We start from the raw sequence: 57671 nt of genomic DNA, 5'->3' as shown, positions 1-57671 counted from the left end.
AACTACTACAGTAGTAGTTGCCGGAACTTCTACAACAACAGGGTTTGAACCAGTATAACCGGGATTAGCAGTAACTGGAGATTGCCCTTTTGGTTCAATAACATAATCTTTACCGTATACTTCCGGATCACCAACCGCCTGTATAGTAACTTTGCCTTTTTCTTTGTTCACTAAAATAACCGCGACATCCTGTGTTTCCTTTTTACTTACATCAACCTGTAGAATAAATGTAAAAGAGGAATCTTTTTTCGTGGTAGTTACTTTGATAAAATCGATTTTTTTATCCAGGTCAAGGTCAAGGTTATTGATCTTTGTTTGTTCGTCATTTAACGATTTTTCAAAAGCTTCAATTGTCTTTGACTTTTGAAACAGGGTCAGTACAGCATAGAGATCCAGGTTGTCTCCAGGCAGGCCTAATAAGTCAGTTGAATCTTCCTGGGAAAAAACAGGTGAACAGAAGAAACTCATTGCTACTATTAAGAGTGGTAATTTTTTTTTCATAACGTGTATGATGTAATGATTAATAGATTCAATTGCAAGGTAAGGAAAAAGATATATGCAAAAGTTACGCATTTAAAATTGCTTTTCATTTTACAAGTTCTCTTAACGCTACGATTTGTTCTTGAACAGCATCAAGGTTAATAAGACCAGTTCGGGTCTGGTGCAATTCAATGATCAGGTTGAGGGTAAGTGACATGACAACTGCATAGGTTATTACTGCTATTTTAGCGGTACTTTTTTTCTCAACTAACTGGACACCCAACACAAAACCGTCTAATAAAATAAAGATCAGCAATACCCACAAAACGAGGAGCGGAACTTTGCTTATTTTTTCTCCATCTCTTGTGATAACAACATCGATCAAATTATTTATAGCGGGTATCATTTGTGATGAGCGCAGTACATTCCCGCTATTCTGCATTTCCATAGCCACTTTTTCCCATATCCTTTTAGAAATTAATTCGGCTCTTATTCGTTCCCGCTCAGATTTCTCTCTATCGGTATCATAATACGCAATTCTTGCTTCTACATATTCTTTAAGATCTGCACGAAGAAGGTTACGGAGACTGTCAGGATAAATATCACAACGTAATATGGCCGTATTGATATAAGCGGCTTCCTGGGTTATCACACGCCTTTGTGTTTCAAATTTTGTCATGGCAACAGAGAACGTAAAACCCATTAATAGAGATAATATGCTAAGTGCTGCCCCCTGAACCTTTCCTTTTTCGAACCTGTCTTCAGGATGTTTTTTCAAACGGTTTTTTTTGAACAGGTATCCAAAAAAGCTAAGCATGATGATCATGAAAAATACAACTGGCAGGAGGGCATATGGATGCAGGTCAAAAAGTTTAAAGGAAGTCATAAATGAATAGGTAGGTTTAATACCGAATATAATTTATTTTTTTTGTGAATCTTTTTTTAATGACTATCTCCCTTTAATAATTAGGCAAGCGTAAAGAAATTATAGTAATGTCTGGTCATTTTGAGTAAATGACGATTTTTTTTAACATTAGAAAAAATCTTCTGATATTGTTCCTTTAACCATTTACCTTTTATGCAACCATCCTTCCTCTTACGCCTTGATACATGGCAGATCATGCTTATCCTGCTTGCGTTGATGATCCTAAGTATTAAAGTTGGATTGATAACAGGAAAAAAATCCCACAAAGAATCCCCGGCTGATAACACGATACTTGCCTCTCTCTTTACCTTGCTTGGTTTGCTGCTTGCATTTACTTTTAGTATGGCGATCAATTATCATGGCATGCGGAAAGATATTATTATTGAAGAAGCGAATGACATTGGTACGGCCATTCTTCGGGCCGATCTTTATCCTGAAAGCGACCGTAATTTGTTCAGGGCAGAATTCAAAAAATATGTTGATGCCAGGGTAAACTATTTTACTGCGGGTACAGATCTGGATGAAATAAAAGCGGCACAAAAACTTTCAGTTGAGATACAACAACGACTTTGGGATCATGCTTCACAGTTCTCGAAAGATTCAAGTAATACAACAGTAGCCTCCATGCAAATGATCCCTGCACTTAATGCCATGATCGATGTTACCACCACACGCCAATATGGTGAACTAGTTCACCTGCCCGATACAATTATTTATCTCTTGTTTTTATTATCAGCTGTTTGCTCATTCTATATCGGCTATATTTTTTCAAGTAAAGAAAAATTTGATTGGATACTTGCAATGTTATTTTGTTTGCTTACCTCTCTGGTTGTCTTTGTGATCTTTGATCTGGACCGGTCGCGGCGCGGATTTATTAAGCTAGATCAAATGAACAATGCGATCGTTGAATTGAAACAGATGTTCCCGGAGAAATAAACAATCAACCACTAGCCATGTTCAATCATCGTTTAGCAAAACAGGTTTGTATTTTGCAATTACTGATATGAATACCGATGACGATATATTCAATCACTTGAAGTTCAGGGTTATCTTTTGAGTACTACGTCAATATATTTTTTTTTATTAGTAAAATCATCTAGTTTAGAAAGTAGTAATCAAGTGTAACCGAATATTGTCTTATGAAAAAAGTTATTTTATCTGTAATCATCTTTTTAGGAATACAACAAGCAGTGAATGCGCAGGAGACAAAAAAAGAGCACAAAGAATTCAAGAATTCAATTCATTTCAATTTAACAAACCCATTTATTTTTAGCTCCAGGTCTTTGGTATTTGGATATGAACGTGTATTAAATAATAAGCGTTCTTTCTCAGTAAATTTTGGACTTACAGGATTTCCTACCCTGGATATTATTGACACCGATTCATTACAGGAAAATTCAGTAATTGATAGCCGGGGATTTAATTTTTCAGCTGATTACCGCTTTTATCTTGCTGATAAAAATAAATATTCCGCTCCGCGGGGCCTTTATATCGGGCCTTATTATTCTTATAACCTTTTCGGAAGAAATTTTTCCTGGTTATTAAAGAGCACAAGCGGTTCCAATTTACTGGTGGAGTCAGACCTGAGTCTGAATGTACACACTATTGGTTTTGAAATGGGTTACCAGTTTGTTCTCTGGGACCGGCTTACACTTGATATGCTCATGATCGGACCGGGTATTGGGTCGTACAGTTTAAAAGCATCCCTTGGTACTAATTTATCCGGTGCAGATAAAGAAAAATTTTTTGAATTGCTGAATGATGCCCTTGCTGAAAAATTTCCTGGCTATGGTTTTGTTATTGATGAGGGAAATTTTAAAAGAACCGGTACAGACAAGACCACGACGTGGGGCTACAGGTATATGGTACAGGTTGGATTCAGGTTTTAAGTAATCGTTGAATTATAAAGAAGCAATTACGTTATATTTATATCCCACACTCTGAAGAAGCTGAGTTTACCAGCCGAATAATAAATTCAATTGAATGTTTTGAAAACAGAAACAAACGAAAAGAAAAAAAAACACAGGGTAAGAAGAATAATACTCCGGATCGTTGGTGTTTTTTTGATCCTCTTAATTGCTGGTGGTATCTTTTTATATTATAATCTTAACAGGCTTCTTACAAAGGCACTTCTTAAAAGTTTTAATTCAAGTGTTGCCTCAGAAGTTTATGAATTAAAATTTGAAAAACTAAGCGTCAATTTTTTGATAGGTGACGTCAAAGTGTATAATGTAGAATTAAAACCCAGGGAAAAGCCTTTGGTCAGCTATCCTTATATCAACAGTTCATTCAATCTTACTACTCAAAAAATGATCCTGAAGAATGTTGAGATAATGACCTTGATAAGATCTAATAAACTGATCCTTGATAAAATTGAAATAGCAGAACCCAGCGTTGAGTTAAAGATTGAAGATAAGCTGCCAATATTTCTGCCATTTAAAGATTCAGCTATAGCTGCGGGCCCGGAGAAAAATGATAGTAAGAAGCCTATTCATTCATTTTTTCTTAAAGAATTTGACATGATTGATGCTGAATTTCATGTTGCAAATTCAGCCAAAGAAAGAGAATTCAGTATCCAGAAATTGAATATCTCCCTAAAAGATGTGTCGATCGATCAACATCCAGGCATGGATGTAATATCTTATAATAATTTTGAACTTTCAGTTGGCGAGTTTAGAGGAGATCTACGGAAAAAATCAAGGCATATGAGTTTTAAGGATTTTAAAATAAATATTGATTCGCTTAAAATTGAGCAAAGCCGGGATACACTGATCTATCATTTCGCTGACTTTAGCACGGGTTTAAAAAACCTGGATATCCAAACTGCTGATAGCCTCTTCCGGCTTACAATGGAATCATTCGATCTTTCGTATAAGAATAAATTCATAAAGCTAAGTGGTGTCTCCTATAAACCCAACGTAAGTGAAGCAACTCTGCAGGCTAAGCATAAATATCAAAACACACAGTTCTCCTGTACAATGGGTACGTTGAACCTGGTGGGTGTAGATTTTGAGTCGCTGATATACAAAGAGAAAATATTTATTGATGAAGTTGTTCTTGATAAAGTATCGGCTACACTTTTCAAAGACAAAACAAAACCAGCTGATCTTAGTCGTTTTCCCGGATACCTGGGGCAAACTATAACGGGTATAAAATCACCTTTACTAATAAAGAAAGTGAGGGCAACGAATGTGAACCTGGTTAACAAGGAACGCAATGAAGATGGCAGTTATGCAACAGCGAATGTAAACAGGGCGACACTGGAAGTAAAGAACATTACAAATCTTTCATCTGCTGAAGCATTGTCGGTAAAAGCCGATGCATTTATTGAGAATAAAGCTCATGTCAATTTAACTTTAGGTTTCAGTTATGCGCAGCCTCAATTCAGCTTCAATGGAATAATTGCGAAATTTAATTTGCCTGATCTAAATCCGTTAATAGAGGCATATACACCAGCAAACGTCAAGAAAGGAACGGTGGATGAAATGGTATTTTCCGGTACTGCTTTACGGACAGGCTCAAGCGGCACCATGAAATTTCTATTTCATGACCTGGATATTGCAATGGAACTCGAGGGAAAAGCAAAATGGAAGAGCTCAGTTCTTGCATTCGGAGCAAACAATTTACTGCCTTCTGCAAATCCGGCTTCAGGTCTGCCGCCACGCATTGTAGATTTTCATGTGAAGAGAGATATGAATAAATCATTTGTCAACCTTCTTATTAAATCAATTTTAGCAGGATTGAAAGAAACAATGCTCATGTCGAAAGAAAACAAGAAAGAATATCGTGCAGATAAAAAGGAGGCCAAAAAAGAAGCAAGAGAAGAAAAAAGAGAAGCAAAAAAGGAAGCCAAAAAAGCGAAGAAAGATCAAAAAAATAATTAAGAAATAACCTTCCCCGGGTGATACAACAAAGACACTACCCTGGTGTAATTATTTCCCTTCAGTTTAAAAATATTATTGTCCTCGAACAGAGCAAAAGATCACATCAAACGTATTACTCTAATACGGCAAGGGTAAATCCAAATTTGGGTAAGGGAAACCTATGCAGTTACCATCAATACGGACGGAATAAAGAAAGCAATGTATGATTACTATATTATTAATTTTAGCAACATTCAAACTTTTTAAGCATAGAAAAAATATTCAGGAAACACCATAAAAAATGACCATAATTTTTTGGAAAATAGAAATTGAGTTCCTACATTTAAATAAGCATATATGTTAAACAAGATTAAGGAGATAGATCCGTTTGTAAACCACACTTACATACCTGTCTACACTGCAGTTTGAGAAAGCCGAAATTTTTATGTTGATAGTAGCGTAAAAAACGAAGTTTGTTATTTTGTAATCCGTTTATGCTTAATTCCTACCCGTATGATTCTTTTTGCCTGCACAGTACAGTGACAAGTAAATTGCTTTTATAGCCACACTCATAAAAAAATGACTTTACTCAGTATTAAATAAAAACTGTTCAAATAAATTTACAACTGAAGAATTTATCATCCTTCAAACCTTTAAATCAAATAAACCATGAATATGCAACCCAAAAAACTACTTATCGTAACAATGTTGTTTCTTTTCTCTGCGCCCATCGTGAATGCACAAACCGATTCATTACAACAAAAAAGCCTTGAAGTCTATGGCTTCGCCATGGTGGATATGGGTTACAATTTTGATCAGATTGACCCGAGGTGGTCCGACGCGTTAAGGATAAACCGCCTGCCCAAATACAAAAACCAGTTTGCACCGGATGGAACATTTTTCTTTGGAGTAAGACAAACACGTTTTGGTGTAAAAGGCTACACACCTACAAAAAAGGGTGACCTGACTGTAAGGTTCGAGTTTGATATGTTTGGTACCGGTTCAGATGAAGGACAAACCACTATGCGGCTGCGCTATGCCTATGGACAATTAGGAAAATTTCTTGTCGGTCAGGCAACTTCACCTTTTATGGATGATGATCAATGGCCGAACACACTGGAATACTGGGGTCCTAGCGGCATGGTGTTTTACAGGAATGTACAAGTTCGGTTTATGCCAATAAACGATGCTGACAAAGAATTATGGATTGCCTTGGAACGCCCAGGTTCCGGCGCAGACAAGGGAACAATTTCGATGCCTGAACTTCCATCAGTAGACAGTGTAAAAGCTAAACTTTCCGCTCCTGATATTTCTGCCCACTTTAAAAAAAGGGGTAAATGGGGCAGCGTTCAATTGGCAGGTATCTTTCGCCCACTGAACTGGGAAGATACCCGCGTTAATAAGGGCGGCACTGATCTTAGTGGAAGCGCTACGGGATGGGGAGCCAATTTGAGTGCCGTGATCAATTTAACAAAGAACACAGTATTCCGAGGTAACTATGTGTATGGCGAAGGCATTGAAAATTATATGCAGGATGCGCCTAATGACATAGGCACTGTTATTACTGGTATTCCGTCCAAACCTATTGAGGGTCAAACCTTGCCAGTTACCGGGATAACGGCATGGGTTGATCATAACTGGAATCCTACCTGGTGGACATCTCTTGGTTACTCAACTGTTTCCATAGAAAACACAGCAACTGCGGCAGGCACCACTTCTTATAAAGCTGGCCAATATGCCATGCTCACTATTGGTACTACTCCAGTTAAAAATACCATGGCAGCTGTTGAATTACAGTGGGGCCAGCGGGAAGGAGAAGATGGTTTTAAAGCAGATTGTATGAAGATCCAGTTCTCTTTCAAATATAATTTCTCAACTACATTCTTCAAGGCAAAAGGCGGGCAGAATTAGTTCTTGAAACATTAACCATTTTTAAAAAATAAAAACTTAAGAATATGAAATCGAAAAGTTCCCGCGCAGCATTGCGGATAATTTTCCTTCTTACTCTTTGTGCATTTATTGCAATACCGGTATTAAAAGCACAGACCAAAGAGCAAATAGAAAAAGCATTAAATGATGCATATGAAAAATTCAAAAACCTGAAAGAAGGAAAAAATGCAGATTACATCAAAGAGTTGGCGACTGTTGATCCAAACATTTATGGAATTGCGATCGTAACAACGGATGGCCAGGTATACACCAAAGGCGATCTGAAAAGCGCCGTATCAATACAGTCAATTTCCAAAGTGTTTACGATGGCGAAAGTGATAGAAGAAAATGGAGCAAAATTTATTATGGATAAGATCGGCGTGGATGCTACTGGTATGCGGTTTAATTCGATCGTTGCAGTTGAAATGCAGAAAGGAAAAGAAATTAACCCATTGGTAAATCCGGGAGCGATCGCATCAACCAGTCTTGTAAAAGGAGCAGACTCTGCTGCCAAATGGAAAAGTATTATGGCCATTCACAATGATTTTGCCGGAAGACAGCTTTCTATTGATATGCCAGTGTATATAAGTGAAGCCGGAGATAATCTTCGCAATCAGGCTATCGCCCATCTGCTTTTTGCTTATGGAAGAATGTATTTTGATCCGGTACAGTCAACTGATATCTATACCAAACAATGTGCTATCAGTGTGAACGCAAAAGATCTTGCTATAATGGCGGGCACACTTGCCAATGGTGGAGTAAACCCTGTTACCAAAAAAGTATGCGTTTCCTCTGAAACAGTAAAATACGTTTTACCGGTAATGGCGACAGCGGGTCTATATGACGACTCGGGTCAATGGCTTGAGGCAACTGGTGCACCTGCAAAATCCGGAGTAGGTGGCGGTATCATTGCTGTAGTTCCAGGCAAGTTTGGAATTGCAGTTATCTCTCCTCCATTAACACCTGCGGGAAATAGCGCAAAAGCAATTGCTACCATTAAATACATAATTGAACAATTAGGTGTAAATCCTTACCAGATCACTCCTAAAAGATAAAACTACTAAACATTATAAAAACAACTGGTCGCAGTATAAGGGCTAGTTGTTTTTTACATTAGTTGACCATCCTTTTCAAAGGCAGGTTCACAGATCCTGTTAACAAAATAATTGCCTGATCAATTTTTTTCAGTGTAGCATTAGTGTTGATCAATTCATTATAACTTCAATATAATCATTAACTAACTTATGAAATTACAAACAGTTCTTAATTGCCGTACCTTAATAATGAGTGTCCTGGTTTTATCTCTAAGCATGATGGCTCATGCGCAGGATAAGCCAGCCAACCCTGATGATGATTCAACTAAATATGTTCCTTATAGGATAATGTTTGGTCATAGAGTGGCCAAGTCTAAATTTGGTGAACTTAATATCCGGCCGTATACCTATTTGCGTTATCTCAATCAAAATTCGATCGATAAAACCTATACAGACGGCTTTGGGAAAACCCAAACCGTAGATCCCCGGCAGGATGTACAGTTACAAAAAGTAAGTATTTACTTCACTGGCTGGGCCTTTGATCCGAAGTTTACTTACTTTTTATACGTATGGACCACCAACGCCTCCCAGGGACAGGGTGCACAGGTAGTTGTTGCCGGAAATCTTTCTTACACTGTCAGTAAACATTTAAGATTTACAGGAGGTATTATGTCGCTACCCGGGGTAAGAAGTACGGAGGGAAATTATCCCTTCTGGCTATCAGTTGATAACCGAATGATCGCCGATGAATTTATGCGTCCTTCTTATACCAGTGGATTACAAGTCAGAGGTGAGATCATAAAGAAACTTACCTATTCGGTCATGTTGGGAAACAACATGAGTACGCTAGGAGTTGATGCCGGGCAGATCGATAACAAACTCAGTACAGTAGCAGGGGCGCTGGTTTTTTTACCTACTACAGGTGAGTATGGAATCTTCAATGGTGCTTATGGTGATTACGATATGCATGAGAAAGTAGCTACCAGGATGGGTGTTCATTTTACCCGAAGTGATGAAACACGACAAGGTCAACCCGAAAATAGTGCCTTTGAAAATGTATCATTAAGGGTTTCTGATGGCAGTTCTATTTTCCTGCCCAACTTATTCAATCCCGGAACACAGATCGATGAAGCACAGTACCAAATGCTTAGTTTCGATGCTGGCGCAAAGGTTAAGGGGTTTGCTCTTGAAGGAGAATTTTATTGGAGAAAGATCAACAATTTCAAATTAATAGGTTCTCCCATGGCCTTAACCGAACTAAATGATAACGGATTTCAACTTCTTGCATCAGCTATGGTTCTTCCAAAAAAACTCCAGCTGTACACAACGTATTCTAAGATCTTTGGAGAGTATGGTGAGCCAACGGAAACAAGAGTGGGCTTCAATTTCTTTCCTTTCAAAAATACAATTGGTGTTCGTCTGAATGGCCAGGCTACATTCATGAATAAATGTCCTGTTGGTGGTTTGGCATATCCGTATACTGTGGGTGCAAATGGAACAATCTTTAATCTTGACCTGGAGCTTAATTTTTAATTGTTGAAGATCATTCCATTTTTCAGTGACGAAAGAAAATAAAAAAAATTCTGTTCAAAAAAATTAATATCATGAAACAGATCTGCTTTAGAAAAAACAACACTAATTCTTCAGTAACATCATTTGCTGCCAAAGCATTAGTTATTCCAGCGTTTTTTTTGTTACTGGTTTCAAATAATGGTTTTTCGCAGGTCAATAAAGATTCAGTTATACTTAATGACTCCCATTTTCATTTAACAAACTATGTACAGGAAGGAACAGACATTCACAAGTTTCTTGAAATAATGGGAAACAAAGTTGGACGTGTTGCATTATTTGGTATTCCGCTTCAGCAAATGTGGAATTACAACAACAGCGGAAATTTTGCTCCCACTTATTACCTGGCAAGTGATGATCCGCTTTACTATTATTCATTTACTGATGCCTACATAGCGATGGCGTATAAGTCGCTTACCAAAGAACAGCAGGCAAGATTTGATCCGATGATCACCGGGTTCAATCCTGCTGATATGTATGCTACCGATCATATTAAAAGAGTATTGACAACATTTCCCGGAGTGTTTACAGGCATAGGCGAATTTTCAATTCATAAAGAATTTGTTTCATCAAAAGTTGCAGGCCCTATTGCTACATTAAATAATCCTGCACTCGATCGTATACTTGATTTCTGCGCTGAATCAGGATTGCTGGTTATCCTGCATAATGATATCAATATGCCATTTCCAAAATCAGGACAGGAGAACTGGGATATTGAACAGATCAAAGCATTGTTTGCAAGACATCGCAATACACCAATTATATGGGCGCATTGCGGTGTAGGAAGAATTGTAAGACCGGTGAAAGACCAGATGGCCATGCTCGATAAAGCACTTGCCGATCCGAAATCGGGTAATATCTATATTGATATTTCGTGGGGTGAAGTTGCCAAGTATGTAACTGAAACGCCTGAAGCAACAGCAAATACAGCAGCGGTTATCAATAAATATCCTGATCGATTTTTAATGGGTACTGATGAAATGGCGCCGACGAACCAGGCTTCTTATCTGAAGATATTGGACTTGTATAAGCCATTATTTGAAAAACTTACACCTGATGCAAAACAAAAATTATTGAAAGGTAACTATGAGCGGTTGTTTGATGCTGCAAAAGTAAAAGTAAGAGCCTGGGAAAAAGCTCATGTAAATGATCCCCCAAAGATCCCATCAGCAACCCCGTCTTCAGGTATTGGTAAAGATTGAAAGGCGGTAATAATTGTTGACGGGATACGATGATTTTTTTTGATGTAATAAACCTTAACCATGGGAAAGATCCGAGTGGAAAGAGTTTGTGCCGCAAAAATGATAGCGGTAAAGTTTATTTGTGTGATGGCTTTGTTTCTTAGTGAAGCTAATGCTCAACAATTCAATTCTGATAGTTGGTTGTCAAAAGCTCATGGTACCATCACACTTATTCCAACCTATGGACAAAGAAATTCAATGCTGATGAATACCTATTCACTTTTCCCTAAATGGGAATTTACGATGGCTGCTTATTTATACAATGACGATAAAGATCAAACTACTGATGATGGATATTCCACGTCGTTTTATGTTAAATATATGTTTTATGAAAATAAAGCAAAGACCGGTGGTGCAGCTGTAAAAGCAGGTACCGGTATGTTTCCAGGAACGCTTGATGGGGAGGACAGGAGTAAAGATGCATTTCAAACCTATTGGATGAATGCCCCCGTAACCTTTCCATTTATGAAAAATAAATTGCAATGGGACCTTATGCCGGGGACAAGTATGACCAGGCACTATGGAGTAGACGAGAAAACAGCTTTTGCATTTACTTACTCAACAAGATTGGCATGGTATCCCTGGAATGAAAAGGGTTCTATAGTAGCAGAAATTTTTGGTGCCATGGGAGAAAACAAAGCCGTTCCAGAATACAAATTTGGCTGGCGTTGGGAGCCCAGCCGATATGCTGTTTTTGCGCTGACTTATGGAAATGAAATTAACGGTAATAATGGAGCAGGGTTTGAATTAGGCGTCATGCTTTTTACACCACCATTTGCATGTTTGGGTGGATGTAATACCGAAAAAAAAACTAAGAAGAAAAAATCAAAATCAGCTTTATAATTTATTTGAAACAAACACAATTATTAATAAAAAAATTTTACAGCAATACAAGTATTTTATTTACCTTAACATTATAGAATTAGTACTACCTATCCAATCTCCTTTTTCCTCCCTTGAAAACGGCATATATAAACCAAAATCTGCTTGATAAAAAGTCAAAGATCTGTTTGTAAATAGCTTAGCTATTTGGCTTTGTCCAGCAAAACTGACTAACTTCTACATGTAACGAAAACTTGGTTTAAGCTAAATGGCTTTAATCAGCAATTTTCATCGAGACCTTACATAGAGACGGGAATCATTGAAATTTACGAATATAAAATATTGTAATCCACGACTACGAAAACATAAACCCTTCGACTATTAAAAAATTTATTTACTCATGTAGTGACTATTCTCAATGAGAGAAAATTTCACCAGAGCATTAATCAAAAAATCAAAAAATTATGAAAAAGCTAATTTCACTTTTAGCACTCGTTATCATCATCGCACAAGTAAATGCACAATTACCAAGAGTCATCATTTTAGCAACAGGGGGAACAATTGCAGGAGCAGGAGCATCTGCTGACAGGGCTGGTTATACTGCTGGAAAAATTCCTATTGAAGATCTGATCGGTGCCATACCAACTGTAAAAAAAATAGCCAGTATCACAGGTGAGCAGATTTCTTCTGTAGGAAGCCAGGATATGACAATAGAGATATGGAAAAAGCTTGCCGTTCGTATCAATGAAATTATTGCAAAGAAGGAAGCAGACGGTATTGTTATTACACATGGTACGGACACACAGGAAGAAACATCTTATTTTCTTGACTTGGTTATCCCATCAGCAATGCCCGTGGTGTTAACAGGTTCCATGCGTGCCTCTACTGCGATCAGTGCAGATGGTCCAAAAAATTTGTATGACGCAATTACCGTAGCCATAGATCCAAAGAGTAAAGGCCGCGGGGTGTTGGTATCCTTTAATGAAGGTATCTATGATGGAAGAGAAGTAATGAAAATGAGTACAACCTTTACAAACGCATTTGGATCTCCCAATACAGGTGCTATTGGCCATGCCTACGATGGCAAAGTTGAATATTATGCAAATTCAGTAAGGGAAAGAGATCCCAAATCTCCAGTCGTTATTAAAGCTGATACAAAATTACCAAGAGTAGATATTGTTTACATGTACGCTGACGCTCCACCTGATATGATCGATATGCTGGTTGCTAAAAAAGTAGACGGCATCGTGATTGCAGGTGTTGGCAACGGTAATTTTAATAAAGCGTATATGGAAGCAGTTAAAAAAGCTGTGGCTGCAGGCGTCATCGTTTGTCGTGCCAGTCGTACTCCTTCCGGCAGAGTTTTGCTTCATGATGAGATCAATGACGAACAACTTGGTACTATCGTTTCTGATGACCTGACTCCTCAAAAAGCAAGGATATTATTGATGCTGGGTCTGACTAAGACAAAAGATAAAAAACAGCTACAGGATCTTTTCTTTAAATATTGATCAAAGTTGATCTAATGTGCTGAATTCAATTGCGCCCAGAATACATAATCTGGGCGCAATTAATCTGTAACAAGTTTATTTATTCCGACCAAAAAAAATAAAATAAAATGAACAAGATAAAATTTATTATGCTGCCGTTACTGATGCTTATTTGCGTTCAGTATATACAGGCACAAAAAACCCGAACTGAACACGACCTGCTGGGTAATAAAGAAATTCCTTTTGATGCTTATTATGGGGTACAAACGATGAGAGCATTGGAGAATTTCCAGGTGAGTGGTGTAAAAACAAATTTTTATCCTGACTATGTACGGGCTTATGCAATGGTAAAGATGGCTGCAGCCCGTGCCAACACGGATGTAGGAAGAATGCCAAAAGAAAAATTGGTCGCTATTGAAAAAGCTTGCCAGGCGGTAATTGATGGAAAATATCATGACCAATTTTTAACAGATTTGTACCAGGGTGGTGCAGGTACATCAGCAAATATGAATTCCTGCGAGGTGCTTGCAAATATTGCTCTCGAAATGATGGGCAAGAAAAAAGGAGAGTACCAGTTTATAGAACCACATGATGATCTGAATATGGGTCAGTCAACGAACGACGTATATCCTACCGCTATTCATGTTGCTTTGTTATTACATAATGATAAAGTGATACAGCAAGCAAAAATGCTTTCCCAGTCTTTTCACAAAAAAGGAGAGGAGTTTAAAAGCCTGGTGAAGATGGGCCGTACCGAAGGTCAGGATGCAGTGCCAATGACGCTGGGACAGGAATTTCATGGTTTTGGTAACCAGATCGATGCAGCTATTGACGTGTTGCGTAAAACAGAAGAATATTTATACGAAGAGAATATGGGTGCAACTGCTATTGGTACAGGCTTAACCGCATCTCCTGGTTATGCTGAAAAATGTGCAGCTCATCTTGCAAAAATTACAGGCAAGCCAATGCATTTGGCTAAAGACCTGATCGCAGCAACAAGTAGTATGCAGGCATTTGTTATGTATTCTTCTGCATTAAAAAACTTTGCTGTTACATTGTCTAAGATCAGCAGCGATTTAATATTCTTATGTTCAGGTCCACGCAATGGAATTTTTGAGATCAATTTACCGGCACTTCAACCGGGTTCATCCATTATGCCAGGAAAAGTAAATCCTGTAATGCCCGAGTTGATGAACCAGATCTGTTATAAAGTCATAGGTAACGACGCAACGGTCACTGTTGCATCAAGAGATGGTCTTCTGCAATTAAATGCTTACGAACCGGTGGTCGCTGTTGCTATCATGGAATCACAAGCACTTTTTTTTAAATCAGTTCCTTTATTCGCTAAAAACTGTATAGATGGAATTACAGCTAATGAAAAAGTTTTAAAACATTATTTAGAAACTACCATAGGAATTGTAACAGCTCTTAATCCTGTTCTTGGTTATGAAAAAACAACAGAGCTGGCAAAAGAAGCACTTCAAAGCGGCAAAGGAATTCTTGAACTTATAAGGGAGAAAAAATTATTGACTGAAGACCAGATCAAGAAACTAATGGATCCGGCTACTTTAACTGGACAGAAACAATAAATTAAATAATGATCTTCTCAAATAATAAGCCTTGAAATTTATTATTGAAACTTCAAAAATAAAAAGTAGAAAGAGATTATTTGAAACGCTGCCACGGATATGTTTGACGGTGGCAGCGTTTCTGTTTTTACCTTATCAATCTTATTGTCAGGAGGAAAAAAAAACAGTTCCTGATGGTACAGATGGGTCTGTTCATATCGTTAGTGCTGACGATTACCTGACGAAAAAACGGCCACCAAATGAATTTGAAGGAACTTATTCAACCATTAGGATTGGTATGGGCTACATATGGGACGGCGCTACATACAGCCAAAATGCAGTGTTCAAAAAGCAAATGGATTCAGCAGGTTTAGGTGTTAAAGGAGACATACAAACAAGGGATTTTCGGATCATGGCGAGTGGAGTATTTAAAACCAAAAGGAACTTATCATGGAAATTTGGTATGATGTATGACGGCGATAAAAAAACCTGGTTGTTACGGGAAACAGGATTCACTATTGGAGTGCCTAAGGCGTTTGGGCATATTTTTATTGGCCGCACTAAGGAAGGATATTCAATGGTGAAAGTAATGAATGGCCATTCTCCCTGGACTGCGGAAAGGCAGATGGCATTGGATGTTATTCCGATCTTAGCAGATGGTATAAAATTTTTTGGCTCCATGCCAAAATCGAGAGTATTTTGGAATCTTGGTTATTTTAATGACTTTGCTTCAAAAGGGCAGTCCTTCTCAACATTTGCATGGCAATATGTTGCAAGGATCGGGTGGTTGCCAATTTATAATAAAGAAAAGAACAGAGTGCTTCACATAGCCACTAATTTTCGTTATGGGAAACCTATCGATGGAAAAATTACCTTAAAGTCGCGACCTGAATCCAACCCTGCTCCTCAAATAATAAATACAGGTACATTTACAGCGGATAAGTCGTTGCATTTTGGTGGAGAAGCCTATTACAGTACCGGGCAATTGTTGTTAGGTTCAGAAGTTATGGTGCATAAATTCAATGCAAGCCAGGCAGAAGATCATAGTTTTTTTGGCGGGGATGTTTTTGTCACCTATATATTCACTAAGGGAAGACGTCCTTATACGACAACCGCAAGTATTTTTGGGTTCGTTCCTGTGCAGAAATCTGTATTCAAAGGTGGATGGGGTGAATGGGAAGCAGTACTTCGGTATTCCTCTTTAGACTTGGAAGATGGATCTCTTCACGGAGGAAAATTCTGGCGCATAACGCCAATGGTTAACTGGTACATGACGAAAGCTTTGCGAACTGAGTTTATTTATGGGTATGGAATTCTTGACCGGTACAATATGAAAGGGGCATTGCAAATATTCCAGGTTCGTCTTCAATTAACAGTTATGTAGATGAATTTAAATCGGCTGAAAATTATTTAAACCATGATACTTCTACAACTCGCCATTTTATTAGTCTGCATTTTTATTGGAGCAAGGATGTCGGGAATTGGTTTAGGGGTGATGGGCATGATCGGTCTTCTGATCTTGCTCTTTGTATTTAAAATGCAACCTGCCGATCCTCCACTTGAAGTAATGCTGATCATCTTAAGTGTAGTAACTGCAGCTGCTGCTTTGCAGGCAGCAGGCGGTATGGATTATCTTGTGAATCTTGCTGGTAAATTACTCCGCAGCCGACCAGGGCAGATCACCTTTCTTGGTCCACTGGTAACATATTTTTTTACTCTGTTTGCAGGTACAGCGCATATATCTTATTCCATTTTACCGATCATAGCAGAAGTGGCTATTAAAAAAAGAATTCGTCCCGAAAGGGCATTAAGTATGAGTGTGACCGCTGCACATATGGGCATTACGGCAAGCCCGGTGTCCGCAGCATCTGCAGCTTTGTTAACCGTGCTGGCGCCTGCCGGAATTAAGCTTGCTGACATTCTTCTGATTTGTATTCCATCTACCATAATAGGTGTGCTTGTAGGTATTTTGTTTGTTTGGAAAAGAGGAAAAGAATTGAATGTAGATCCCGAGTTTTTAGAAAGGATGAAAGATCCTGCTTTTGTAAAAAATCTTGACGGGGGTTCAAATGATACAGTTGCTGTTCTTAAACCGGGTGCAACGAGTTCAGTTGCTATTTTTGGAGCAGCCGTACTTGCTGTTGTATTAATTGGATCCTTTCCATCATTATTGCCGGTATTTTCAGGAGAAGATTTTAAACCTGGCTTTGCGGTGAATGCATCAGGGCAAGTGCAGATTCCATCCATGATCATGATGATCATGCTCGCTGCTGCAGGACTCATCATACTTTTTTGTAAGACTACTGCTTCGCAGGTGACTAAAGCTAGTTTGTTTGCTTCAGCAGGCCAGGCCACTATTGCAGTCTTTGGAGTAGTTTGGATGAGCAGCACATTTATGAATCATAATGCAGTAGTGATCGAAAATACATTGGGTAATTTGGTTAAAAATTATCCATGGACATTTGCACTTGCATTATTCACTCTCAGTATTTTGCTTTTCAGCCAGGCTGCAACAACAAAAGCTTTGGTTCCACTGGGTTTAACACTTGGATTGCCTCCTGCTTATTTAGTAGGAATTTTTCCAGCCGTGAATGGACACTTTTTTATCCCTGGTTATCCAACGCTACTCACCGCCATTCAATTCGACCGTACTGGTACAACCCGTATCGGAAAATATGTACTCAATCATAGTTTTATGTTACCCGGTATTGTAACAACTGTAGCTTCTGTAGTGGCGGGTTTGGCTTTGCAGTATTTTTTATTATAAATACTAAAATAGAAAACGTAAACTAAATTAACTGAGGCAGTAAATATTTGAAGCAAAAGTTTTGGTATTGATTGCCCGGAATGAAGCCAGAATAAAACTATGCATACTCTATTATGAGAAGAATCTTTTTTCTAAGTTTCATGATAGCAGGAATATCCATTTCACTAAGTGGACAGCTACCCGTAATGGCCAACAAACATCTTTCAATAGGTAGCTACGGTCGTGTAGGAGTTGCCCGGGGAGATAAGATGCAGTATCCCCGATCTCTCAATCTAAATGGAATGGGATCAATTGGAGGACGTATGGAGGAGGCTGATTACCTTGAATTAGCTACAGCACTTCATTTTGCACCGGTAAGTGGTGCCTCTGATACCACAAAGATAACTGCACAGGTACGTTTAGCTTTCTATACAACACAAGGTCAGATCATCGGAAACGTCACCAGTAATTCATATGGTGGCATTACAGTGGCGATGCCTGAACTTTTTGCTGAAGCAAAAAATATTATGGGTAGTCCATGGACTGTTTGGATCGGCGCAAGGCTTTTTAGCGGTAGCGATATTCATATTATTGATCATTTCCATTTTGACGATCACAGCTCCCAGGGCTTTGGCATACAGTATAAGAATACACAGTTTTCAATGACGTTTCCAGGTTCAGTGGATACAAACTCAACTGTACCACCTTATTTTTATCTGAACATTATCAATGGCACTCCTGTACTCGGATTGCGCAATCGGGTTGTTTATATTCTCGAGCATACCATTCCTTCGAATAACGGTGGATATCTTAAGTTGATGGCGGAATATCACCAATTGGCCAATGCCACTTTATCAGATACTACTACAAGTTTAAATTATCCGGCTGACCACGGATCTGTGTTGGGCGTTAAATACAAGACGAATTTTTTAAAAGGTTTGCCTGGCTCCTTTTATGAGGCAAGTATTCGCTTTGGTGCTGGCATCGCTAATGGTGGTAACGGTGGTGGAAGCAGAACTTTTCTTACCTATGGAGGTCCTAACCTCGAGACACAGAAATTTAAAAATGCTTCGTCATTAGCCATTACTCAAACCGTCTTGTGGAATATAAACAAGCATTATTCATTGAATGCTTACGGCATTTTTACAAAAAGCAAAGGAGCCAGTGATAGTCTTAATATGACAGAAGATTATAACGGAAAAAAATTATTTAACCGAAAGACAGATGTTGGCATTGGTGCCCGGGGAACCTGGTATATAAAAAATTGGTTTCATTTATTACACGAATTGAATTTTACTTCCAGGAAAGATGGTACGCAAAACCCTGCACAGATGATTAAATTCAGCATAGCTCCAACTTTAGTTCCCAATGGACAACGGGATGTTTGGAGTCGGCCTCATTTCAGGTTTGTTTACAGTGTGGCACGTTACAATCAATTTGCTGCTGATAACCTCTACTCACCTTACCTGGCACAAACCGGTAGTAAAAAATTTGGTCACTATTTTGGTGTGAAAGCAGAATGGTGGTTATGGTGATTCGGGTAAATAATTTTTATTTAACAGATTCTTCCACCAGATCATGAACGGAAATAAATCGACTGAAATGTCCAAAAAAATCTTCAAGCTTTTCGGAGCGTAACTTATCACGAACTTCAGAACGGGCTTCGGCTATTTTTAGTGTTATTCCTTTTGCGTTGAGATCTGTAAAAAGTCTTTTTAATAATCTTGCACCGGCGATGTCAATGTGCGGTGACGAGCTTAAGTCAAATATTATTGTATTAACCGAATTGTTTGCTTTCTTAATTTTCGACATAATTACTTCGCGGATAAAATCTGCATTAAAATAAAATATAGATGATTCGATACGCACAATCAAAACTCCGGGAATATTTTCGTTGTCAGGATGTCGTCCTTTATCTGAATAACGTTTTGTGCCGGGAATTCTTCCCAAAAAAGCAATATTTGGACTAGTGGCAGCTTTAATAAGCATTAGAATAGTGACTAATGCAGCAAGTAAAACGCCTTTTAAAATTCCAAAAAAGATAACGCCAAACAGTGCAACCATTGCAATTGCAAATTCCTTTTTGTCAACTCTGAATAAATATTTCAGTTCTTTTAAATCAAATAAACCTCTTATAGCAACAAATACAATGGAAGCAAGAATTACCATAGGTAAATTTGCAAGCATACCGGTTAAAAATAAAAGACACAAACCAATAGTTGCTGATGCAAATACTAATGACATCTGGGTTTTAGCACCTGCTGTGTCATTTACCGCTGATTGTGATAAGCCACCTGCAACCGGGTAACCCTGGCCGAGTGCAGTTGCAGCATTGGCAACGCCTAATGCAAGCAATTCCTGTCGTGCATCAATATCATATCCATTCTTTTGTGCCAATGCTCTTGCAGCTGAAACACTTTCTATATAGGCGAGCAGGAAACAGGCAAGTGCAAGTGGAATAACGCCATCAACATCTCTAAAGCTTAATGTGGGCAAATGAAATGATGGCAGTCCTGCTGGAATAATGCCTACGATTTTGAATCCCTGATCACCAAGTGAAGTAACTGATATTAAAATGATAGATGCGATCACCACCACAATTGCAACCGGGCGGCCGGGCAATAATTTTTCTCCCAGCAATAAAATTGCAATGGCAGAAATTCCAAAAATAAAAACGGTTAAGTTGGTATCCGGCACTTGCCGAAAGATTGCGACAAGACGTTCGAAGAAATTTTCCCCGCCACCCTTAACTCCTAATAATTTCGGTAATTGAGTTAAGCCAATAGTTAAACATGCGCCGGCTTTGAATCCAACTAAAACTGTTTCGCTTATAAAATTGATAATGCCGCTTAGCCGTAAAAAATAAGCAAGTATGGCCAATACTGAAAATACTAAAGCGGTTAACGATGCAATGTCTGCCCAGCGTTGCACATCACCGTTAGCCATACCTGCAATAGTTGTTCCTATAAGCAATGAGATTGCAGAAGTAGGTCCAATAGCAAGTTGCTTGCTACTGCCTAACATAGCATAAAACAAACCTCCTAACAGGTAACCATATATACCATATTGCGGGGGCAGGCCTGCAAGTGTTGCATAAGCTAATGATACCGGTATGCCATAAGCAGCAAGTGTTATTCCGGAAACTAAATCATGTCTAAGTGTTCTTGAACTATAGCCTTTAAGCCATTCAAAAGGAGGAAAATGTAGTTTCCACATGACATTAAGTTTATTTCCGGAAGGCCGTTGAATTATTTTTCAGCAAGTAATGCTTCTTTAATAACCTGCAACTCCGCAATTTTTTCCTTGCTCACTTTAGGATATTCTAACCCCATCCCATCTAAGGCATTTATTATTGCGGATGCAATTACAATACGAGCATAGGGTTTGCTATCTGCAGGAACTACGTACCAGGGAGATTTTTCAGTAGACGTATGTTTTATCATCTCTTCGTAGGCTACCATATACTCTTTCCAATAACCACGTTCTTTTGCATCAGCAGCACTGAATTTCCAGTTCTTATCCGGATCGTCAACACGTTCAATAAAGCGTTTACGTTGCTCATCTTTTGAAACATTCAGAAAAAATTTGATAACGACGGTTCCATTACGATACAGGTATTTTTCAAAATTGCGAATGTCTTTAAACCGCTCTTCCCAGATATTTTCAGTAACTAATTTTTTAGGCAGTTTTTGTCCTTTTAAAATTTGTTCATGTACACGTACCACCAGGACTTCTTCATAATACGAACGGTTAAAAATTCCTATGCGTCCACGTTCAGGCAAATGCTTTTGACAGCGCCATAAAAAATCATGGTCCATATCTTCTGAACTGGGTGCTTTAAAAGATGAGACCTGGCAACCCTGTGGATTAACACCTGACATCACATGTTTGATGGCGCCATCTTTTCCGGCAGCATCCATCGCCTGGAACACCAGCAATAACGACCATTTATCCTGTGCGTATAAAATATCCTGCAAGGCGGCCAATGCTTCAACACCCATTTGAAGGGTCTCCTTTACCAATGGTTTATCTTCCTTACCTAATTCAAAACTTGGCTCTGTATTATAATCCTTAAGACGAAAATTAGTTCCATCGCCAACACAATATTGTCCTGAGAATTTCCTGGAACGTTCAATGCGTTCCTTTCTGCTCATTGAAGGTAATTCACTCAATTTTTCTTGAACGGCATTTTTGTTTTTTGATTTTTTTTCTTTTGACATGATATAAGAATAATTAAGGGATAAATTAATTAGTGTTTATAAAACTTTCGATGTTTAATATAACGAAAAATAAAATAGCCATTCGTAACGAATGGCTATTTTATAAATTTTAAAAATGATCAGTATAAATTCCAAAAGGCGCCAATTGAATAATAAACATGTTTCAGCTCGTCGATTTTAAAAGATTCATTTTTGTTCGTAGCATAGTTTAAACCCACATTGGCATGAATACCGGCAGATTGACCAAGCTTGTACAACAACCCAACTTCAGGCCGGGCTACAAATCCCCAATTGTTTTCTTCAGTAACGAAGGTATTGTAGTAGGCGCTTTGTTCACTGTATTGTCCACCAAGTCCAATACCAGCATAGGGCTTAAGATTTTCGCCGCCATTAAAATAGTAATGAACATTGAGATACATTGGCAAGGTGTACACCTGGTGAACAAAATCTGTGTAGATAGCCGCGGAGCCATCAGGTTTTTCATATACACGAGGAGGAATGTATTGCTCAAATGAGTTCCAGCTGATCCCACCGCCTATACTGACGTTTGGTTTTAAAAAATGACGATACTCAAAACTTCCACCGGCTAGTGAAGTTTCTTTCAGGTAAGTTGTACTTAAAGGTGTAGCAATTTGCCAATTAACTGTCATCATATCTTTCATACGCCAGTTGCTCTGAGCGTTTGCTGAACCAAAACATAAGACAGAAATAAATATCGGGATAAATAATTTTTTCATATTTCTAAGATTTTATTTTTTGATATAAGTTGATTGCGCAAATGCCTGGTTAATTGCTGTAGTAGTCAAGTCGGCATTGGTTTGATTGTTGGTAGTACTGAAAGCTCCAAACATAGTAGCTCCCCAAAGAGCCCGGAGATTATGATTAGCTCCGGCATTCTTCAGATCAAATATATACAGGGTAGATGTGCCAATGGTATATGTATAAGATGTGCACCATGGATAATAATAACCATAACCAGGATAACCCCAGTACCAGGGTGGATAATAACCCCACCAGCCATCCCACCAACCACCACAAACGGCTGTCCGTGTTATGTCCTTAATAACGGTGAGCCGTAAAGCAAGATGGGGATTTGCATTACGGGCTACAAATGTGTATCCCCTGGTGTTCATATTGGTTTTAATAGCATTCACCAATTGTAGTGCAAGTGCACCAGTTAAGATAGTGTCGTTCGGGTTAGTTGCTACAACACTTACTGAATCCGATATAAAATAAGTGGAGTAATCGGAAAAAACAGCTCCCAGATCCCGGTCGGTAGCAACAACTTGTTGGTAGGTAAGTTGGTCATAGTTGGGTTCCTTTCTGCAGGACACACCGATTGCTAATAAAGTGACAAAAAGAAGAATTTTTGGTTTCATGAATTATGATTTTTTAGTTAGGCAATAGACTTGTTTTAAAAGCTGCATTAGAATATAAATTACAATAAAAAATTTTACGATCCAGACGAAGTTGTTTTTCTTGCTTCCTTGCATATTAAACAATGCTCCGGTTTATAACTGGAAGCCCTTAAATTTTCTCCGTATGATCTTTGTAGTAGTTATTCACTTAAATCTATAAGCAGTACCCGAACTTTATTTTCACTGGTACGGGTTGATAAATCCTCCAAAAGGGAAAGCAGGCAATAGAAATTTGAAGATAAGAATAAATCAATTTCATCATGTATTTTTTTGTAAAAAAAAATTGCTGGGAGTGTATAGCCGAAATTATTGTGACTCATTAAAGTAAAGGTGATACCAGCCTGGCAGTTTTTTCCAGGAGCTTTCTGCTGATAGGTCTGTTTAACCAGGCGTCTCTATCCACCAATATTGCATCATTAATATCTGAATTAAATACACTGGCAAGTGATGAAGCGAGTTCTTCATCATAAACAATTGCATTCACTTCGAAATTCAGATCAAAGCTCCTGACATCCATATTGGCAGTGCCTATAACAGCAATCTTCTTGTCTATAACCAATGTTTTTGCATGAACAAAACCATCCTGGTAAAGAAATATTTTAACTCCTGCGGAGAGCAGATCAGCATAATAAGAACAAGCGGCTAACTGTACAAGCCGCGAGTCGGATTTTTCAGGAACTAATAACTGAACCGACACTCCGGCAAGTGCTGCCACCATGAGTGCATCCATTAAGCTTTGATCAGGTATAAAATAAGGAGTAGTGATCAGAATTTCCTGCTCTGCCCGGTATATAGTATATAATAACGAATACAGGATCGTTGGGTTAATGGAGTCAGGTCCGCTTGCTGCAATTTGAATTATTTTATCGCCGGGCGGGTTGTTCCGGTAATCATCAGGGAAATAATGTTTGATATTCTCTAAAGGTTTTCCAGAACAAAAATTCCAATCGCAAATAAATAGGTATTGTAAATAATACGCACCAGGTCCTTCGATCATTAAATGTGTATCACGCCAAAATAATTTGTTCATGGATGCCGGCTCGTTGATATATTTATCGCTGACATTAATTCCTCCTACAAAAGCTTTTTTCCCGTCAATTACTATGATCTTCCTGTGGTTCCGGTAATTCAAATGATTAACCATTCTTAGAAATGGGATCTTATAAAATGGGTAAGTCTCAACTCCAGCATTTCTAAGTCTTATCGCTATGTTCTTGCGGATCCCATGACTTCCAAAATCGTCATAAATAAATCGGACAGATACTCCTTGGTTTGCCTTTCTTATTAATATTTCTTCAATGGTTTTACCGATCTTATCGTTTTCATATATGTAATACTCAATGTGAATATGATCCTTCGCTTCTTCTAATGCTTTTATTACTTCTGGAAACTTTTCTTCACCATTGATCAATAGGCGGGCCGTATTACCTGGAGTTAGCGGACTCATTTCATTTGATAAATATTTAGCCAGGTGCTTGTTGGGTCGATCTGACTCAGCTATGTTGAAATAGGTTTGCGCTGAATAGAGAGAGATATCCTGTTTTATTTGGTTCCAAAGATTATCGTCATTGATTATTTTCTTACTGTAAAATTCTCTCTTACGATAATTGACCCCGAATGCGAAATAGAAAAGAATACCAAAAAGCGGAATGAAAATAGCAAGCAATATATATGCTAAAGTTTTATCCGTACTGTTGGTGTCATAAATAATGCGGATACAAACTATTACCAGGACAAGCAGGTATAACAATTCGATTATAAAAAGCCAGTTCAACATTTTATCAATTGAAATTAATGATATTTTGGTTCATACATTTTGCTTTTAATAATTCTATATCTTGTATATAAAATGAGTTCAATATAGCAGCCAATAAAATTGGTTAGTAACAAACTTTCTAAAAAAGAGGTAGTGAAACAGGAATACCGAAAACCATGACAAAGCATCCAAAATACCCAACTCTATACCAGGTAAATACTAGAGTATGGCTTACGGAATTGTCAGGGAAACTGAAACGTCCGGCTACATTGGATGATATTCCGAACGATGCATTGGAACAACTTGCTGAGGCAGGTTTTGATTGGGTCTGGTTTCTGAGTGTCTGGCAAACAGGTGAACTAGGCCGCAAGGTGTCGTGTGAAAATCAGGATTGGCGGAATGATTTTGAAGAAACACTCCCGGATTTAAATGAAGAAGATATTGCAGGTTCCGGTTTTGCTGTCACTGGTTATACAGTCCATATTGATCTTGGTGGAGATGCTGCTTTATCAAGACTACGATCAAGATTAAAGCAGTATGGATTGAAACTGATGCTTGATTTTGTTCCCAATCATATGGCGCCAGATCATCCCTGGGTTGAAGAACATCCTGATTATTTTATTCATGGAACTCAAAGCGATCTTGAAAGGTTTCCGCTGAACTTTACTGTTGTAAAACGAAGAAAAGATGATTTGATAATGGCCTATGGCCGGGATCCTCATTTTTCTGGTTGGCCGGATACACTTCAATTGGATTTTAGTAATCCTGCAATGCAGGAGGCAATGAGAGATGAACTTCTTCGTATTGCTGATCAGTGCGACGGTGTAAGATGTGATATGGCAATGCTTATTGTACCTGAAGTTTTTGAAAAAACCTGGGGCCGAAAAATTGAACCCTTCTGGCCCAAAGCCATAAAAGATGTTCGTGACAGAGTTCCCGACTTTTGTTTTATGGCTGAGGTTTATTGGGATATGGAATGGGATCTTCAGCAACAAGGTTTCGATTATACGTATGATAAAAGACTTTATGATCGTTTACATGAAGGCGAGGCCAAACCGGTGCGGGAACACTTTTATGCAGAACTTGATTATCAAGTTAAGTTGGTCCGCTTTCTTGAAAATCACGATGAATGCCGGGCAGCATCAGCATTCGAAATAGACATACATAAAGCCGCTGCCGTGATAACATTCTTATCACCGGGACTTAGGTTTTTTCACCAGGGAGAATTTGAAGGAAGAACAAAACGAATTTCGCCACACCTGGTCCGTGGCCCGCAGGAGCCAGTCAATACAGATTTGCTATTATTTTATACTGAACTGCTTGCAGTGATCAACACACCACTCTTCCGCGATGGCGATTGGCGTTTACTCCAATGCATGCCAGCCTGGGATGGGAATAACAGCTCGGATTCTTTTCTTGCGTTTTCATGGAAAGGATCGAATGGTGAGTTGGCGTTGATAGCTGTTAACTATGCGCCCCATTCAAGCCAATGCTATATCCGATTACCATTTGATGAACTGGCTAATGAATTGGTTCGGCTCAATGATTGTATGAATACAACTGTTTATGATCGCCAGGGAAATGAACTGTTGTCGGGAGGAATGTATTTGGATATGCCGGCATGGAGTTATCATGTTTTTGAAATAACAGTACCGGCAAAAACGATAGCAGAAGGGATTAATACCATTACAGCACCTGACAAAAAAGTGGTACAAAAATCCGAAAAAGTAAATGGCACCGTTCCAATTTCCGGACTATGAATAGTCACGTCTTTATTTCATAGCTACAATTTTATCCCTGATCTTACCTCTAAACGTTTTTTTAACAAAAGATAAAAATATTAATGCAATCCCAATAAGTAATACCTGCACGCCAAGTAGTGTAGAAATGGCAATAGCACCAGTATTAATGTTGAAGATCATCATTATTGCAAGCAGCACAGACAAGATACTTATTATTATCATGCCCCATCCACCAGCGTTGTGACTTTTGAGAGCCAATCCATTTTTAAACAACAGGATACCTGAGAAGAGGATCCAAAGGCCAAAGATGACAGTAAGTAATTTCATTGCAGCCAATAAATTGAATACTAGTATTAACCCAAATGCAAAAGTCATAGCACTCCAGAAAAGTGACATTTCTTCTCTTTCTTCTTTCTCACTAACGAACCAGGAAATAATACCAATCAGGCCAGCACCAGTCAATATTAATCCAAACCAAATTGAAATTCCGGCAAGCACTGCTACCGGGTTATTGAAAATAAAAATGCTAAGGATGATAAGCAAAATGCCTTGCAGTAGTATCACCCACGATTTTCTAAGTAATAATGGTAACATAATAGTTGGTTTTAATTTTTTAAAAAGTAATTGATAAACCTGGTTTTTCTGAACCGAAGGTTTCCATTTGGGAATTAACGATATTTTGGTTCGTACATTTTGCTTTTAATAAATGTTCCCAGGTCCTTTGGTTTTTTTATACCAGCTAATCCGCTTTCAAATATTTTTTCAGCAACTTTTATCGCTACGTTATAAGATACCTTCAGGATATCATTAATTAGCGGATAGATCAAACCCTTTGCGTAGTTTTCTTCAGTCACCTGTTCGGCCACTGCTTCAGCAGCCGCAACAAACATTTCATTAGTAACTCTTTTAGCTTCGGTTGCAAATATTGCAAGGCCCACAGCTGGGAAAATATAGACATTATTGCCCTGGCCCGGTGTGAATGTGCGGCCTTCAAAAGTTACTGGTGCAAACGGACTGCCACTGGCAAAAATCGCTTTGCCTTTACTCCAGGTATAAGCTTGTTCTGCGGTACACTCTGAATGTGATGTTGGATTTGAATAAGGAAAAATAACAGGTCGTTCATTTACGGCACACATGTTTTCAATCACCTGTTGATTAAAAGCACCTCCCACTGTACTGACCCCGATGATAGCCGTTGGTTTTATTTTAAGGATAGACTTTGCAAAATCATCTGATGGTTCGCTATCATGTGCAAAAGGCATTTGATAATCGGCAAGATCAGTTCTTGATTTGACAAGCAATCCATTTACATCAAACATCCACACTTGCTTATGTGCTTCTTCTTTGGTAAGGCCATCTTTTTGAAACTTATGAACAAGCATATCCGCAATGCCAAATGCTGCTGCTCCTGCTCCCAAAAAAAGAATTCGTTGTTCACTAAAAGGTTTACCTGAAAACCGGCTTGCAGTAATGATGCCGGCAGTAGCAACACCTGCCGTGCCTTGCATGTCATCATTAAATGTAGAAACCCTGTCACGATATTTATCCAGGATGCGGATCGCATCTTTACCCGCAAAATCTTCCCATTGAATACAGATCTTTGGAAATACTTCATTGATCGCAACAACAAAGGCTTCAACAAAATCATCAAACGCTGCACCGCTAACTCTTTTTTTCTTTAAACCGGGATAGAGGGGATCATTTAGAAATGTTTCATTGTTGGTTCCTGCATCCAACACAATTGGCAATGTATATTCAGGAGGAACGCCAGCACAGCTTGTATATAAAATTAATTTGCCAATAGGAATACCAATACCACATATGCCAAGATCCCCAAGTCCTAATATGCGTTCACCATCTGTAACAACTGTAAAGCGAACATCATCAACCGGCCAGTTTTTAAGCAGCTCTTTAATGTTATCCTTTTGTTCAATAGAAATAAACAGTGCTTTTGTCTGCCGGGCAATATGACCGAATTTCTCACAAGCCTCACCAACAGTGGGTGTGTAAACCAACGGTAAGTACTTAGCCGGTTCGCTGATGATGGTTTTGAAAAACAAGGTCTCATTGCTATCAAGCAGATTATTCAGATACATATATTTTTGGATCGGCAATTCGAAATTGTCTAATTGTATATGCACCCGTTGTATCTGTGTTTCCATCGTCTCCACTACATTTGGCATCAACCCTATTAAACCATATTTCTGTCTTTCTTCTATAGTAAACGCAGTACCCTTATTTGTTCGGGGATTACGAATTATTGAACGACCGGTTAGTTTGCTCATAATAATTTTGTTTTTGTATCAGTAACTGATTATTAGATCTGGTTCTCTGATTTAGCTTTGGTTTTGAATTCCTTCAATAAATCCTTGCGCACCTGTTTGTAAGTGAGCGGCATTGGCTTCATCAGTGTCTATATGCATAGCAAGACTGTAGTTTGGATTTACACGAATGAGCACATCGCCAAATACAAGCTCCCGATCTCCCTGCACACGAACATGAACCGTTGATTTATCTTTTAATCCATACCGTAGTGCATCAGCAGGCGTCATATGTATATGGCGTAAAGCACAAATGACACCTCTTTTAAGTTCTACTTTGCCGACAGTTCCTTCTAATATACATCCGGGAGTATCCTGTAAGTCGCCAGATTCACGGATAGGTGGATGAATGCCTAGTTTAAACTGTTCTGTCATGGAAATTTCTACCTGTGTTTCCTTTCGGGTTGGCCCTAATACACGGACCCGACCGATAGTACCTTTGGGTCCAATGATGTTCAGTTGTTCCTCGCATGCAAACTGACCGGGTTGAGAGAGATCACTTTTCTTAGTTAACTGGTGTCCTTTACCGAATAACGCTTCCACATCTTCCTGCGCAAGGTGAATATGATGTGCTGAGACTTCAATCAGGAATTGTTCCTTCTGTCGAGTTTTTACTATCTGCTTAAGATAGGAACGGCTTAAAGAGCGAAGTGTTTCTCTTGCAATCATCCGCTCTTCATCGGTAGGAACGATGAGTATTGTAATTGGAGAATCATCGGTTGAGATTCGGCAGATCTCAGAAGATCCATCAGCTTCGCGGTTGCGTTGATCGTCGAGATGAATACCCATGCATTGAAGTCCTTGTAATGCAAGCGAACGAACACCGGCACTACCTTGTCCAATTCCCCCGGTAAAGATCAGGACATCCATGCCGCTCATCGCAGCGAGATAAGCACCGATGTATTTTCGTACACGATAAGTAAATGCCTTTAATGCTACCAATGCCCTTATGTCTCCATTGTTAGCTGCCTTTTCAACTTCTCGCATGTCTCCGGAAATTCCTGAAAGACCAAGTAAACCACTTTGCTTATTTAGTAGTTGATCGATCTGTTCACCTTTCAGGTTTGCTTCCCGCTCCAGGTATGTTATTACTCCCGGATCAAGATCGCCGCAACGTGTACCCATGATCAGGCCTTCACCCGGAGTGAATCCCATTGATGTATCAATAGAACGGCCGTGATCAATGGCACAAAGTGAAGCTCCGTTACCCAAATGACAATTTACGATCTTCAATTCGTTGACACGTTTTTGCAAATGCTGTGCAGCTTTCAGACAAACATAGGAGTGTGAACTTCCGTGAAATCCATAGCGGCGAACGCCTTTCTTTTCATAATACTCATAAGGCAAACCATATAAGTATGCGTAAGATGGCAGTGTTGAATGAAAGGCTGTATCGAAAACAGCTACATGGGGAACTGTTGAAAAAATTCTTTGTGCTTCTTTGATACCGGTAACATTTACCGGATTGTGTAATGGCGCAAGATGATTCAATGCTTCAATGTGCCCGAGGATCTCATCATCAATTACAACTGCTTCACTAAACTTTTCTCCTCCATGCACAACGCGATGACCAACCACAGTAATTTCTGATGGATCCCGGATGACACCATTATCTTTTACGGTAAGCTCCTCCAGCATTGCCTTGAGTGCTTCTTCAAATCCACCTCCTGTTAGATCACGTTTCACTTCATTTGTCCGTCCTTTATGTATTAGACGTGTTCCTGCAATACCGATGCGTTCAACCTGGCCACGAACGGTGTTGGATTCATTTTCAGAATCGAAAAAAGCATATTTAAGAGATGATGAACCGCAATTGATCACTAGTATTTTCTCAGGTCTTTCACCTTTTAATTGTAAACCGTATGGATCTGCACTCTTACGAAAAGCAGCTGCAGTTTTTTCCGGATCTGCCATCATTTGTTTAAAGCGTTCGCCTACATTCTTCGACAGTTGTTGAATCGCATTTGGTTCAGTCATTATAACTGATTGAAAAAGTTCAACTGGAATCCTCAACACCTGGCAATTTGTTTCAGCGATAAGATCAGCCATGGTTTTATTGCCACTCATCAACGCCATTTCGCCGAAAGTAGCTCCTTGCTCTAAATGTCCGATTGTTGTACGCTGTCCCTGATCTGCCATAACAGAAGCGGACAATTTGCCTTTCAGTAAAACGCCGAGAAAGTCTGCATCTTCGCCAAACCTGACCACTGCTTCATTGGATTCGTAAGATACTACCCGTGAACCTTGGAGTATCTCAGCCAATTTATTTTCGGAAAGGTGCTCAAACAGACTCACCTTTTTCTTAAGAAAGTCAGAAATATTGTTGTCCATTTTTGTATTGTTTTTGATTAATGTTACTTACTAAGGTGCTTATCTTTTTAATGGTATTTATCTGTCATTTTAAATCGGTTTACAAAAAATTTAAGTCATTAGAAGCACCCATAATATTGCGAGCAAAGGTGCAAGCAGTCCAAACAGAATTCCTGTGAGCCTGAAATCCTTTTGTTCAATAAGACCTGTGTTAAATACAATGGCATTAGAAGGACTTGATGCCAGCAATAACAATGCTCCTGATGATGAAAGTGCTACGATCATGCTCGCTTCTAATTTAAAAGCCGGAAGGATCACCATACAAATAGGAACTATTAAAGCAGTGGTAGTAGAATTGGTCATAACATTAGCAAGTATCACGGCTAAAAATCCAAATATGAAAAACAGTACCAGGCTGTTTAATTGCAGGGTGATCAGCATTTTTGCATAGTGATCTAATAACCCGGTATGTTGAAGGGCAAGCCCAAGCGACAAACCTCCGGCAATCAGCAATAGTGTATCCCATGCTAAGGTCCGGATATCTTTTCCATCAAGCACACCTGTAAGTGTAAGCACAACAAGAGGCAGTGCACACACTGATGCCACTTTTATTCCATGTAAAGAGGTGGTTATCCATAACCCAATGGTTACAATAATTACAGCGATAACGATCTTTCTCTGTTGCGATGATTCCTTTGATTTGTCGATTTGCAGATCATCTATGAAAGCAGTAGATATAGGAGTTGTATTCTTTATATATTTTTTGATCAGGGCAAAATAACCTGCAACAGTGATCACAATTGCAATGGGTACACCATAAACCATCCAGTCGATAAACTCCACGGTAATTCCTGACTTTTCCAATGCACCAACGGCAATGGCATTTGCAGGAGTTCCGATAATAGTAGCCATGCCGCCTGCAGTAGAAGCGAACGGGATGCCTAACACCAAAGCTTTGGTAACGCCTGATTCTTTACCAAGTGATATAAGCAGTGGCATAATCATCGCTAACACCATAGTTGTTGTGGCTGTGTTCGACAACAACATAGAGGCTATCATCGTTGCGATCATTACGCCCATCAATAAATTCCTTGGATTAGTTCCCGCTATCTTAAGTGTAAACTTGAAGAGTGCTACATCCAGGTTTGTTTTGGCCATTGCTTTAGCCAGGAAGAAACCACCCAGCATAAGCCATATAATACCGTCTGAAAAAGTGCTTACATATTCTTCAATGTTTTCGGGTGCTGAATTAAAATATTTATTTCCCAATGCGAATACAAGGAATGCAATGATAAAAAGACTTACCGCAAATGCCGGTATTGGTTCGGTGATCCACAATCCAATAGCAAAGAACAACAGGAAGAGAACATATACCTGCGAATCATTAAACCCAGGCTCCTTTAAAAGCAGAGTTAATCCAAATGCAATTCCAAAAGAAAGCAGGAAGTTCCTAATAGATTTTTTTTGGTGGTTAATGGTTTTCAAATTAATTGTAATATTAAATGAAGACTAAGCCTATATCAAATATATTCAAATTGTAGTAAGCAATTCATGAAGTTAATCAGCACTCTTATAAAGTCCGGATAGCCCGATATAATTTTTCTGCATCCTCAATTTTGAATAATTGAGTTCCTTCATTCAAGGTTGCTGCAGTTCCACAGGCAACACCAAAACGAACGGCTTCTTTAATGTCTTTGTTTGATGCTAAGTGCATCACTATACCCGCAACCATACTATCTCCTGCGCCAACAGTGGTTTTTGCTTTTACCATCGGAGTTATAAATCGCTCAGTGATATCTTTCGTAACAAGCAATGCACCGGCCGGCCCCATTGATATAACTACTACCTCACAAACATTTCTTGAAATAATAATTCTTGCAACATCTATGATCTCATCGTCCTGCAATTCTTCTTTACCGGCAAGCATGCTTAATTCATTAAGATTAGGTTTTAGAAGATAAGCGCCTTTTATAGGATATGTCTTCAAAACTTCTGTAGGAGCATCAATTATAAGCTTTGCCTTTTTTTGTTTTGCTATTGCAGACAGACGTTCGAATATATTATGCGGCAAACCAGTTTGCAAACTTCCGCTTACAACTATATATTCAACATTGCTTAACTCTTCAAGTGCCCGTATGCATTTTTCTAAAGATATCTCGTTTATAGGATTGCCTGCTGTTATAAAACGATATTGAAGAGTGCTTGACTTATCAACCATTGTCACGTTTACTCTTGTATTGATACCCGTATCAATTAACACGGTATCCAGCGATTCGGCTTCTAACAAGGACTGTAATGTAGCCCCGTTGTTTCCTCCGGCCAGGTAAATCGCCAGGGGGTTGCCACCTAGCTTTTTTATTCCTCTTGCTACATTAATACCCCCGCCACCGGCTTCATAAACTAAAGGGGCGCATCGCATTTTTTTTTCAGGCAATAATGCATCCACAGAACTGCTTATATCAAGACAAGGATTAAATGTTATAGTAACAATTGAAGGCATAGAATTTTTATTAAGTATGGCTTTATTCCTCAATAGATATCTGCATTTTCATTCCGTGCCGTGAGATTGAGAGTATTCTGTTTTATATGATCAACTGCTTTCTGTACATCATCTGTTACAAAAGCAAGTTCGATATCTGCCGGAGAAATGGTTCCTGCATTCAACATTGTTTCTCTTAAAAATGTTCCGAGGTGTTTCCAGTAATCAGCTCCCATACACACAATGGGACGTGGAGGTAATTTGCCGGTCTGAATTAAAGTAAGCACTTCAAAAATTTCGTCCATAGTACCAAAACCGCCAGGCATTAAAACATAAGCGATAGAATTTTTTCGTAAGATGACCTTACGTGTAAAAAAGAATTCAAACTCAACTTTATGATCAACATATGGATTGATCTTTTGCTCAAAAGGAAGGGAAATATTACAGCCGAGAGATCTACCACCACCTTCTTTTGCGCCGCGATTGGCGGCTTCCATTACACCGGGCCCGCCACCCGTCATAACAGTGAATCCATTCTCGGCAAGTGCTTTGCCTATACTGCGGGCAAGTTCATAATAAAGATGCCCTTCCTTAAATCGTGCAGAGCCATAAACCGTAACACAGTTTCTGATGTTTTCAAAAGCACTTATTCCCTGCCATAGATCAGAAAGTACTTTATGAGAATCACGCATTTCATCGGCAAGTGAACGTTCTGGTTCGAAAAAATTCTTATCGTTGCTTTGTGTCATTTTATATAGCTTTAAAGAGAGGCTCAGTGAAAAAATAAAATCAAGATCAATACCAGGGGCTTTTGATTTTTCATATTCAACGGGTGTTTAAATTGGGAGGATAGATTTCAAATTACTAAAAAATGGTATAACGAAATAAAAATTAATCCTGAAACAGCCCTGTCTTATGCCAGGCGTGAATTTCAATAGGGGAGGAAGAAAATTTTAAGAATGGTTTTTGCTGCTCCAACTAACAGAGCTCAGTTGTATTTTAAATATGGATTTGGGCGTATTTTCATCGTGATTAAAAATATATTTGCTATTCGAAGATTAATAATTCAAGAGTTCTTATTTTGCAATAAATATATTCCATTATTAAATTGAAAAAAATGAAACCATTACAATCTCTCATTTCAGCATCAATGGTGATCGCTATTGCATTTACTTCCTGCAATGATAAAAAAGAGGAAGGCAGTACAACTACTGTTACACCCGTTGAACAAAGCAACGCGGATAATAGCCAGCAAAAACTCGAAGCGAATAAAAAGCTTGTTACAGAATTTTACCAGGCCTTCTTTGGCGATAAAGATTCAACCTCGATTGACAAGTATGTCGGTGATAATATTATTCAGCATAGTCCTCTTTTCGAGGATGGGAAAATCGCTTTTAAAGACGCATTACGGCCATTTTATACTAATCCTAATATCACTAAAAAAACAGTTGATATAAAACATATTGCAGCTGAAGGTGACAAGGTATGGGTAATGGTAAAGGATGTAGCTCCTAATGGTAAAGAATTTGCAAGATTAGATATCTTCAAAATAGAGAATGGAAAAATTACCGAGCATTGGGTGGTAGAGCAAGCTGTGCCAAAAGAATCAGCTAATAAGAATACCATGTTCTGATAAGACCCTGCACGGGTTTAAGAATAGCATTAATAAAAAAATCACTCATGTACATGAGTGATTTTTTTTATGTTCCTGCGATTGTTGATTGCAGGGATCTTATAAAAGATTATTTACTTTCAAGTGTTTTGAGCAATGATTTCGGAGGTTTTTGTTGCAGGCTATTCAGGTAGTTGATCTTACCATTTACTAAACGCCAGTTATCAAAATAAAGCATTGAATCTTTTACGCCGTCTTTGTATTCCCATTTATTATAGGTCATGACCTGCACCCAATCTTCATTATATTCATCGTTATGAAGCGAGACGGCTGAAATGATCTTATTGGAAGTGTTATCATATTGGCTTCTTGCCTTAGCAAATTTTTCATATACATTACTATTATTTAAAGCCAGCCTGCGGGCATCGGGCATATCCATATTTGCAGAATCAGCAAAAAATCCGGCAACGGCCGCCCCATCTTTCTGATCCCATGCATGGTACATATCCAATATCAGTTTTGTATTGCCTGGGTCACCTATACTCCAATGTGCCCGGTCAACCGGGTAAGCAAATTCAGGTAAAGGCTTTGCAACTTCAGGGGTCTTAGTTTCTGGTTCTTTTTTTTCGTCATTGCAGGAAAAGAGAAAAACACTCAATGCTAGATAGAAGATCTTTTTCATAAAATTGGGTTTAAAGAATTTTTCAGGAAATATTTAGAGTTGTAAAATAGGACAAATCCTCAAAAAAAAATAATATGAATGACATTTTCTATCTACAGCTGTGATAGATGGCCTGGAAAGAACTTGTCCTGGGTACGACAGAAAACAGTAGTCTTACTTATTATGGGATGAATTAAATTTGATAGTTGGTATTTCATATACTTATCCATGCTACAAGCAACAACATATTTATTTAGTAAATTAAATTCTTTTAAATGAAAGCAAAGAATGATCCATTTAAGATCGCCAAAATGGAAAAGGAAGCGGTTAAAAGGAAAAAAGAAATGGCCAGGATGGAGTGGAGAGAAACCAGGCGAATACTTGAAGCAGAAAAAAATGTTTTTAACCTTGAAAAATATCGAATTATTTTAGAAAGATTACAATTGAATTGGTTACAATGGAATGTAACGTGTTTGTTACTTGGTTTTGGGGTCTATCGGTTTTATTATTCAAGAATTGTTACCGGGGCAGATCCGATCGGGACTACTATAAACGGATGGCATATCGGAGTTGTTATGATTTCCGTGGGAACTATATCGTTACTGACAGCTACTATTCAGCATAGATCAAATGTTACGAAATTGAAATTACAATTAGAAGCAATGCAGTATTCCCTATCATTGCGTGTCTCTTATTTTATGCTCGTCTTCTCTTTATTCATGTTGCTGGTCGTGATCTTCAAGGGATGAATTTGTTTTAATAAACTGCCGAATTGCTTTGTACTTAAGTGTCAATGGACCTTTGCGGACGGCATGCTAAAAATTTATGTTGAATTAGGAGATGAAAACTATCCGGGTTCAAATTATAATTTAACTTACATTCCGGAAAGAGATATGCTTGCCAGTAAATATTTCCATGCAGTTGAAAAGGTTACCTATGATGTGGGCTTATTAAGAACAAAATAATTTGCTCCACACAGATTTGGGAATTTGTTTAAAAAACCATTTAAACTTTTAACTATGAAAAAAATCATTTTGTTGGTAATGATCTTTCCGGGTTTACAACAAACGGCATCCGCACAGGACACGACCAAACCCAAGAAAAACACCATTCTTTTCAACGTTACTAACCCGATCATTTTTGGTAGTTCATTCATTATAGGTTATGAACGGGTATTAAATCCCCATCAATCATTCAGCGTTAACTTGGGTACCACCAGTTTTCCCGGTTCAGATAATACCGATACTGATTCAGTGAAAGTGAACAATGTCAAAAATAAAAGCGGGTTGAATGTTTCGGCAGATTTCCGGTTCTACCTGTCAAAAGAAAATAAATATGCCGCTCCAAGAGGTGTTTATATCGGGCCCTATTATTCATATAATAATTTTGCCAGGGATCAAACCTGGATGTTGAAAAGCACTAACGGGGGTGCTCCACTCCAAACGAAAACGGAACTCAACCTCAATATTCATACTATTGGTTTTGAAATGGGTTACCAGTTTGTTTTTAATAATTGGCTTGCGTTGAATGCGATCCTGATCGGGCCCGGGATCTCTAGTTATAGTTTAAAAGCTACTCTGGACGGTAATTTATCAGAGTCAGACAGAGAAAAACTTCTTGAAGCAATTAATGACGCCCTGACTGAAAAATTTCCGAACTGGGGGCAGCTTGTTGATGATGGGGAGTTTCAATCCAAAGGATCTACCAATACTACCACCTGGGGATACAGGTATATGATTCAAATCGGGTTCAGGTTTTAAGTTCTAAAACTAACGATGAAAACAAGTAGCTGCTTGCTCTTATAAGCTTTAATTGGAGTGAGTCATAAAGAAACAGCCAAAAAGATTTAAACGAAAAAAATAGATAGATATCAATAACCAAGTAATAACCTTTAAAACAAAAAAGATGAAAACCATTTCCTTCTTTAAATCAATTAAACGATTTTTTTTACTTGTGACTATCCTCTGCTTTGGTTTTATAGTTTCAGGCCAGGTGTCTTCAGTCCCAGACACATCAAAGATGACTTATAACCAGATATCAAATGGGTTGAAATTATATGTCTTTCCTTCAAAGGGACAAAGCCAGCAAAAACAGAAAGAGGATGAATTTGAATGTTATAAATGGGCTATGCAACAATCCGGAATTGATCCGCTCAACCTGCCAAAAGTTGAAGCTAAACCCGCTGAAACCGGGCCGGATGGTTCTGCAGTTAGAGGCGCGGCTAGAGGGGCAGCAGCAGGTGCAGCTATCGGGGCAATAGGGGATGATGCAGGTGAAGGTGCGGCTGTCGGGGCTGTTGCAGGTGGTGTAGCTGGAAGAAGGGCGGGAAAACAAGCAAAGGCTCAACAAGCACAACAGGCAGATGCCGCTGTAAAACAAACAGAACAGGCAATGAAGGATAGCTATCTCAAAGCTTTTTCTGCATGCATTGAAGGAAAAGGATACACTGTCAAATAACAGGATATAATTAATTGGATTATTGTTTTACACAAAACAATAATAAAAAGCAAACGTAACCCCAACAATAAATTTTTTTCAATTATGAAACAACTGATCTTTTTAGCTGCCCTAAGCATCGGCCTTTTTTCCTGCAACTCTGGTACTACCGATAAAAATAAAATGGAGAACCTGGCTATTGCTAAAAAATATATGGAAGCAGTAGAAACCAATAATGCTGCTATCATGGATTCACTGCTAGCCGATAATTATATGGGTTATGGACCTTCTGTTGGTGATTCAATCAATAAAGCAGATGCGATCAGCAACTGGAAACACAATGCAGCCAACCTGTATGAATCTGTTAAGTATACCCGTCATCAAAATATGGCACTCACTGTTGGTGAAGGAGAACAAGCCGATCCGGGCGATTGGGTTTCTAACTGGGCTTATCTCACCATTAAATACAAAGACGGAAGAGGGCCGGTAAATGTTTGGGTAAATGCAGTATACAAAATCGAAAATGGGAAAATTGCACGCAGCAGAACTTTTTATAATGAAGCCGATGTATTGAGGCAATTGAATTATGAAATGGTGCCGAGGGAGGATGTGAAATAATAATAATAATTCCTACCAGTTTTTTTATACAAACGGGTTTGTGTAAGTAACTTTGACTTTTATAACGGTATCAATTCTTCCAGTTTACAAAACAAGGCTATATAAAAAGTCAATAAAATCATTTAAAAAACCCAATATGTTGTATAACGATAAGACAAAGCAATTTCTCCGTAAGACGATTCTGATGTTTTTATTAGCGATCCTTTCATCCGGTGTTTTTGCCCAGGTGTTTACCAATAAAGAGGTGGGGCAGAAAAATGCTGAACTTATTGACAGCCTCAAGAAATCGGAGTATCCCTATTCACTTCCTATTTTGGGTGCAAAAGCTACCAAGGCCGGATATGCTTTACCTTACTCAGCCGGCTTAAGTGTTCAATATTTCTGGCAGCAATCAGATATTGTCATTGACAATCTGAATGTAGGTTTTAATAATGGACCGATGTATAACCTTGACGAAATAGTGAGGTTTAACACGGCCCGTGCAACAGCTAGTGCCACAACAATAAGGCCTGATATATGGCTATTCCCTTTTCTGAATATTTATGCAATTTTGGGAAAGGCCCAGGCATCTACCGAAGTTGGATTTGGAATATGGGTACCTGATTCTACTAATACGCCGAAAGAGATAGCATCTGCAAATACTTTAATTGAATTCAATACCAGTACATACGGAATAGGTTTTACACCTACTATCGGTGTTGGCGGGGGATTCCTCGCCCTTGATATGAATGTTGCATGGACAGATGTGCCTCAACTAAGTAAACCGGCACGTTCATTTATTTTTGGTCCTCGCTTGGGCAAAAACTTCAAGATGAAAAAACCTGAGCAAACGGTGGCGATATGGGTTGGCGGATTCAGGGTGCAACTCAGCTCGGAAACAAATGGATCAATTAATCTGTCAGAAGTATTACCGCCGGGTGAGTTAGGGAGTAAAGTGGATGCGGGGATTGTAAAAGTAGGTGATGCCCAGCAACAAGTAGATGCATGGTGGGCAAGTCTTACTCCTCCACAACAACAGAATCCCGTAAATGAAGCAAAGTACAATACTGCGAACAGAGCTTTGACTACAGCAGGTAATCTATTGTCAGCTGCCGATAATGCCATTAGTACTATAGAAACCTCAACTGTTCAATATTCTATGGATAAAAGACCAAAAGACGCATGGAATTTCATCGTCGGATCTCAATTTCAACTCAATAAACATTGGATGCTAAGAGGTGAATATGGATTCCTGGGTACCCGAAATCAGTTTATACTTGGTCTTCAATGGCGTTTCGGTTTGTAACATAAAAAGAGTACATGAAAAAATATTTTCTTGTTATGGGCTTGCTGGCCGTTGTTAGTACAGCAAGGACCCAGGTTTTGATTTCCATTTTGCTTGGCGATAAACTAAACTCCGGGAAAATAGAATTTGGATTAGAAGGAGGAGCCAATTGGGCTACTGTTAAAAATCTTGATGGAGCAAAAAGTCTTACCGCATTTAATCTTGGTTTTTATTTTGATTTCAAATTGAAACATCCATCCTGGATGCTGAATACCGGTGTTATTGTAAAGTCAAATATGGGGGCTGATGAATTACCTGTTTATTCACTGGGTAACCCGGACCTTGATAATGCGTTTACCGGGGGAAAAATAACAAGAAAAATAAAATACTTCAATGTTCCTGTGATGATGAAGTACAGTTTTCAAAATCATATGTATTTAAAAGGCGGAATACAACTTGGATTACGTTACAAAGCTTTCGATGAATTTAAAAAATCAATTATTGATAAAGAGGACCTGAAGTATAAAGTAGACATTAAGGATGAGTTTCATCCTATTGATGCAGGGTTAGCAATTGGCGCAGGATATCGTCTCATGAAAGGGAATGGAATGAACTTTGGCGTGAACTATTACTATGGGTTGATCGATATTATGATCGATGATTCATCACCCAATCAATTTAACAGGGTTCTTTATTTAACAGCAGGTATTCCTATTGGAAAAAATCCCAAAAAGAAAAAAACTGAACAAACAACACAATAGTATTTCCGGTACTTTTAAACTTGTGGGTCTTACAATTTTGGGAGCCGAATAATTATTCAGCAGTGATGCTCCCTGTTTCAAACTTTAACTTACGAGATGAAGAAACTTTTTTTCTTGTTTTTCTTATTATGCCAGGCCTGCGGTTTGCTTGCTCAAAATTCAACTGATACAGTAAAACAGGAACAGATCAAAAAAAACGCCGATGACCCCGCAAATTTTTTGACAAGGATCGAGTTCTTTAATGAGCTACAACACTATGAAAGGAATGGAAATGATTTCTATGTAAACCAGACAACACTGAGAACTATTCTTAGAATAGGAAAACGTTTTACTACACGGGTAGACTTACCCTTTGTTTATAATTCCATTAAAACACCTGCAAACCATAAAGAATCGGGAATAGGCGATATTTCATTTCGCCTGCTTGGTTACAAATTCCTGGAAAAAAAATTATCTGCCTTTACCGCTTCTGTCGAGATCAGTTTGAATACAGCGCAATCACCAATTCTTGGAACTGGAAAGAACGTGATAATCCCGGTGGTCTCTTATTCGAAATTATTACCAAAGAATAAAATACTTTTTTCAGCAGTTCTTCAACAAGCAAATTCTATAGGTGGCGATGAAGCAAGATCAGATATCAGTTTTTCAAAATTGCAGATTATTGTTCTCAAATATTGGTCAAGAAGATTCTGGACCGTGTTGGCGCCAGAATGGTTTTATGATTATATCAATGATGGTGTTTCTATGAACCTGAGAACACGGTTCACAGGTGCACCTACACCCCGCATGAATATATGGATAACGCCAAGTGCAGGAATATTCGGCGACTTTGCAGGAAGATATCAATGGAGCTTAGATATAGGTGGCCGTTATTTTTTATTCAGGGAAATGAAGTTTAAGAAAAATAAATAACGAAGGATACTTACGACTGATTTAGCAACGATAATAATTTATATTCATATAAAGGGCGGCGGTACATACCAATAATAAAGTCTAATCTGACTTTTGATCTATAAAAAATTCAAGTTTTGTATTTAAAAATCTATTTTGATCGGGGTCAGTATGTTTTATTTTTTGGCTACCTTTCATTTATATTAGTTAAATATTCAGTCATCAATAAAAACTCAAATTATGTTAATTGAACTTGCACTATCCGGAAAGTTTATTTACGATATCGTTAAAAGACTAATACATGACAAGGTTTTCCGAACACTTGGCTTCTTGCTTTTTGTACTTATGCTTGTAGGCACTATGTTTTTTTGGTTGGTAGAAGGATTACCATTTCTCGGGGCATTGGCCTATGCTATAGGCACTCTTTCCATGAATAGCCCATACCACCTGCTGGCGGAGGTAAAACTATCAACTATTGGCGTAATTTTTAATATCATATACATTTTTATCGGTGTGGGAGTCTATTTAATTTTTATTATTGAAGCCGGGAAAACTATTATCACCGCTTATGAAGACTTCGAAAAGAAAAGAGCAGAAAAGAAAGCTGCCAAAAAAGCTGCTAAAGAAGCCAAAGCAGCTGCGTCACAGAATCAGTAACGTACTGCGAATAACATCCTCAATAAAATTGGAGCAACTGGAGTGCTTAAACACATTTCTTTGATTTCAGTTTATAGAGAATTGCATTATAAGTAAGAGCTAACGAAAAAGGAATAATGCCGGATAGTGATAAGTTAAGTAAATCAACATCTATCCTCCCTGGCAGCGATGATAATTTCGGGGTATTACTTGTTCTTATCACTATTGCTTTAGGAGGATGATCATGAGATATTTAATCACAGTTTTTTTATCAATACAGGTTGCTATCACGGCATTTGCACAGCAACCAACCAATGATTCATTGCAGGCAACTTCCGATACAATTCCATCACCCTGGTCATTTGCGGCGGCCGTATATCATTATATTCTGCCCGGTGAAAAAAATACAACTACGCTTTTGGGATACGCTGATCATAAAGCTTTGCATTTAGAGGCACGGTATAACTATGAAGACCTGAAAACAGGTTCTATATTCGGGGGATACACGTTCGAAACAGGGAATAAACTAGTGTTTACTGCAACACCCATGATCGGGTTTGTGTTTGGAAATGCAAATGGCATGGCCCCGGGTTTGGAAACAAGTCTTGCCTGGAAAAAGCTTGACTTCTATTCTGAAAGTGAATACGTAATTGATTTCGATGGGAAAGAAAATAATTTTTTTTATACCTGGACAGAACTGGCTATTACTCCTTTCAGGAATTTCAGAACAGGAATTGTCGGTAACCGGACAAGGCTGTTTCAATCCGATCTTGAAGTTGAGAAGGGGATTTTTGCACAATATTCATTTTGGAAATTAACTACAGGGGTTCACTACTTCAATCCATTTTCAAGTGAGGAGTTTGTAATTGCAACATTAGGAATTGAATTCTAGCAACAAAACATACAATGTTGAACGAGACGTTCACAGTTGATAAATTTTTGTTGCAAAGAATTTATTGGCTAGTTATTTGAAGAAAATAAATTACAAAAAGATCATTTGCCGAATACATAACCAATGGTAAAGTTTATACCAAAGTCATTTTTAGATGCAGCTTTTGCGGATGGACGGTTATCATAGCTATCATAAAAACTTAGACCGACATTAAAATCTTTAAAGAACTCATAACTCGTATTTACCTGCAGGTCCATCCTTACCCGACCCCAATCTGAAAGACTGGGATAAAGGATGTACTGTGCATCAATTGTCATCTTTGGAAATATATAACGGAATTTTTTGTATTGGATCATGACCAGCCCCTCCAGGTTGCTATTATACCCTGTAGTATCACCCCTGTCCTCCACGTTAAAAGAAAGACCAGCCCCTGTTAAGAAACGTTCCTCGTTGCTATTAATGATCATTTTACCGCCGCTTCCGCTTAATAGAAAACGACTATTCAATCCCAATTGTGTGTTTTGTTGCCATCCAAAAAGTGAGTTGACGTACCAACTATTCTTTAACTTTTTGTAAAAGTCAATAGCCGCATCTTGTTTTTTTGCCACAATGGTGTCTGAAGAATTGTGAGTCAGTACAGAGTTTAGTTTTAGGGTAAATTCTGCTTTTGGTTTGCGGTAAGTTGTAGCACTACTGAAAGTAAACTGGGCATTATCACTTGATTTTGCATAATTAAAACCAAGATTAACACTACCATCAAGCCTTTTTATAAACTTGTCTTTAATGCGTACCATCTCCACAACATCGGATAGCATGACATACGGCACTTCAGAAAAAAGCGAATCAATGGTAGTAACAAATACTTCTCCATCCCCCAGGGTTATCTGTAATGTTTTATTGGAGACGATCTTTACTATAAATTCCCATTTTATATCAATTTTGCCGGGACCTTCTACATCAATAAGAAGCTTGGCGAATTTCATGCTTTTGATCTCACCGGTAAATACATCCCCATTTTTCAGGAAAACCTTATCTGTTTTTTGTGCCTGTACTATTACAGAAATGCTTAGCAGTACGATCATTCCGAATATCTTCAATACAGGTCTCCTCATGAGAATAAGAAAGGGTTATAATTTTAAAACGGTCGACCCGATAAAAATAATGATTAAATCATAGTAACCTAGAAACAGAAGACTAATAAATGAAGGCATAAAATAGTCTGTGTAAGGACCGGCGTTTGAAAACTGAGCATAGCGGTCATCAGTAAGACCGGTTATAATCAACCGGACCCGGTAAATACCTTAAATCCTTTTTATATTCCTTTGGTCATAGTCGGGTTGAAAAATAAAAAAAACCCCTATCTTGTTCTCCCAAAACCTGTTGAGGCCGCTAGGCTTAACCGCTATTTGACCGTATAACACTTACTTTTAATCCTGATTAAAATTAATATTCTACGCATCAAATTTTATGAGAAAAACCCTTTGAATAATTCTGGCAACTTTACAAAACCAAATAAAACCGAAAAAAATGAAAAGAGTAATTATTTTATCCGCAGTATTAATGCTTTCAACATGCATGTTCGCTCAATCTAACAAGGAAGATGTTGACCTGATTCAATCCATATTCGGGAAAGAAAAAAAAGAACTGGTACAAGTTTACATGACTATTCCTGAAGCAAAGAGTGTTAAGTTTTGGTCATTATACGATGTATATGAAACCGCGAGGAAAAAACTTGGCCAGGAAAGGATCAAAATAATTGAAGCTTATGCGACTAATTATGAAACGCTTGATAACAAAAAGGCTACTGACCTGACAACAAAAAAACTTGCATGGGCAGATAAATACACTAAGTTCCAGCAATTGTATCTTACAAAATTTACTGCTGTTATTGGTGGCTTACAGGCAGCTAAATTTATTCAACTGGAAGATTATATTGAGAACTGTATCAGGCTGAGCATTCAGGAAGACATACCCTTTATTGGCGAGCTGGAGAAAACAAAGACGACCGGCCAGTAATTGATCAGTTGTTGAGGCTGTCTTGGTTCAGTATTCAAGATCGATTTTTCTTTCGATTGTTGAAAGAGGGGATAAGCAGCGCTACATTGAAAACATTTGTCTGTCAATTTATTGTATATTGACAATATATTCCTACCCCTACTGAAATTTCAATTAATTCCTTAACTTAATCAAAAATTATGAAACGTTTTATTTTCTTGATCGCTGTATTCTTTTTTGCAATCGGTTTAAAAGCACAGGATCCAAAATCCATTCTCCTTAACTTGTATGGCGGGTATTCCTTTCAGGACAAAGTGAATTTTGATGCATCTTATGGATATATAAATGAGGCTGCCCAATACGGAGCCGGCATTGAATATTTTCCTTCAAGAAACAAATCTGTTGAACTCAGATGGCTTTCAATGTCAACACAATTTCCGTTGCATGGACCTGCAGGAACTCAACTTAATCCCGGAAAAGATGAGGGTTCCATAAATTATATACTTCTGGGAGGTACCAACTATTTTGGAAGTGATCCACACGCAAAGGCATTGCCTTACTTTGGAATAGGCGCTGGTGTTGGGATCTTAGCATTAAAAGAAGGTAGTAGCGCAACGAAATTTGCCTGGGATGCAAAGCTGGGAGTAAAAATAAAAACTTCGGCTGCTATATCAGTTAACCTTCATGCTTTTTTCCAATCCATTACCTCAGCTGTTGGTTACGATTATTATTATTATCCGGGATGGGGGACTACAGCCTTTACTGATTATGCCAGCATCTTTCAATTTGGGCTGGGTGGAGCAGTATGTTTTAATTTCAAGAAAAAATAATTTTGTATAGTCGCATTTTTATAAATGCATTTATTTTGTTCATCTAAAATTTTAATTATGAGAAATTTGATTTTATCAGCGTTTGTTATGATCTCACTTGTTTCATGCGGACCGGCAACAAAAATTGAAAAAAGCTGGATGGAGCCGGGTGCCACAGTTACTGCAAGTGCGCCTAATAAAACACTTGTAGTTGCATTGGTGAAAGATGAAACTTCCCGTCGTGTGATCGAAGACCAACTTGCAAAACGCCTACAGAGCGGTGGGACATCCTCCTACACTGTTCTTACAACAGATGTGCTGAAAAATGCGAGTGAAGCCGCATTAAAAGAAAAATTAACTGAAGGCAAGTATACACATATATTATTAATGCGCCTGGCCGATGTAGAAAAAGAAACTTCTTATGTACAGGGTTCAACGACTGGTTTTTATGGCGGCTATGGCAGATATTATGGTTATGGGGCCGGCATGTATACTAGTCCTGGTTATTATACTACTGACAAAAATTATTTTGTTGAAACAACAGTGTATACTGTTAATCCTGACAAATTAGTGTGGACAGGAACTACAAAAACAGTGAACCCTTCCAAGCTTGAAAAAACAGTGAATGAAATTGCAGATGTGGTTTCCGATAAAATGAAAAAAGATGGCTTTTTGAAATAACCAGCTTTCCAATAATAAAGAGTGAGGAGAAATATCTCCTCATTTTTTTTATACTTAAAAAAGTGTAGTATGAAAAAAAATAATTCGCTGATTTTTTTTGTGTTGATAGTATTGATCTTTTCCTGTAAACCTACTCAAAGAATTACAACCTCCTGGGTAAACCCGGACAGACCGAAGAAAAAATATACTACTGTTTTTGTAGCTGCTTTAATGCAAAATAATGGCATAAAGTATGCGCTTGAAAACGATTTGGGTGCAGCCGCAAAAGCAAGAGGATTTAATGTAGTAAAAGGGTTTGAGATCTTTCCACCGAATTTTAACAAGGATAACATGAGGGACAAGGATCTTGTGTTGAAACTAATTCGTGATAGAGGTTGTGATGTTATACTGTCCGTTGCGGTCATTCACGAAAAAAGTGAAACACGTTATGTTTCGGGCTCATCCTATGCTCCTTATGGTGGTTACGGGCCTTATGGTACTTACGGTATGTATGGCGCCGGGTTCTATGGTTATTATAATTACTGGTCACCAACATTGTATAGCCCGGGTTATTATACGACAGACAAAACTTATTTTATTGAAGCCAACGCTTATGATATGGAGACGCAAAAAATAGTCTGGTCTGTTCAATCAAAAGCAGAAAACCCATCAGGTATAGAGAAATCAAGCAGAGAATATACGGAGTTGCTGTTTGATCAATTTGATAAAGAAAGGAAGAAAGATCAAAATTAGTTTTAACCATTTAAAAAAATAATCATGAAAACAATTCTTTCAATTTTACTAGTCTGTTTTTTTATTCCCGCCATGTCGCAAAAAAGCACAAGATTGAACGGGTATGCAAACTATGTATTTGATGATAGGTTCGATTCCTATTATGATGTCAACAATTACTATGAAGGAAAATTCAAAGGCGGCCTTCAATGGGGTGCAGGAATTGAATACCTGCCTCACCCATCGATGGGTATAGAACTTCTTTATTTAAATCAATCAACCAATGCGCCTACTACTTATCTCCAGAATGGGCAAATAGGTGGAGTAAAAACTACCAATTTTGATGTTGGATTCAACTGGATCATGCTGGCCAGTAATCGCTATGTGAGAAAACCAGGAAGTAAAGTGGAAGGATTTGGTGGTCTTATGGCCGGTGCGGTTATCATCAATGTTAAAAATCCTGATACTGGTAATGATAACAGTGGAACAAAATTTGGATGGGGGTTTAGATTAGGAGCAAATATCTGGGCGTCTGAGAAAATGGCAATTAAATTACAAGGCCAATTAATGTCAGCTGTTCAGGGAGCAGGCGGAGGCTTATATTTTGGAACAGGTGGGGCTGGAGCTGGAGTTAGCACTTACTCATCTATGTTGCAATTTGGTCTTGGTGGTGGATTATGCTTTGCACTTGGCGGACCTGCTAAAGCAAAATAAAAAACATTCTGAATCATTTGCATTTTGTTACCGGCTACGACCATACAGGTTGTAGCCGATTTTTATATGTATTTTACAGCTCGGTGTAAAATTAATTTTGATAATAAAAACCTTCATGCCGGCGAGAAAAGAAAATATCTATATTAATTATTACTTTTTTATTACTGCCTGCGCAGTTGGCTTTTTGCTTTTTTTCTCTGCTTCTGCTAATGCTCAACAAACAACCGGAGGAGAACATAGCTTAATACCGGTAATTGATGTTGGGGATGTTTTTAAACGGGTGTTTAATAAAAAAGAGGATACTACAAAAGCTCCGAAGAAAAAGAGGGCTATGACGATCTTACCGTCTATTGGATATAATCCAAGTTTCGGTTTTGTGATCGGAGCTAAGGTATCAGCCATTAAGCAATATGGAGTTCCTGAAAATACCAATCTTTCATCTTTTGGTCTTGAAGCTATTTACAGTACGAAAGGTGTGGTCACAGCACAAGCCCGTCATAATGCATTTACTGAAGAAAATAAATGGAATTTTCAGGGTAACTGGCAACTATCAAAATTTTTGATCGCTGATTATGGAATTGGGACGGGAAATAAAGATTACAGATCAAATAGCGACAGTACATTTCTTATCAGGTTTACATTTATCAGGCTAACGGAAAAAATATATCGCAAGATCGGTCCGAATTTATTTGCAGGTGGAGGTATTAGTTTCGATATCCGTTCAAATATCAATGACCAACAACTTGATGTATTACCCAGTTCACCTCATCTGCGCTATAGTTTGCAAAATGATTTTGATCCAAAGAAATATTCTGCAAATGGATTGTTATTAGCTCTCCAATATAATACCCGTGAACATCCTCTTCGTTCTTATGGTGGGGCCTATCTTGATTTTAGTTTACGCTTTAACCAGAAATGGCTGGGCAGTACTAAGAATTCAATACAATTGCTATATGATATGAGGAAATACATTAGCCTTAGTAAAAAAAATCCAGAGCATGTATTAGCATTCTGGCATTGGGCATCTTACAAACTGAGTGGAACGGTACCCTACCTGGAATTGCCTGCAACTGCATACGATACTTATGGCAGAAGTGGCCGTGCTTATACAATGGGCCGTTTTAAAGGCCCGTCTTATGCCTGTTTTGAAAGTGAATACCGCTTCCCGATCTCCAGGAATAAATTAGTGAGCGGTGTAGCCTTTATGAATTTGCAAACCGCTTCCGATGATCTTAATAAAAAAGTATTTGATTATTGGGAAACAGGCTATGGCGCTGGATTCAGGGTCCTCTTACAAAAACAAAGCCGCTCAACCATCTGTATCGATTATGCCCGGGGCAAATATGGAGCAAACGGATTCTTCTTTGGATTAAATGAAGTATTTTAAAAATTCAAAACAAGCACGGTGAGTAATTTTCTCAAAAACTATATGATATCTCATAAAATTTTCGGGATCCTTTGATTATTCCCACAAAAAAATGAAGTACCTTTTACTATCAAATAGGCTTTCCTTTATCGCTTATTAATTATAATACGGAAGATATTATTAGTATAGTTTTTTTCGAAGCAGACTTACTTACTCATTTGAATTCGACAATTCGTTAACCAATAAACCGGATTCTAATGAAAGAGTTATTGAAAATTCAATTTCCTGGTGACGCTGAGCTTCTTTCGTTGTCCCACCAAAATGATGTCAGCGTTTTACACTATTGTATAATAAGTTTCGAAATCCTCTTTTGAGTTTTGCAGGCCACTATCTTACGGACAGGGAAAGCTGACCACTAGTCAGCCTTGGGTTTAATCAACCTGAGGGTTGAAATAATGAATGAAAGTACTTATATAGAGTAACAATATTTTTATACAAATAAAAAGGAGGAACTATAACAACAACTATTGAGAAGTAAAAGTCACCTCAATATAAAACACCAAAGTGCTAAATGTTTTTGTTAACTATTAAAACCTGGTTTATGAAAAAGATTATTTTTCTTCCCCTATTCCTTGCTGTGGGGATCGTGAATGCCCAACTCCAATTCGGCCTGAAAGGTGGTGTAAACATCAGCAACTTTACTGGTGGCAATTTTAATAATATAGAAAAGAGTTCATTGGTGGCATTTCATGCCGGTGGTTTAGTGCGGATCAAGTTTGATCACCTGGTATTGCAACCCGAAGTTCTCTTTTCTTCACAAGGAGCTAAACTGGATGACGGCGTTACTGAAGCAGATTACAAGGTTTCTTATGTCAACATACCTATAATGCTGCAGTGGCAATTCAAAGGCAGATTTTATATAGAAGCTGGTCCGCAGGCAGGTTTCAAAGTAAGTGAAGAAATTCCCAATTCTGCTATCGATGAATTTGCCAAAAGTACCGACCTTTCAATTGGAGTAGGCCTGGGGTTTTTAAAAAGCAAAGGACTAGGTATTGGTGGCCGTTATATGGTTGGTGTGAGCAATGTGGGTGATTTTGATTCTGCCAATATCGACCCTGATTTCAGAAATGGAGTGTTACAATTCAGTCTCATATTTGTTTTCTAATTAAAATCCGGGAAAGAGAATTTATTAATCATGAAATTTTCATAATTATAAGGATAATCAGCAATATTGTTCCTTTCTTTATAAAACAGATATAGCTGATCTGTTTATAAGAATTACAATACTGCACGATAGATTTTAAAACAACCGAAAATTTCATGACTGCAAAATTAAAAGTGAGGAAATGGCTGGTCCCGTGCATCTGCTTTCTCATCGCATTATTGGCTTTGTTAGCACCTATATGGCCCGGCACATCAATCGATGAACAACTTGGTGGGTTATTGTTGTGGGTTGCGATGATTCAAATACTTCATGGCTTTCGCTGCTCATTAAGAACAGAACGAAAATCGACCTGGTATAGCGGGGGCTTCAGTTTGCTGATAGCTCTTTTCCTTATCAATGCGAAAATGTTACTTGACAATGCATTGTTGATTTTTATTGTTATTGTATTTACAGTCGAAGCTTTTAGATTCTTGTTTAAATACTTCAAAGAATCAAAGACTTCAAAAGGAAGATGGCAGGACCTGGCAGCAGGAGCTGGCAGCATTCTTTTATTGCTGGTCTTAATTGTTTTTAAAAGCAACGGACTAGGATGGGTACTTTCATTAGTTATTGCTCTACGGATTTTCGGAATAGCAATTTCAATTCTTTCTGCTCGTATGGGAGTAATGGGAGATGTGAACGTGGATGTAGTATATGATATGGGGCTTGGCGAAAATCGAAGAATACTTGCACTTGCTGAGAGCATAGAAAATGATGAAGAAACTAAAGCACCGTATGATACTAAATGGATCATTGTTCTTTTGCTGATGCTGTTTTTCATACATCTTGGCCGTATGGGTGCAGATAGAAGTTTTCTTGGCATCCTTTCACCCCTTGTTGCTACTATAGGAGATGCGGTTATTGCATTAGTAATTGCCTATGTTATTATCGGGTCTGGCCGTTCAGTCTTCAAAGGAGTAACTGCATGGGCAGATAAAAAGTTATGGTTATGGGTAGAAAGAAGTCCTGATGAAAAAAGGAAGTGGTGGAGTGTAACAGGAGTAACTGAAACATGGCTGACCAGAAGATTAAGAAACACGATCCGCTTTCGTAAGGCATCATATTCACTTGGTACTGCCATAAGAACCGGGCTGAAAATAGGATTGCCCTGGTCAGCGCTATTGGCAGCTGTTATGCCGGTGTTGGGAATGAGTTGGTATTTTGATACGGAGAATTGGGCTTCTGGTATGTGGGATCATTGGGCTGCCAGTCGTACGAATACATGGCGAATGGCTATTACATCCGCATCTGGTGAAGGCACGGGTGCCAATGCATTTCAACTGCACCCGGAAGGAGTTACGGATACAGCAGATTTTTCTTTTGTAGTTATTGGCGACCCGGGGGAAGGTGATGCTTCGCAACTTATTTTAAAAGATCAAATACTTTCTGTCACGAATCAACCCGATGTAAAGTTTGTAGTAATATCTTCTGATGTTGTATATCCATCCGGCGCTTTAAAGGATTATGAAAAAAAATTCTGGATGCCATTTAAAGGAGTTACAAAACCTGTATATGCTATTCCCGGAAATCATGACTGGTATGATGCGCTGGAAGGATTTACTGCCACTTTTTTTGAACCCGAAGCTGCACAGACAGCTATGGAAGCCCGGTTAAAGAAAGACTTACATATTTCTTCTACTAATAAGAATAAGATAAAAAGCATGATTGCCAGCACGGCAAAGCTGAGACAGGAATACAATGTGCCAACCGGTTTTCAAAAAGCACCTTACTTCCAGATTACCACGGGGAATTTTGTATTTATTACCATTGAAACCGGAGTGGAAAGAGAGATCGATACATTGCAGGCAACATGGTTGCGTAATGTCCTCGAAGCATCCAAAGGCAAGTTTGTAATGGCACTTTCAGGTCATCCCTTTTATGCCATTGGTGAGTACCAGGGAAAAATGAATCCGGCATTTGAACGACTGCATCAATTATTGAAAAGCTATAAAGTGCCGCTGGTAATGGCTGGCGATACACATGATTTGGAATATTATATTGAAACTCCAAAAAATAGTAATGAGCATGTGATGCATCATTTTGTAAATGGTGGAGGCGGAGCTTATCTCAGTATCGGTGCTGCAATGGCAAAACCAGAAACCATTGTTACGAAGAATTATGCTTTTTATCCATCAAAAGCTCCATTGGTAAAAAAGATCGAAGAAAATACTGCATGGTATAAATATCCATCATGGTGGTGGACCAAAAATCTTAATGGCTGGCCTTTTTCGGCAGAATGGTTATCAGCAATGTTCGATTATAATGTGGCTCCTTTTTTCCAGAGTTTTATGGAAATAAAAGTTGAGCAATCGAAAAAAAGGATCATGTTAATTCCTTACAGTAATAACGGACGGTTAAAATGGAGTGATATCACAAGCACTGCTGGTGCAAGACCTGTTAATGCTTCACCCAATGACCTTATAGAATGGATCATTAATTTCTAAATGATTGTGATTATAAAATAATCAACCCCTTGAAAAAATATATGTTGTAATGCGAATTGAAATCTACTTTATCTAACCGCTATATTTTCTGGAGCTTCAGCCTTAGATTTTACCCATGAATTAAACATCGTATATGCGACAGCAAGGACAATTGCTCCTTTGAACATCCCCGTAAAACCCCAGGCTGCCATACCGCCTATCACTCCAAGAAAAAGTACCAGTATCGGAAGCTTACCACTTCTGGCAATAAGAACTGGTTTTAAAATATTATCAATACTCATCAATACAACGATGCCATAAATAGTCATAAATATCGCCATTCCGGTTTCACCCTGCGATCCTAACCAAATAGCCACAGGCACAAAAACCAGCAGTGGACCGATCTGAATAACCACGCAAAAAAATGTAATTGCAGCAAGCCCTGCTGCTATTGAAACACCCGCAATAGTAAAACCGATCCAGGCTGCTATTGCTGCAATGAATGCCGTTCCCATTACTCCAACAGCTACACCTTTTACAGCACGACCAGAAGCATCAACCAATGCCGGGCCATCATTTTCTCCTATTATCTTTTTCGTTGCCAGGTAAATCGGATTAAGCATTTTAGTGCCGCTTGTCAGGAATACTGCAGAAATGATAATACCTAAAATAAATTCAAGACCTGATCCAATAAGTCCCAATCCTCCTGTAAGAAGATGGCCGAGGAAAGATTTTATTTGTGGTTCATAGGTAGCAATAGTAGCAGGGTCGTTTTGTAATTTCTGCCAGCCGGTTGAAATTTTTTCTCCTACTACCGGTAATCCGGTTATCGTTTCAGGTAAAGCAGGAAGCCCGTTTGTTCTTGCATCAGCAACCCATTGTCCGGCTTGCTGTATACTATTACTCAATTGACTGATTAAATAAATATAGGGTAACGCAACAATGGCGATCAGGATCAATCCATAAATAAAACCAGCGAGTTTCCGTTTATTGCCCAGGAGCTTGACTAATTTTTCAAATAGTGGGTGAAGAGCTACGGCAAGAATAATGGCAAAAGTAAAGACGCCTAAAAAAACACTCAAAACAGTGGACAATGAAGCGAGTAATACCAGTAGGAGTAATAAGACCAAAGCTGTTTCTATTACATTACGTCTTTGGTCAGTGTTAAATGTGTTCATGGTTGGTTTATTTTTAGTAAAAAATCAGATTCAATTTTATTCGATCAGCCTTTTAGTGTAAACCATTTTATTGGTTTGATTGACCGGGTGAAGAAGAAAATTTACCGATCAGCATAGCAATAACAATTGCCACATACAGTTGTCCTGAAACTCCGATAAGAGTAGCAAACGATTTTGCAAAAGGGGTTTTGGGTAAAAGATCACCGTATCCAACAGTACCCATCGTGATAAATGAAAAATAAAGTTGATCATAGAAATTACGCTGGAAGGAACCATTTTCATCTACAGGGAAACTAAAAGCTCCGGGTTGAAGAAAATCTAACCGGGCAACAGCCATAGAAAATACAAGACCCAGTAATAAGTAGCCGCTGACAGATTGTATGATAACTTTTGTTGTCACCACTTTTGATAGTGCCACCTGCTTCAATAAACGATAGACTGCGAAAATAAAAAAAAGAAGGTTCAGACCATCTGATATTCCGTTCATAAACTGCCCTCTTGTGAAGTAAGCAATATTCAGAAGTATTAAAAGTACAATGACAGCGATACTTGAAAATATCTTGAAAGATCTTTCGAGACAAAAAATTACACAGATAAGAATAAGATTAACAAGAATTGAATAAGAAGCCCTGTACCAGGATTCAGGAAGAAGGGTAGTTGCGAAAATCATAAAACACAGTAACAGGAGCAGCAAAGAATTGGCGTTTAAAAATCTATTCGCTGCCTTATTCATATTCGGTAAGTCCATTCTGAAAGTTAATCTTTTTTTTGTATGCAAACACCGTATATTTAATGCAAATACTTTTTGTAATACAGTGATCATTTCAGCTTATGACTCTATGTAAAGAATGAGCTTTATTACCTTTAATATTTTTCTATCGTGACCAAATGTTTTTACGAAACATAATCTCCTACTTACACAAAAAAATCATTGATAGCCGGTCTGTGCCGTAGAATAGTTTTTAGTACTTTTATTAATCAAACCACTAAAACCTCAGTAAATGAAACCTGCCGTTCGAAACATCCTGATCTTATTATTGATTGCCGGTACACTAGCGGTTATTTACTGGCTTATCATTAATTATTATGATGATAAGAACCGTACTGATGATGCACAAGTGGATGGTGATATTGTTCCTGTACTTGCCCGTACCGATGGATTTGTGGATTCGGTTTTCGTAGACGATGACCAGGTCGTTTATGCCGGTGAGATATTACTTCAATTGGATACCACCGATCTTTATCTCAAACTAAGACAAGCCATAAATGCATATAATGTTTCTAGAACTAACCTGAAAATATCAGAAATTGGAATAAGTTCAGCGGAGATCGAAAAAAAAATGGCTACTCAGAGTATAGAGATTAACAAGGCAGCTCTCAAAGCCTCGGAAACTAATTACAAGCGGAATAAGCTACTGATGGAGAAAGGAGTTGTATCGGTACAAGTATATGAATTTACTGAAGAGAATTTTATTAGAAATACTGTCAATCTTCAAAATGCTTATGATAAGGAAAGAGCTGCTACAGTAAGATTGGAAGATGCAAAGAAACAGGTAGACCTTGCTCATCAGAATATAGCTACGCAGGCGACGCAAATTGATATCATCCGGCAAGATCTGAAATATGCAACTGTAAAATCACCGGTAAACGGTATAATTTCTAAAAGAAAAATTCAGATAGGGCAAATGGTGCGAACCGGCACTCAACTGTTTTCTGTAGTACAATCCCAGGACATTTGGGTAACCGCAAATTTCAAAGAAACACAATTGTCATCTTTCCCTGTTGGAAAAAAAGTAAAGATGACAGCAGACGCATATCCAAAAGAAACCTTTACCGGAATTGTAGAAACTATTGGTGGCGCAACCGGTTCAAAATTCGCATTACTTCCGCCGGATAATGCCACAGGTAATTATGTAAAAGTTATTCAACGCATACCCGTAAGGATCAGATTTGAAGATTCCGCCCATGCCCGGCAAGTATTGAGACCGGGATTTAGTATCGTGGTCACTCAATAATTCATAAGCATGCAATTGGTAACAGACAAATTCTGGGTTCGCTTCTTTTTCTTTTTGGTTTTGCTCATGTGTTCATTCAACTTCTTTGGACAAAGCCTTTCCTTTTCTTTCGTGCAGGGTTATTTTGGCGTAAGTTTCTGGGATGCTAACTGGTTGTTAAGGGGATTTCATGCAGGTACCATCATTACAAGCATCGCAGGTCTTGTGTTTATAAAATGGCTGGGCAATAGATGGCTTTTCATTGGCTCTGCTTTGTTATTTCTTATTGCCACCATTGTTTCTTTTAAAGCCACTGATTTTACAACCTTACTTACTTCGAGGATCGCAGCGGGTATTGCTAATGGGTTTATGATCGCCGTATCGACACAGCTTTTCCTGGCAACCTATCCTGGAAAAGAAAGGTTGATTGGTGCATTGTTCACTGTGGCAGCCAATATCGCAGGGTTAAGTGTAGGATTGCTTGCCAATGGTGCATTCACAGAAGATTTTGGATGGCAGTTTACTTATTATCTGAGTTTGCCCGTATTGCTGATCGTGATCATTGCTGCTTTCTTTTTCGTTCCTACAACAGAAAAAAATGAGGAAATAGAAGAAGACTGGATAAGCCTCATCCCTTTTTCGATATTAATTATTTCTATATTATTTGTGTTCATGTACCGGCAGCAATACCAGGGAATCAGCCATCCGAAGATCCTTATATCACTTATCATAGTAATTATTTCGACAGTGATATTACTGATCCGCGGTGCTATACATAAAAAACCATTATTCGATACCCGGTTATTACAATACCCGGCTTTTTCCGTCTCGATGATTATTTCTTTTCTTAGCGGTGCTTTATTTGTATTTACACTGGCAATGCTGTCTAAAATGCTGGGAGGTATTTTACAA

General features: G+C 38.3%; 51 protein-coding genes (2 of these 51 running past the window's edge). 34 read left to right on the top strand and 17 right to left on the bottom strand.

The window, feature by feature from the left end; all coding sequences use genetic code 11:
- On the bottom strand, positions 1-501 hold the start of the coding sequence (locus E6H07_01840) for a hypothetical protein (protein TMI64678.1). 597 nt of this gene lie to the left of the window's left edge; 501 of the gene's 1098 nt are visible here — the first part of the coding sequence; the start codon lies at positions 499-501; its stop codon lies off the left edge, out of view.
- 85 nt (positions 502-586) lie between these two features.
- Positions 587-1366 carry a hypothetical protein gene (locus E6H07_01835; GenBank protein ID TMI64677.1) on the bottom strand — a complete coding sequence of 260 codons (780 nt, stop codon included), beginning with the start codon at positions 1364-1366 and terminating at the stop codon, positions 587-589.
- Between the two features lie 192 nt (positions 1367-1558).
- On the opposite strand from E6H07_01835, the gene E6H07_01830 reads away from it, so the two are divergent.
- The 13 genes from E6H07_01830 (at position 1559) to E6H07_01770 (ending at position 19202) form a co-directional block, all read left to right on the top strand.
- A complete protein-coding gene (locus tag E6H07_01830; protein TMI64676.1) occupies positions 1559-2341 on the top strand; it encodes a DUF4239 domain-containing protein in 783 nt (260 codons plus the stop codon).
- A gap of 203 nt (positions 2342-2544) precedes the next feature.
- Positions 2545-3294 carry a hypothetical protein gene (locus E6H07_01825; protein ID TMI64675.1) on the top strand — a complete coding sequence of 250 codons (750 nt, stop codon included), beginning with the start codon at positions 2545-2547 and terminating at the stop codon, positions 3292-3294.
- 99 nt (positions 3295-3393) lie between these two features.
- On the top strand, positions 3394-5289 hold the full coding sequence (locus E6H07_01820; GenBank protein TMI64674.1) for a DUF748 domain-containing protein: 1896 nt from the start codon (positions 3394-3396) through the stop codon (positions 5287-5289).
- A 654-nt stretch (positions 5290-5943) separates the two neighbouring features.
- Positions 5944-7179 (top strand): hypothetical protein, encoded by a 1236-nt coding sequence (locus tag E6H07_01815; GenBank protein ID TMI64673.1) that lies wholly within the window; start codon positions 5944-5946, stop codon positions 7177-7179.
- 44 nt (positions 7180-7223) lie between these two features.
- Positions 7224-8252: a glutaminase A gene (gene glsA / locus E6H07_01810; protein ID TMI64672.1), complete on the top strand. Its 1029-nt coding sequence runs from the start codon at positions 7224-7226 to the stop codon at positions 8250-8252.
- A gap of 327 nt (positions 8253-8579) precedes the next feature.
- Complete coding sequence (locus tag E6H07_01805; GenBank protein TMI66444.1) at positions 8580-9764, top strand: hypothetical protein; 1185 nt, start codon at positions 8580-8582, stop codon at positions 9762-9764.
- 71 nt (positions 9765-9835) lie between these two features.
- Complete coding sequence (locus tag E6H07_01800; protein ID TMI64671.1) at positions 9836-11002, top strand: amidohydrolase; 1167 nt, start codon at positions 9836-9838, stop codon at positions 11000-11002.
- Between the two features lie 99 nt (positions 11003-11101).
- Positions 11102-11884, top strand: coding sequence for a hypothetical protein (locus E6H07_01795; GenBank protein TMI66443.1), 783 nt, complete (start codon positions 11102-11104; stop codon positions 11882-11884).
- A gap of 443 nt (positions 11885-12327) precedes the next feature.
- Positions 12328-13374: a type II asparaginase gene (locus tag E6H07_01790; GenBank protein TMI64670.1), complete on the top strand. Its 1047-nt coding sequence runs from the start codon at positions 12328-12330 to the stop codon at positions 13372-13374.
- 107 nt (positions 13375-13481) lie between these two features.
- The gene (locus E6H07_01785) at positions 13482-14942 is read left to right on the top strand and encodes an aspartate ammonia-lyase (protein ID TMI64669.1); all 1461 of its coding nucleotides are present in this window, start codon (positions 13482-13484) and stop codon (positions 14940-14942) included.
- An 88-nt stretch (positions 14943-15030) separates the two neighbouring features.
- A complete protein-coding gene (locus E6H07_01780) occupies positions 15031-16305 on the top strand; it encodes a porin (GenBank protein ID TMI66442.1) in 1275 nt (424 codons plus the stop codon).
- Between the two features lie 33 nt (positions 16306-16338).
- On the top strand, positions 16339-17688 hold the full coding sequence (locus E6H07_01775; GenBank protein TMI64668.1) for an anaerobic C4-dicarboxylate transporter: 1350 nt from the start codon (positions 16339-16341) through the stop codon (positions 17686-17688).
- A 140-nt stretch (positions 17689-17828) separates the two neighbouring features.
- A complete protein-coding gene (locus E6H07_01770) occupies positions 17829-19202 on the top strand; it encodes a carbohydrate porin (protein ID TMI66441.1) in 1374 nt (457 codons plus the stop codon).
- A 16-nt stretch (positions 19203-19218) separates the two neighbouring features.
- On the opposite strand, the gene sulP is transcribed toward E6H07_01770, so the two are convergent.
- From sulP to cls, 5 genes are all read right to left on the bottom strand, one after another.
- Positions 19219-20883, bottom strand: a complete 1665-nt coding sequence (gene sulP, locus E6H07_01765; protein ID TMI64667.1) for a sulfate permease — start codon at positions 20881-20883, stop codon at positions 19219-19221.
- A 32-nt stretch (positions 20884-20915) separates the two neighbouring features.
- Entirely contained in the window at positions 20916-21887 is a 972-nt protein-coding gene (locus E6H07_01760; protein ID TMI64666.1) for a polyphosphate kinase 2 family protein, read from the bottom strand.
- A gap of 119 nt (positions 21888-22006) precedes the next feature.
- Positions 22007-22624 (bottom strand): porin family protein, encoded by a 618-nt coding sequence (locus tag E6H07_01755; protein ID TMI64665.1) that lies wholly within the window; start codon positions 22622-22624, stop codon positions 22007-22009.
- Between the two features lie 12 nt (positions 22625-22636).
- Positions 22637-23266 (bottom strand): DUF4136 domain-containing protein, encoded by a 630-nt coding sequence (locus E6H07_01750; GenBank protein ID TMI64664.1) that lies wholly within the window; start codon positions 23264-23266, stop codon positions 22637-22639.
- A 358-nt stretch (positions 23267-23624) separates the two neighbouring features.
- Positions 23625-25079 (bottom strand): cardiolipin synthase, encoded by a 1455-nt coding sequence (gene cls, locus E6H07_01745; protein TMI66440.1) that lies wholly within the window; start codon positions 25077-25079, stop codon positions 23625-23627.
- A 158-nt stretch (positions 25080-25237) separates the two neighbouring features.
- On the opposite strand from cls, the gene E6H07_01740 reads away from it, so the two are divergent.
- Positions 25238-26821, top strand: a complete 1584-nt coding sequence (locus E6H07_01740; GenBank protein TMI64663.1) for an alpha-amylase — start codon at positions 25238-25240, stop codon at positions 26819-26821.
- 12 nt (positions 26822-26833) lie between these two features.
- Here E6H07_01740 and E6H07_01735 read toward each other — a convergent pair whose 3' ends face one another.
- The 6 genes from E6H07_01735 to E6H07_01710 form a co-directional block, all read right to left on the bottom strand.
- Complete coding sequence (locus tag E6H07_01735; GenBank protein ID TMI64662.1) at positions 26834-27397, bottom strand: hypothetical protein; 564 nt, start codon at positions 27395-27397, stop codon at positions 26834-26836.
- 74 nt (positions 27398-27471) lie between these two features.
- Positions 27472-29088 (bottom strand): NAD-dependent malic enzyme, encoded by a 1617-nt coding sequence (locus E6H07_01730; GenBank protein ID TMI64661.1) that lies wholly within the window; start codon positions 29086-29088, stop codon positions 27472-27474.
- A 51-nt stretch (positions 29089-29139) separates the two neighbouring features.
- Positions 29140-31455, bottom strand: coding sequence for an acetate/propionate family kinase (locus E6H07_01725; GenBank protein TMI64660.1), 2316 nt, complete (start codon positions 31453-31455; stop codon positions 29140-29142).
- Positions 31456-31545: 90 nt separating this feature from the next.
- On the bottom strand, positions 31546-32931 hold the full coding sequence (locus E6H07_01720; GenBank protein ID TMI64659.1) for a DASS family sodium-coupled anion symporter: 1386 nt from the start codon (positions 32929-32931) through the stop codon (positions 31546-31548).
- A gap of 73 nt (positions 32932-33004) precedes the next feature.
- Positions 33005-33934 (bottom strand): 1-phosphofructokinase family hexose kinase, encoded by a 930-nt coding sequence (locus tag E6H07_01715; protein ID TMI64658.1) that lies wholly within the window; start codon positions 33932-33934, stop codon positions 33005-33007.
- Between the two features lie 29 nt (positions 33935-33963).
- Positions 33964-34662, bottom strand: a complete 699-nt coding sequence (locus E6H07_01710) for a TIGR00730 family Rossman fold protein (protein ID TMI64657.1) — start codon at positions 34660-34662, stop codon at positions 33964-33966.
- 368 nt (positions 34663-35030) lie between these two features.
- On the opposite strand from E6H07_01710, the gene E6H07_01705 reads away from it, so the two are divergent.
- A complete protein-coding gene (locus E6H07_01705; protein TMI64656.1) occupies positions 35031-35546 on the top strand; it encodes a hypothetical protein in 516 nt (171 codons plus the stop codon).
- Between the two features lie 109 nt (positions 35547-35655).
- On the opposite strand, the gene E6H07_01700 is transcribed toward E6H07_01705, so the two are convergent.
- Complete coding sequence (locus E6H07_01700; GenBank protein TMI64655.1) at positions 35656-36207, bottom strand: hypothetical protein; 552 nt, start codon at positions 36205-36207, stop codon at positions 35656-35658.
- Positions 36208-36461: 254 nt separating this feature from the next.
- On the opposite strand from E6H07_01700, the gene E6H07_01695 reads away from it, so the two are divergent.
- From E6H07_01695 to E6H07_01655, 9 genes are all read left to right on the top strand, one after another.
- A complete protein-coding gene (locus E6H07_01695) occupies positions 36462-36935 on the top strand; it encodes a hypothetical protein (GenBank protein ID TMI64654.1) in 474 nt (157 codons plus the stop codon).
- A gap of 270 nt (positions 36936-37205) precedes the next feature.
- Entirely contained in the window at positions 37206-37946 is a 741-nt protein-coding gene (locus E6H07_01690; protein TMI64653.1) for a DUF3575 domain-containing protein, read from the top strand.
- 259 nt (positions 37947-38205) lie between these two features.
- The gene (locus E6H07_01685; protein ID TMI66439.1) at positions 38206-38643 is read left to right on the top strand and encodes a hypothetical protein; all 438 of its coding nucleotides are present in this window, start codon (positions 38206-38208) and stop codon (positions 38641-38643) included.
- An 84-nt stretch (positions 38644-38727) separates the two neighbouring features.
- Complete coding sequence (locus E6H07_01680) at positions 38728-39240, top strand: nuclear transport factor 2 family protein (GenBank protein TMI64652.1); 513 nt, start codon at positions 38728-38730, stop codon at positions 39238-39240.
- A 184-nt stretch (positions 39241-39424) separates the two neighbouring features.
- Positions 39425-40525: a hypothetical protein gene (locus E6H07_01675; GenBank protein TMI66438.1), complete on the top strand. Its 1101-nt coding sequence runs from the start codon at positions 39425-39427 to the stop codon at positions 40523-40525.
- Between the two features lie 14 nt (positions 40526-40539).
- Positions 40540-41265 (top strand): PorT family protein, encoded by a 726-nt coding sequence (locus E6H07_01670; GenBank protein TMI64651.1) that lies wholly within the window; start codon positions 40540-40542, stop codon positions 41263-41265.
- 96 nt (positions 41266-41361) lie between these two features.
- Positions 41362-42177, top strand: coding sequence for a hypothetical protein (locus tag E6H07_01665; GenBank protein TMI64650.1), 816 nt, complete (start codon positions 41362-41364; stop codon positions 42175-42177).
- Positions 42178-42396: 219 nt separating this feature from the next.
- On the top strand, positions 42397-42813 hold the full coding sequence (locus E6H07_01660) for a hypothetical protein (GenBank protein ID TMI64649.1): 417 nt from the start codon (positions 42397-42399) through the stop codon (positions 42811-42813).
- A gap of 223 nt (positions 42814-43036) precedes the next feature.
- The gene (locus tag E6H07_01655) at positions 43037-43684 is read left to right on the top strand and encodes a hypothetical protein (protein TMI64648.1); all 648 of its coding nucleotides are present in this window, start codon (positions 43037-43039) and stop codon (positions 43682-43684) included.
- A 101-nt stretch (positions 43685-43785) separates the two neighbouring features.
- On the opposite strand, the gene E6H07_01650 is transcribed toward E6H07_01655, so the two are convergent.
- A complete protein-coding gene (locus tag E6H07_01650) occupies positions 43786-44796 on the bottom strand; it encodes a DUF481 domain-containing protein (GenBank protein TMI64647.1) in 1011 nt (336 codons plus the stop codon).
- Positions 44797-45211: 415 nt separating this feature from the next.
- Between E6H07_01650 and E6H07_01645 the strand changes: the two genes are divergently transcribed.
- The 8 genes from E6H07_01645 to E6H07_01610 all read left to right on the top strand — a co-directional run bounded on the left by E6H07_01645 (position 45212) and on the right by E6H07_01610 (position 53608).
- The gene (locus E6H07_01645) at positions 45212-45700 is read left to right on the top strand and encodes a hypothetical protein (GenBank protein ID TMI64646.1); all 489 of its coding nucleotides are present in this window, start codon (positions 45212-45214) and stop codon (positions 45698-45700) included.
- A 179-nt stretch (positions 45701-45879) separates the two neighbouring features.
- Entirely contained in the window at positions 45880-46509 is a 630-nt protein-coding gene (locus E6H07_01640) for a hypothetical protein (protein TMI64645.1), read from the top strand.
- A 57-nt stretch (positions 46510-46566) separates the two neighbouring features.
- On the top strand, positions 46567-47169 hold the full coding sequence (locus tag E6H07_01635) for a hypothetical protein (protein ID TMI64644.1): 603 nt from the start codon (positions 46567-46569) through the stop codon (positions 47167-47169).
- A 69-nt stretch (positions 47170-47238) separates the two neighbouring features.
- The gene (locus tag E6H07_01630; GenBank protein TMI64643.1) at positions 47239-47901 is read left to right on the top strand and encodes a hypothetical protein; all 663 of its coding nucleotides are present in this window, start codon (positions 47239-47241) and stop codon (positions 47899-47901) included.
- Between the two features lie 24 nt (positions 47902-47925).
- Positions 47926-48594 (top strand): hypothetical protein, encoded by a 669-nt coding sequence (locus E6H07_01625; GenBank protein ID TMI64642.1) that lies wholly within the window; start codon positions 47926-47928, stop codon positions 48592-48594.
- A gap of 115 nt (positions 48595-48709) precedes the next feature.
- Entirely contained in the window at positions 48710-49981 is a 1272-nt protein-coding gene (locus E6H07_01620; protein TMI64641.1) for a hypothetical protein, read from the top strand.
- Positions 49982-50531: 550 nt separating this feature from the next.
- Positions 50532-51125: a PorT family protein gene (locus E6H07_01615; protein TMI64640.1), complete on the top strand. Its 594-nt coding sequence runs from the start codon at positions 50532-50534 to the stop codon at positions 51123-51125.
- Between the two features lie 155 nt (positions 51126-51280).
- Positions 51281-53608, top strand: a complete 2328-nt coding sequence (locus E6H07_01610; GenBank protein ID TMI64639.1) for a hypothetical protein — start codon at positions 51281-51283, stop codon at positions 53606-53608.
- Positions 53609-53676: 68 nt separating this feature from the next.
- On the opposite strand, the gene E6H07_01605 is transcribed toward E6H07_01610, so the two are convergent.
- Positions 53677-54765, bottom strand: a complete 1089-nt coding sequence (locus tag E6H07_01605) for an AI-2E family transporter (GenBank protein TMI64638.1) — start codon at positions 54763-54765, stop codon at positions 53677-53679.
- 67 nt (positions 54766-54832) lie between these two features.
- Positions 54833-55588 (bottom strand): two pore domain potassium channel family protein, encoded by a 756-nt coding sequence (locus tag E6H07_01600; GenBank protein ID TMI64637.1) that lies wholly within the window; start codon positions 55586-55588, stop codon positions 54833-54835.
- Between the two features lie 178 nt (positions 55589-55766).
- On the opposite strand from E6H07_01600, the gene E6H07_01595 reads away from it, so the two are divergent.
- On the top strand, positions 55767-56780 hold the full coding sequence (locus E6H07_01595; protein ID TMI64636.1) for an HlyD family secretion protein: 1014 nt from the start codon (positions 55767-55769) through the stop codon (positions 56778-56780).
- 9 nt (positions 56781-56789) lie between these two features.
- Positions 56790-57671, top strand: the 5' portion of a protein-coding gene (locus tag E6H07_01590; protein TMI64635.1) for an MFS transporter. 711 nt of this gene lie beyond the right edge of the window; only the first 882 of its 1593 coding nucleotides appear in the window; its start codon is at positions 56790-56792; the stop codon falls past the right edge of the window.

It is taken from the genome of Bacteroidota bacterium (assembly GCA_005882315.1).
Lineage (GTDB): Bacteria > Bacteroidota > Bacteroidia > Chitinophagales > Chitinophagaceae > VBAR01.
The sequence above is the reverse complement of the archived record's forward strand: the minus strand, read 5'-3'. Positions and strand labels throughout refer to the sequence as shown.

Bases quoted from the DNA above. Each gene is read 5' to 3' on its own strand.
- E6H07_01830 (TMI64676.1), top strand. From the start codon at position 1,559: ATGCAACCATCCTTCCTCTTACGCCTTGATACATGGCAGATCATGCTT.
- E6H07_01705 (TMI64656.1), top strand. From the start codon at position 35,031: ATGAAACCATTACAATCTCTCATTTCAGCATCAATGGTGATCGCTATT.
- E6H07_01715 (TMI64658.1), bottom strand. From the start codon at position 33,934: ATGCCTTCAATTGTTACTATAACATTTAATCCTTGTCTTGATATAAGC.
- E6H07_01655 (TMI64648.1), top strand. From the start codon at position 43,037: ATGAGATATTTAATCACAGTTTTTTTATCAATACAGGTTGCTATCACG.
- E6H07_01750 (TMI64664.1), bottom strand. From the start codon at position 23,266: ATGAAACCAAAAATTCTTCTTTTTGTCACTTTATTAGCAATCGGTGTG.
- E6H07_01685 (TMI66439.1), top strand. From the start codon at position 38,206: ATGACTTATAACCAGATATCAAATGGGTTGAAATTATATGTCTTTCCT.
- E6H07_01665 (TMI64650.1), top strand. From the start codon at position 41,362: ATGAAGAAACTTTTTTTCTTGTTTTTCTTATTATGCCAGGCCTGCGGT.
- E6H07_01735 (TMI64662.1), bottom strand. From the start codon at position 27,397: ATGTTACCATTATTACTTAGAAAATCGTGGGTGATACTACTGCAAGGC.
- E6H07_01650 (TMI64647.1), bottom strand. From the start codon at position 44,796: ATGAGGAGACCTGTATTGAAGATATTCGGAATGATCGTACTGCTAAGC.
- E6H07_01815 (TMI64673.1), top strand. From the start codon at position 5,944: ATGCAACCCAAAAAACTACTTATCGTAACAATGTTGTTTCTTTTCTCT.
- E6H07_01785 (TMI64669.1), top strand. From the start codon at position 13,482: ATGAACAAGATAAAATTTATTATGCTGCCGTTACTGATGCTTATTTGC.
- E6H07_01595 (TMI64636.1), top strand. From the start codon at position 55,767: ATGAAACCTGCCGTTCGAAACATCCTGATCTTATTATTGATTGCCGGT.
- E6H07_01695 (TMI64654.1), top strand. From the start codon at position 36,462: ATGAAAGCAAAGAATGATCCATTTAAGATCGCCAAAATGGAAAAGGAA.
- E6H07_01670 (TMI64651.1), top strand. From the start codon at position 40,540: ATGAAAAAATATTTTCTTGTTATGGGCTTGCTGGCCGTTGTTAGTACA.
- E6H07_01675 (TMI66438.1), top strand. From the start codon at position 39,425: ATGTTTTTATTAGCGATCCTTTCATCCGGTGTTTTTGCCCAGGTGTTT.
- E6H07_01775 (TMI64668.1), top strand. From the start codon at position 16,339: ATGATACTTCTACAACTCGCCATTTTATTAGTCTGCATTTTTATTGGA.
- E6H07_01630 (TMI64643.1), top strand. From the start codon at position 47,239: ATGAAAAAAAATAATTCGCTGATTTTTTTTGTGTTGATAGTATTGATC.
- E6H07_01760 (TMI64666.1), bottom strand. From the start codon at position 21,887: ATGTCAAAAGAAAAAAAATCAAAAAACAAAAATGCCGTTCAAGAAAAA.
- E6H07_01620 (TMI64641.1), top strand. From the start codon at position 48,710: ATGCCGGCGAGAAAAGAAAATATCTATATTAATTATTACTTTTTTATT.
- E6H07_01610 (TMI64639.1), top strand. From the start codon at position 51,281: ATGACTGCAAAATTAAAAGTGAGGAAATGGCTGGTCCCGTGCATCTGC.
- E6H07_01640 (TMI64645.1), top strand. From the start codon at position 45,880: ATGAAACGTTTTATTTTCTTGATCGCTGTATTCTTTTTTGCAATCGGT.
- E6H07_01800 (TMI64671.1), top strand. From the start codon at position 9,836: ATGAAACAGATCTGCTTTAGAAAAAACAACACTAATTCTTCAGTAACA.
- E6H07_01795 (TMI66443.1), top strand. From the start codon at position 11,102: ATGATAGCGGTAAAGTTTATTTGTGTGATGGCTTTGTTTCTTAGTGAA.
- glsA (TMI64672.1), top strand. From the start codon at position 7,224: ATGAAATCGAAAAGTTCCCGCGCAGCATTGCGGATAATTTTCCTTCTT.
- E6H07_01690 (TMI64653.1), top strand. From the start codon at position 37,206: ATGAAAAAAATCATTTTGTTGGTAATGATCTTTCCGGGTTTACAACAA.
- E6H07_01805 (TMI66444.1), top strand. From the start codon at position 8,580: ATGTTTGGTCATAGAGTGGCCAAGTCTAAATTTGGTGAACTTAATATC.
- E6H07_01755 (TMI64665.1), bottom strand. From the start codon at position 22,624: ATGAAAAAATTATTTATCCCGATATTTATTTCTGTCTTATGTTTTGGT.
- E6H07_01710 (TMI64657.1), bottom strand. From the start codon at position 34,662: ATGACACAAAGCAACGATAAGAATTTTTTCGAACCAGAACGTTCACTT.
- E6H07_01725 (TMI64660.1), bottom strand. From the start codon at position 31,455: ATGGACAACAATATTTCTGACTTTCTTAAGAAAAAGGTGAGTCTGTTT.
- E6H07_01605 (TMI64638.1), bottom strand. From the start codon at position 54,765: ATGAACACATTTAACACTGACCAAAGACGTAATGTAATAGAAACAGCT.
- E6H07_01660 (TMI64649.1), top strand. From the start codon at position 42,397: ATGTTAATTGAACTTGCACTATCCGGAAAGTTTATTTACGATATCGTT.
- E6H07_01635 (TMI64644.1), top strand. From the start codon at position 46,567: ATGAGAAATTTGATTTTATCAGCGTTTGTTATGATCTCACTTGTTTCA.
- E6H07_01625 (TMI64642.1), top strand. From the start codon at position 47,926: ATGAAAACAATTCTTTCAATTTTACTAGTCTGTTTTTTTATTCCCGCC.
- sulP (TMI64667.1), bottom strand. From the start codon at position 20,883: ATGTGGAAACTACATTTTCCTCCTTTTGAATGGCTTAAAGGCTATAGT.
- E6H07_01740 (TMI64663.1), top strand. From the start codon at position 25,238: ATGACAAAGCATCCAAAATACCCAACTCTATACCAGGTAAATACTAGA.
- E6H07_01790 (TMI64670.1), top strand. From the start codon at position 12,328: ATGAAAAAGCTAATTTCACTTTTAGCACTCGTTATCATCATCGCACAA.
- E6H07_01615 (TMI64640.1), top strand. From the start codon at position 50,532: ATGTTTTTGTTAACTATTAAAACCTGGTTTATGAAAAAGATTATTTTT.
- E6H07_01835 (TMI64677.1), bottom strand. From the start codon at position 1,366: ATGACTTCCTTTAAACTTTTTGACCTGCATCCATATGCCCTCCTGCCA.
- E6H07_01770 (TMI66441.1), top strand. From the start codon at position 17,829: ATGATAGCAGGAATATCCATTTCACTAAGTGGACAGCTACCCGTAATG.
- E6H07_01730 (TMI64661.1), bottom strand. From the start codon at position 29,088: ATGAGCAAACTAACCGGTCGTTCAATAATTCGTAATCCCCGAACAAAT.
- E6H07_01600 (TMI64637.1), bottom strand. From the start codon at position 55,588: ATGATCACTGTATTACAAAAAGTATTTGCATTAAATATACGGTGTTTG.
- E6H07_01700 (TMI64655.1), bottom strand. From the start codon at position 36,207: ATGAAAAAGATCTTCTATCTAGCATTGAGTGTTTTTCTCTTTTCCTGC.
- E6H07_01680 (TMI64652.1), top strand. From the start codon at position 38,728: ATGAAACAACTGATCTTTTTAGCTGCCCTAAGCATCGGCCTTTTTTCC.
- E6H07_01825 (TMI64675.1), top strand. From the start codon at position 2,545: ATGAAAAAAGTTATTTTATCTGTAATCATCTTTTTAGGAATACAACAA.
- E6H07_01645 (TMI64646.1), top strand. From the start codon at position 45,212: ATGAAAAGAGTAATTATTTTATCCGCAGTATTAATGCTTTCAACATGC.